Annotated in this window: 43 protein-coding genes and 1 pseudogene (1 of these 44 cut by a window edge); 30 read left to right on the top strand and 14 right to left on the bottom strand. The window is 61.6% G+C overall.

Going from position 1 to position 41,323, the window contains the following annotated elements:
* The 3 genes and pseudogenes from HY17_RS17090 to HY17_RS17080 form a co-directional block, all read left to right on the top strand.
* Window positions 1–357 (top strand): annotated as a pseudogene (locus HY17_RS17090) (hypothetical protein); the annotation flags it as partial.
* A gap of 35 nt (window positions 358–392) precedes the next feature.
* Window positions 393–656 carry a hypothetical protein gene (locus HY17_RS17085; protein WP_034768826.1) on the top strand — a complete coding sequence of 88 codons (264 nt, stop codon included), beginning with the start codon at window positions 393–395 and terminating at the stop codon, window positions 654–656.
* 41 nt (window positions 657–697) lie between these two features.
* Window positions 698–1,207, top strand: a complete 510-nt coding sequence (locus tag HY17_RS17080; RefSeq protein ID WP_051600255.1) for a Dps family protein — start codon at window positions 698–700, stop codon at window positions 1,205–1,207.
* A 40-nt stretch (window positions 1,208–1,247) separates the two neighbouring features.
* On the opposite strand, the gene HY17_RS17075 is transcribed toward HY17_RS17080, so the two are convergent.
* The 3 genes from HY17_RS17075 to HY17_RS20305 are packed head-to-tail and all read right to left on the bottom strand — an operon-like array spanning window position 1,248 to window position 3,739.
* The gene (locus tag HY17_RS17075; RefSeq protein WP_139068819.1) at window positions 1,248–2,903 is read right to left on the bottom strand and encodes a sensor histidine kinase; all 1,656 of its coding nucleotides are present in this window, start codon (window positions 2,901–2,903) and stop codon (window positions 1,248–1,250) included.
* Between the two features lie 33 nt (window positions 2,904–2,936).
* Window positions 2,937–3,539, bottom strand: coding sequence for a sigma-70 family RNA polymerase sigma factor (locus tag HY17_RS17070; RefSeq protein WP_034768823.1), 603 nt, complete (start codon window positions 3,537–3,539; stop codon window positions 2,937–2,939).
* An 8-nt stretch (window positions 3,540–3,547) separates the two neighbouring features.
* A complete protein-coding gene (locus HY17_RS20305) occupies window positions 3,548–3,739 on the bottom strand; it encodes a NepR family anti-sigma factor (RefSeq protein ID WP_139068820.1) in 192 nt (63 codons plus the stop codon).
* 176 nt (window positions 3,740–3,915) lie between these two features.
* Here HY17_RS20305 and HY17_RS17060 point away from each other — a divergent pair, with 176 nt between their 5' ends.
* Window positions 3,916–4,698, top strand: coding sequence for a response regulator (locus HY17_RS17060; protein WP_034768819.1), 783 nt, complete (start codon window positions 3,916–3,918; stop codon window positions 4,696–4,698).
* Between the two features lie 75 nt (window positions 4,699–4,773).
* On the opposite strand, the gene HY17_RS20300 is transcribed toward HY17_RS17060, so the two are convergent.
* A complete protein-coding gene (locus tag HY17_RS20300) occupies window positions 4,774–4,914 on the bottom strand; it encodes a hypothetical protein (protein WP_155843663.1) in 141 nt (46 codons plus the stop codon).
* A 157-nt stretch (window positions 4,915–5,071) separates the two neighbouring features.
* On the opposite strand from HY17_RS20300, the gene HY17_RS17055 reads away from it, so the two are divergent.
* From HY17_RS17055 to HY17_RS17045, 3 genes are all read left to right on the top strand, one after another.
* A complete protein-coding gene (locus HY17_RS17055; protein WP_034768817.1) occupies window positions 5,072–5,383 on the top strand; it encodes a YqjD family protein in 312 nt (103 codons plus the stop codon).
* Window positions 5,383–5,784 (top strand): phage holin family protein, encoded by a 402-nt coding sequence (locus tag HY17_RS17050; protein ID WP_051600254.1) that lies wholly within the window; start codon window positions 5,383–5,385, stop codon window positions 5,782–5,784. Before HY17_RS17055 ends, HY17_RS17050 begins: the two co-directional genes overlap by 1 nt.
* 72 nt (window positions 5,785–5,856) lie before the next feature.
* Window positions 5,857–6,507, top strand: a complete 651-nt coding sequence (locus HY17_RS17045) for a hypothetical protein (protein WP_139068821.1) — start codon at window positions 5,857–5,859, stop codon at window positions 6,505–6,507.
* Here the strand turns inward: HY17_RS17045 and HY17_RS17040 are convergent, their stop codons facing one another.
* Window positions 6,508–7,530 carry a phytase gene (locus HY17_RS17040; protein ID WP_034768813.1) on the bottom strand — a complete coding sequence of 341 codons (1,023 nt, stop codon included), beginning with the start codon at window positions 7,528–7,530 and terminating at the stop codon, window positions 6,508–6,510.
* A gap of 87 nt (window positions 7,531–7,617) precedes the next feature.
* Window positions 7,618–10,431, bottom strand: coding sequence for a TonB-dependent receptor (locus tag HY17_RS17035; protein WP_034768811.1), 2,814 nt, complete (start codon window positions 10,429–10,431; stop codon window positions 7,618–7,620).
* Window positions 10,432–10,702: 271 nt separating this feature from the next.
* Here HY17_RS17035 and HY17_RS17030 point away from each other — a divergent pair, with 271 nt between their 5' ends.
* From HY17_RS17030 to HY17_RS17020, 3 genes are read left to right on the top strand one after another with little or no spacing between them, the layout of a single operon-like run.
* Window positions 10,703–11,053, top strand: a complete 351-nt coding sequence (locus tag HY17_RS17030) for a metalloregulator ArsR/SmtB family transcription factor (protein ID WP_051600253.1) — start codon at window positions 10,703–10,705, stop codon at window positions 11,051–11,053.
* A 10-nt stretch (window positions 11,054–11,063) separates the two neighbouring features.
* A complete protein-coding gene (locus HY17_RS17025; RefSeq protein WP_034768809.1) occupies window positions 11,064–11,930 on the top strand; it encodes an MBL fold metallo-hydrolase in 867 nt (288 codons plus the stop codon).
* Between the two features lie 27 nt (window positions 11,931–11,957).
* Window positions 11,958–13,763, top strand: coding sequence for a SulP family inorganic anion transporter (locus tag HY17_RS17020; RefSeq protein ID WP_034768807.1), 1,806 nt, complete (start codon window positions 11,958–11,960; stop codon window positions 13,761–13,763).
* A 213-nt stretch (window positions 13,764–13,976) separates the two neighbouring features.
* Here HY17_RS17020 and HY17_RS17015 read toward each other — a convergent pair whose 3' ends face one another.
* Together HY17_RS17015 and HY17_RS17010 are read right to left on the bottom strand one after the other, a co-directional pair.
* A complete protein-coding gene (locus HY17_RS17015; RefSeq protein WP_034768805.1) occupies window positions 13,977–14,459 on the bottom strand; it encodes a hypothetical protein in 483 nt (160 codons plus the stop codon).
* Window positions 14,456–15,340 (bottom strand): ParA family protein, encoded by an 885-nt coding sequence (locus tag HY17_RS17010; RefSeq protein ID WP_051600252.1) that lies wholly within the window; start codon window positions 15,338–15,340, stop codon window positions 14,456–14,458. Before HY17_RS17010 ends, HY17_RS17015 begins: the two co-directional genes overlap by 4 nt.
* Before the next feature lie 1,015 nt (window positions 15,341–16,355).
* Between HY17_RS17010 and HY17_RS17000 the strand changes: the two genes are divergently transcribed.
* From HY17_RS17000 to HY17_RS16970, 7 genes are all read left to right on the top strand, one after another.
* Window positions 16,356–17,261 carry a DnaJ C-terminal domain-containing protein gene (locus HY17_RS17000; RefSeq protein WP_034768801.1) on the top strand — a complete coding sequence of 302 codons (906 nt, stop codon included), beginning with the start codon at window positions 16,356–16,358 and terminating at the stop codon, window positions 17,259–17,261.
* Between the two features lie 120 nt (window positions 17,262–17,381).
* Window positions 17,382–17,996 carry a hypothetical protein gene (locus HY17_RS16995; protein WP_034768799.1) on the top strand — a complete coding sequence of 205 codons (615 nt, stop codon included), beginning with the start codon at window positions 17,382–17,384 and terminating at the stop codon, window positions 17,994–17,996.
* A gap of 4 nt (window positions 17,997–18,000) precedes the next feature.
* Entirely contained in the window at window positions 18,001–18,639 is a 639-nt protein-coding gene (locus tag HY17_RS16990) for a hypothetical protein (protein WP_034768793.1), read from the top strand.
* Window positions 18,640–18,749: 110 nt separating this feature from the next.
* A complete protein-coding gene (locus tag HY17_RS19710) occupies window positions 18,750–19,064 on the top strand; it encodes a PepSY domain-containing protein (protein ID WP_051600251.1) in 315 nt (104 codons plus the stop codon).
* Window positions 19,065–19,105: 41 nt separating this feature from the next.
* Complete coding sequence (locus HY17_RS16980) at window positions 19,106–19,789, top strand: response regulator transcription factor (protein WP_034768792.1); 684 nt, start codon at window positions 19,106–19,108, stop codon at window positions 19,787–19,789.
* 25 nt (window positions 19,790–19,814) lie between these two features.
* A complete protein-coding gene (locus HY17_RS16975) occupies window positions 19,815–21,242 on the top strand; it encodes an ATP-binding protein (RefSeq protein ID WP_034768790.1) in 1,428 nt (475 codons plus the stop codon).
* Window positions 21,239–21,856, top strand: coding sequence for a hypothetical protein (locus HY17_RS16970; RefSeq protein ID WP_034768788.1), 618 nt, complete (start codon window positions 21,239–21,241; stop codon window positions 21,854–21,856). Before HY17_RS16975 ends, HY17_RS16970 begins: the two co-directional genes overlap by 4 nt.
* On the opposite strand, the gene HY17_RS19705 is transcribed toward HY17_RS16970, so the two are convergent.
* The gene (locus HY17_RS19705; protein WP_051600250.1) at window positions 21,808–23,571 is read right to left on the bottom strand and encodes a formylglycine-generating enzyme family protein; all 1,764 of its coding nucleotides are present in this window, start codon (window positions 23,569–23,571) and stop codon (window positions 21,808–21,810) included. The two genes, HY17_RS16970 and HY17_RS19705, sit on opposite strands and share 49 nt — an antisense overlap.
* Window positions 23,572–23,670: 99 nt before the next feature.
* On the bottom strand, window positions 23,671–25,743 hold the full coding sequence (locus HY17_RS16960; protein WP_034768786.1) for a [FeFe] hydrogenase, group A: 2,073 nt from the start codon (window positions 25,741–25,743) through the stop codon (window positions 23,671–23,673).
* Window positions 25,744–25,930: 187 nt separating this feature from the next.
* On the opposite strand from HY17_RS16960, the gene ccmE reads away from it, so the two are divergent.
* From ccmE to HY17_RS16895, 13 genes are all read left to right on the top strand, one after another.
* Window positions 25,931–26,356, top strand: coding sequence for a cytochrome c maturation protein CcmE (gene ccmE, locus HY17_RS16955; RefSeq protein WP_034768784.1), 426 nt, complete (start codon window positions 25,931–25,933; stop codon window positions 26,354–26,356).
* Complete coding sequence (locus tag HY17_RS16950; protein ID WP_034768782.1) at window positions 26,353–28,233, top strand: heme lyase CcmF/NrfE family subunit; 1,881 nt, start codon at window positions 26,353–26,355, stop codon at window positions 28,231–28,233. Before ccmE ends, HY17_RS16950 begins: the two co-directional genes overlap by 4 nt.
* Entirely contained in the window at window positions 28,230–28,628 is a 399-nt protein-coding gene (locus tag HY17_RS16945; protein ID WP_051600249.1) for a cytochrome c-type biogenesis protein, read from the top strand. Before HY17_RS16950 ends, HY17_RS16945 begins: the two co-directional genes overlap by 4 nt.
* Window positions 28,629–29,280: 652 nt before the next feature.
* The gene (locus HY17_RS16940) at window positions 29,281–30,816 is read left to right on the top strand and encodes a Do family serine endopeptidase (protein WP_034768780.1); all 1,536 of its coding nucleotides are present in this window, start codon (window positions 29,281–29,283) and stop codon (window positions 30,814–30,816) included.
* A gap of 38 nt (window positions 30,817–30,854) precedes the next feature.
* Window positions 30,855–31,529, top strand: a complete 675-nt coding sequence (locus HY17_RS16935) for a response regulator transcription factor (protein WP_034768779.1) — start codon at window positions 30,855–30,857, stop codon at window positions 31,527–31,529.
* A gap of 32 nt (window positions 31,530–31,561) precedes the next feature.
* Window positions 31,562–32,962, top strand: coding sequence for a HAMP domain-containing sensor histidine kinase (locus tag HY17_RS16930; RefSeq protein WP_034768777.1), 1,401 nt, complete (start codon window positions 31,562–31,564; stop codon window positions 32,960–32,962).
* Window positions 32,963–32,964: 2 nt separating this feature from the next.
* Window positions 32,965–35,670: a bifunctional [glutamine synthetase] adenylyltransferase/[glutamine synthetase]-adenylyl-L-tyrosine phosphorylase gene (locus HY17_RS16925; protein ID WP_034768776.1), complete on the top strand. Its 2,706-nt coding sequence runs from the start codon at window positions 32,965–32,967 to the stop codon at window positions 35,668–35,670.
* Between the two features lie 53 nt (window positions 35,671–35,723).
* Window positions 35,724–36,212 carry an EF-hand domain-containing protein gene (locus tag HY17_RS16920; RefSeq protein ID WP_051600248.1) on the top strand — a complete coding sequence of 163 codons (489 nt, stop codon included), beginning with the start codon at window positions 35,724–35,726 and terminating at the stop codon, window positions 36,210–36,212.
* A gap of 104 nt (window positions 36,213–36,316) precedes the next feature.
* Entirely contained in the window at window positions 36,317–36,859 is a 543-nt protein-coding gene (locus HY17_RS16915) for an RNA polymerase sigma factor (protein WP_034768775.1), read from the top strand.
* Window positions 36,856–37,329: a hypothetical protein gene (locus tag HY17_RS19700; RefSeq protein WP_139068822.1), complete on the top strand. Its 474-nt coding sequence runs from the start codon at window positions 36,856–36,858 to the stop codon at window positions 37,327–37,329. The genes HY17_RS16915 and HY17_RS19700 overlap by 4 nt, the downstream gene beginning before the upstream one ends.
* A complete protein-coding gene (locus tag HY17_RS16905) occupies window positions 37,326–37,865 on the top strand; it encodes a periplasmic heavy metal sensor (RefSeq protein WP_034768774.1) in 540 nt (179 codons plus the stop codon). Before HY17_RS19700 ends, HY17_RS16905 begins: the two co-directional genes overlap by 4 nt.
* Before the next feature lie 57 nt (window positions 37,866–37,922).
* Entirely contained in the window at window positions 37,923–39,371 is a 1,449-nt protein-coding gene (locus HY17_RS16900; protein ID WP_034768772.1) for an amidase, read from the top strand.
* A gap of 19 nt (window positions 39,372–39,390) precedes the next feature.
* Window positions 39,391–39,786, top strand: coding sequence for a GFA family protein (locus HY17_RS16895; protein ID WP_034768771.1), 396 nt, complete (start codon window positions 39,391–39,393; stop codon window positions 39,784–39,786).
* A 4-nt stretch (window positions 39,787–39,790) separates the two neighbouring features.
* Here the strand turns inward: HY17_RS16895 and HY17_RS16890 are convergent, their stop codons facing one another.
* The 4 genes in view from HY17_RS16890 to scpA are tightly spaced (at most 60 nt apart) and all read right to left on the bottom strand, a layout consistent with a single transcriptional unit that may run on beyond the window.
* The gene (locus HY17_RS16890) at window positions 39,791–40,189 is read right to left on the bottom strand and encodes a metallopeptidase family protein (RefSeq protein WP_034768770.1); all 399 of its coding nucleotides are present in this window, start codon (window positions 40,187–40,189) and stop codon (window positions 39,791–39,793) included.
* Window positions 40,190–40,191: 2 nt separating this feature from the next.
* On the bottom strand, window positions 40,192–40,512 hold the full coding sequence (locus tag HY17_RS16885; RefSeq protein WP_034768769.1) for a YbjQ family protein: 321 nt from the start codon (window positions 40,510–40,512) through the stop codon (window positions 40,192–40,194).
* Window positions 40,513–40,572: 60 nt separating this feature from the next.
* Entirely contained in the window at window positions 40,573–41,187 is a 615-nt protein-coding gene (locus HY17_RS16880; RefSeq protein WP_034768768.1) for a bifunctional 2-polyprenyl-6-hydroxyphenol methylase/3-demethylubiquinol 3-O-methyltransferase UbiG, read from the bottom strand.
* Between the two features lie 43 nt (window positions 41,188–41,230).
* Window positions 41,231–41,323, bottom strand: partial view of a methylmalonyl-CoA mutase gene (gene scpA, locus HY17_RS16875; protein ID WP_034768766.1) — the 3' end only. It continues 2,070 nt past the right edge of the window; only the last 93 of its 2,163 coding nucleotides appear in the window; the start codon falls outside the window, past its right edge — the gene reads right to left on this strand; its stop codon occupies window positions 41,231–41,233.

Here is a 41,323-nt window from a genome sequence, read left to right as displayed (position 1 = left end):
CATCCATTTATCCCGCCGACCGACACCCCGTTGCAAACAGCCACCCGGCGAGGGCACCGCGCAAGCAGCCGTCTCGGAGGCAGTCCTGTCAATGTGCTGCTCACCGGACACGTCCATGCCCCACAGGCGGAGATCATCCGTGTGCCTGATGGAGGCTATGTTGCCGTGACGTCGGGAACTCTGTCGATGCGTCTTCGCGATGTTCCGCCTTCCTTCAATGTGCTCGACTTCGATGGGAGCTTCATGAGTGTGTCTGCTCTCAGCTATGAGGGAAACAGTTTTGTGCCCAAAACAAAGAGCGCCTGGAATCTCTCGAGGATGGAACAGTTGCGTGCGCCGGGCGTTGTATCAGCGTGACTCTAAAGGGGGCACATCATCAAAGGAGATTTGAGATGCGTATGAAAATGATTGCTGCTGCACTTGTCGCGACCGGTATCCTCGCTGCCTGCGACACCAATGAAGGCCCGATGGAAGAAGCGGGCGAGTCGATCGATGAAGCGATCGATAACATCGACCAGCCCGATACGATCGGGGAATCCATTGATGAGGCCGCGGACGAAACGGCCGATGCCATGGAAGATGCTGCCGATGACATCGATGGTGCGATCGACGAGGCCGGTGAGGCGATGGAGGAAGCTGCCGATCCTCCGCAGTAAGATCCGGCAGGAGTTCATCAAGGACACGAAAGGAGATTATCATGGCCATTGAGGCCCTCGACATCAAGAAACCCGACTTCACCACCCGGAACGGTATTTCCGAGGACGACCGAAGGAAGATTGCCGATGCGCTCGGCATCGTTCTGGCCGACACCTACATGCTGTTCATCAAGACCCAGGGCGTGCACTGGAACGTTACCGGCCCGACCTTCATGGGCGTACATAAGCTGACGGAAGAGCAGTACGAGAATATGTATGAAGCCATCGACGAACTGGCGGAACGTATTCGCGCCCTCGGCCACAAGGCGCCGGCGAGCTACACCAAGTATGGCGAGTTGTCGTCGATCAACGACAAGGATGAAGAACGTTCGGTGGGACAGATGCTCACGATGCTGATCGCCGACCACGAAACCGCCGTTCTCAATATGCGTGCTGCAACGGAGTGGTGCGAAGAGAAGAGCGACTATGTGACGGCAGACATGCTGACGGAAAGAATGTCCTGGCACGAGCAGGCCGTTTGGATGCTCAAGTCACTGGCTTCCGAGAAATAAAATAGAATCCGGATCACGGATCGAAAAAGGTCCCGGGCCTTCAGGCCGGGGCCTTTTTTCCGTCTGGCATGTAAAGCCTGATGGTTGTGCCCTGGCCGGGAGCGCTGTCGATCGTCAGCTCCGCGCCGAGCTGGCGTGAGAAGGCGGACATGAGTTTTGAGCCGAGCCCTTTGCGGGTTGCGCCGATGGAATCAAAGCCCACGCCATCGTCTATAACTTCAAGCGTGACGTTCCCATACGCATCCTTCTTGAGATCGATGGAAATGTTGCCGCCATGTTCGTCGCCAAATGCGTACTTGGTTGCATTGGTGACTGCCTCGACGAGGAACAGCGCGACGGGAATGGCATCGTCCGCCGGGCGTTCAATATTGTCGTAGGATTGCGAAATCCGGATGTTCAGCGTTTCCGTGCCAAGCGCTTCAGCCAGATGGTCGATCAACCCTTTGAGAAAGGGTTGCATGCTGACGAGTTCCAGGCGTTCGTGCTGGTAGAGTGTCTGGTGGACAATCGCCAGGGCATCGATCCGGTGCCGGGCAGCGGCGATCGCCTGGCGGGCTTCCGGGTCCTGAAGCTGACGCCCCTGAAGGTTCAGGAAGCTCGTGACGATCTGGAGATTGTTCTTCACCCGGTGATGGATTTCTTTCACGGCGTCATCGCGAACTTCGATCGCCGCTTTCAGGTCACTGTCGCGCTGATCGATATTTGTGGCCATGTCTTCCATCGCGTTGGCAAGTTCCGCTATTTCCGCAGGCGCAGACGCCATGGCGTCTGCTGCCCGAAAGGCATAACGGCCAGCGCCGTAGACACGCGCGACGCGGATAAGGCGTGATATCCAACGCAGGACGAGGCTGTCGATTGCGAGCCAGACGGCGAGCAGGGCGATCGAGAAGGCCAGCAGCGGCAAGCCGAAAGATGATACCGGCTGAAGCGTGAACTCGCTCCAGAAGCCGGGTGACTCGCGCGAAATGACGGCGAAAACGTTTGCCGGACCAACCGGCCGGATCACCACATCCATCGGGGGCGCATTCTTGCGCCGCAGGACGAACATTTTCGCGGAACGGGTTTCGGCTGCTTGAGCCACCCACTCAGGTTCGATTTGCAGGAAATGTTCTGAACCGAACACGCGGCCATCGACATCAGCAATGGCGACTTCGACACCATCTCTCAGGACGCTGGCGCGGGCAAAATTGGCGAGCGAACGCGACCGGAGTCCCAGCGCCACCGAACCGTCAAATGTGCCGTCGGGTTTGTCCACCCGGGTGAAGATCGCAAAGATCCAGTCATCGGAGGCTTGTCCGAAAAACGCATCCGTACGGATAGTCGGTATTTCGTGCTTCAGCCGCTGGTTCCAGTCCGGATTGGACATGGCGAAGCCGGGGTCGCGCGTATTGGCGCAAAGGGCGATACCCTCGGCGTCGAAGCGGATCACACTGGAAAGGGCCGGGATACTGGGCAGCAGTTTGTCGTAAACTTCGTTACAGTGATTGGTGCCGATTTCGTCCTTGAACAGGCCGAGGAGCAATTCTGCTTCGTCGATGGCCTGGTCGACACCATCCACCGAGGCGCCGGCAATCAGCAGAAGTTCGTTGCTTCGCGTTCGCAAAGCCTCCCGCGCGTCCATGTAAGCACTGGCAGCGCCAAGCAGCAGAACCGGCGTCAAAGCAATTGCAAGCGTCGCCACAAGGCGACGTCGCAAGCTGGATGAGGCCGCCCTGTCAGGCACTCAGATTCAGGTGCCGTTGGCGGCTGCAATAACCGCTGCCTGGTTCATGATGTCGTCGAACGCCTCACCGGCATTGATGTCGTCGTCGCTGCTGAACCCTGCTTCGTTATTTTCCAACAGCTCCGCAACCGCCTTGCGGGCTCGCGAGACACGGCTCTTGATCGTGCCGACGGCACAACCGCAAACTTCGGCTGCCTCTTCATAGGCCAGTCCGCCTGCACCGACGAGGACGAGTGCTTCACGCTGGTCATCGGGCAGCATGTTCAGCGCATTGCGCAGGGCGAGCAGGTCCAGTTCGTCTCCGGCATTTGCGGGCGAGACCAGTGTGGCTTCTGCCACTTCGGGGTCCAGGGAAGACCGGCGCCATGAGCGACGTTTTTCGGAGTAGAAAATGTTCCGCAGGATGGTGAAGGCCCATGCCTTCATGTTCGTGCCGGCCTGAAAGCTCTGGCGGGCGTGCCACGCCTTCAGCATCGCATCCTGAGCAAGGTCGTCGGCCAAGGTCGAATCTCCGCAAAGGCTGCGAGCAAACGCACGCAGGTGGGGGATCAGCTCTGCGAGCTCTTGTTTGAACGTCGCATCATCAAGTCGTTCTGTGGGTTCGCTCATATGCTCACCTATGAAGACTTGTTTTGGGTGTCGGGGGAACGATTGCGGTCGGCTTCTTCAAGCAACCGCATGAAATCGTCGGGTACGCTCTCCTGAGTGACGTCGTCATAAAGACGGCGAAGCTGTTCTCCCAGGCGGTCACCGCGACGCTTTCGCTCCGTATCGGCCACCCTGCGACCGTCGGTTTTCTTGTCGTCCATTTTCAAAAATGCCCTAAACAGTTCAGTTCGGTTTCGGTGCGCGATTGTGGCGCTCGTCTGACAATATAAATCGTGAATTCACCAAAGGTTCCGCGCAAACCGCAAAAAATTTGATTTTGTATGCAACCAAATCCCGGCGAGTGGGTTGGTAACGCAGTGTTGATGGAGTTTTTCCCATGAATCTTGTGAAGAATCTGGCGCCGCACCTGCCTTATTTGCGACGCTACGCCCGGGCGCTTACAGGCGCTCAGGAGAGTGGAGACGCCTATATTCGAGCCTCGCTTGAGGCGCTGGTGGCCTCTCCGGATAAAATTGACGCGGACGGCGACCCCCGGGTCGCGCTTTACCGCTTTTTCCATGTTGTCTGGGGCACGACTGGTGCCCAGCTGGAAGACGGGCCGCAAGGCGACGATGTGGCGACCGAGCGCCTTCAGAAGCTGGCGCCCATACAGCGACAGGCATTTCTGCTGACGGCGCTGGAAGGGTTTTCGCGCACCGAAGCCGCTCATATCCTCGGGATCAGCGAAGGTGAGCAGGCCGAACTGGAACGCGCTGCGATCGCGGAAATCGAGGCCGAGCTGTCCACAAAAGTGCTGGTGATCGAAGACGAGCCGATTATTGCGGCTGATCTCGAGAGCCTTGTCGAGGAATTGGGGCATCAGGTCACCGGTAACGCCACCACCTACACAGAAGCCATGTCGATGGTGAAGTCTGATCCGCCAGGCCTCATCCTTTGCGATATCCAGCTTGCCGACGGATCTTCAGGCATCGACGCAGCGAATGATATCCTGAAGGAAATGGACGTGCCGATCATCTTTATCACAGCCTTCCCGGAGCGCTTGCTGACAGGGGACCGTCCGGAGCCGACATTTCTGATCCCCAAACCGTTCCAGGAGAACACGGTGAAGGCGGCCATCGGCCAGGCCCTGTTCTTCCATCCGGCGCGCGAGACCGCCTGACCCGGACTGATTGTCAGAGAAGACAAAAATGCCCTCCCGGCCGGGAGGGCATTTTTCGTTTGTGACGTATCCGGATCAGACTGCCTGAACCAGCATCACCGCCCCGATGCCCATGATCGCGACGAGTGTGCCAGCGGCGAGCACCCATATCAGGCCGACACGTTCGCCTTGACGGGCTTCGTTCGGTGTGAGGTCTGTTTCTTGTTGCGTTTGCATGATTGCCTCCTTTCACCGCACCAACGTGTGGATTGAGAACCAGTTCCGGACGGGATGATCACGGTTCCGTGTCCGGATGAGTTAATTTCCCGCCATGCCATGGAACCGAGCAGGCATCTGGCCGTTGTTTTCCACGAGACACGGAAAGGACCAATCCATGACCACTATCGTGAAAGAAAACCATGACATCGCCAATGACGAAGACTTCAAGGATGACCTGCACCACCTGAAGGAAGACATGGCGACTCTGCGCAAGGACCTTCAGTCGGCCTTCAGTAGCATCAAGGGTCTTGCGGCATCGAAGGCCGGCGACAGCGTCGAGAAGGGCAAGGAACTGGCTCACGACGCAGAAGATCGCCTGAAGTCGGTCCGGGCCGACTTGCAGTCCCAAATTCGCGAGAAGCCCATGACGGCTGTCGGTGTCGCCTTCGGAGCCGGCCTGCTGATTGCCATGCTGGGCCGGAAGTGATGATCGACGAAACAAAACTTCGCCTCTTTGCGGCCGCCGTCGGAGTCCTGTTCGGACTCGGCGGCGTGCTGGCGCTGTTTGTGGGGATCACGATTGCGCTCGCCGAGGTGATGGGACTTGCTGCCGCCGCGTTGACCGTGGCCGGCATTGGTCTGCTTCTGGCAGCGATCGGCCTGTTTTTCTGCCTTCAGCCATTCCGGTCCATGGAAGAAGAAGTGGGGGAAGTCGAAGATGCGACCGCCGATGCGCTGGCTGACTTGCCGATCGATGCGCTGCGCAGTTTTGTTGAGCGCCGTCCATTGACGACAACCGCGCTTGCCATGGTGGCCGGCTATTCGGTGATCCGCCATCCGCAGACCGCCCAGCGCCACGCCGAACGCTTTCTCATGTCGATGCTGTAGCGCGGGCGCCACAAAGCCTCCGCCATGAGGTGCGGACGAGACATTCGCCCCGACGCACCCTAAATAAGTGACATGCGAGTTCCGCTCATGATCCTGTCAGCGCTTGGTGCCGGCCTCGTTGCCGGACGCAAGCTGCTGGGCAAGGAGATCAGCGGCCGGAAGAGCAAAGCCATTGAATCTGCTGTTCAGGAAGCCCGTCATCGTATCCGGGCCGATACGATGTTGTTTGTCACGCGCAGCTTTCGCACGTTTGCCATCGCCACAGGGATCAAGCTGGCGATCCTGTGCTGGCTTTGGGGCTTGCACCATTTTGCGGGCATGCCCCGGCCGATATTCGCAACCCTCACAGTGATCACGCTGGCGGTGTTCATGATCCGCGACCTGTGGATCAATTATCCCGCAATCCGGCTGACGCTGACAGAGCTGCACCGCCATGGATGGCACCCCAAACGGGCGCTGACCGAGACCATCGCTGCCCGTGTCTTCGAGGAAGTGCTGGTAGAGGCGGGAAACCAGAAACAGACGCGCACGGGCGCGATCATGCTGATGCTCGCGGGAGAAGACCGCAGCCAGATGCATCATGACGTGGCCACCGCTGTGGCCGATATCGCCCGGGAAACGACATGGGACGATATCCGCCCGTACATCATTTCAGCGGTGGTGAGGATCGGGACGCTGGCCCTGATCTACAGTGCCAGCGTCTGGGTCCTGGTGCACTATTGATCAGTTCAGATCGAGCGCCTCGGAGATGGCAGTCCAGTCAACCATCTTGAAGTTCTGATTGAATTCGGAAACCGGATTGGCATCGTCCTGGACAACCAGCAGACCGCCCGGCAGGCCTGGTAGCGGAGCCGAGGAGATGTCGAGCCCGTCCGTATGGCTCACACCGCCGATGCCGGTGGCTTCATTGTCCGCAATCGTGAAGACGCCGCGCCAGGCAAAGGGCGGGGCACGGTCGTAGACGACATACCGGTCAGCGGCCTGCGCTGACACAACGAGATAGCCGGAGTCGGCATCGTCGCCGAGCCAGAGGCTCATGCCTTCGACGTCTTCGACGAGTCCATTGGCCGCCGCGATCGTATCCACGACAGACGGTTCAGCGGTCTCGTCCTTCAGGTCCACCACCCACACGCCGAAAGCTTCCTCGCCAACGAACAGGCGGTCATTCGCATCGTCGAACACGCAACCTTCCAGTTTCGAAGGCAGTTTCACCACGCGGTCCAGTGACGGGCTGAGCGTATCAACGGTTTCCCACGTGGCCGACCAGATCTGGATTGTGCCGTCCTTGTACGTAACGGCTGCCTTGTAGGTCTCACCCGACAGGCCAGCGCAGATGCCGTAGGGCTCGTCCTTGCCAGTCGGCGAGTTGCCGATGTGGGACACGGTCAGGGTTTGCGGATTGATGTCGAACCACGAAATCACATTGTGGGCGTCATTGGATGCGATGGCGATATTGCCGCGAAGGTCGACATTATTGACCTGGCCAACGGGCAGCTCCTGGAGCTCGCCGCCGTCGAGCGCATAGACATAAACGCCTTCATCCTTGTTGGTGCCGAGGATCAGCGAACTGGCCGGATCGGCCGTGTTGACCCAGATGGCCGGGTCGTCAGCAAGGTCGCCTTCGCCATTCATCGGGGCGGTTTCGTTCATGGCCACGATGGTGGCGATCTCGCCAGTATAGGTCGGCGGGGTGGTGGCGCAGGCTGCGAGCGGCACGAGGGCTGCGAGCCAGTAGGTGGATTTCATTGCAAAATATCCTGATCTTGTGTGATCGGGCCGGAATCCGCATGATGAATCCCGGCCCCCTTGAGTCTGACTACTAGCGTAGGCTGATTAGTATGTCAGCCGCACGCCGAACACGCCGGACCAGCCGAACTCGTCATTCTGCGACAGGCGGCTTTTGTTGCCGTGGTAATAGTATTCCGGTTCGTCGGTCAGGTTCTTGCCTTCGAGATAGACCTGGATGTGGTCGTTGAGCTCATATTTGGCCGACGCTTCGACGGACAGGTGGCCGTCGGTGTAGCGGTCGATGTTCTCGCCGAACAGTTCGTCCAGATAGTCGCCGCGATAGTTGGCCGATACGCGCAGGTCCCACGGGCCCTTGTCGTAGCCGAGGGCAACGTTCCACACCGTGTCGTTCTGCTTCAGCAGCGGCACTTCGCGGCCATCCGGCAGCCGGGATTCGGAATCGACCAGCGTCACGTTGGCCGAGGCAAGGAAGCCGTCGAAGGCTTTGCCCAGGAAGCCCAGTTCCTGCACATAGTTGAACTCGATGCCGCGAACCTTGGACTTGCCGGCGTTCACATAGGTCGAGACTTCGTCGAGGCCTGCCACCGTGCCGGCATCCAGGAAGTCGAGATTGATGTTCGACGGCAGGTCCTCGATGTCGAAAGTTGCCGGGAAGATCGCATTGTCGATGGACTTGTAGAAGATGCCGGCCGAGATCACTGACAGCTGGGTCGGGTAGAACTCGATCGACAGGTCGTAGTTGTCAGCCTCATACGGTTTGAGGTCCGGGTTGCCCATCTCGATTTCGTCACGGTCGTCATTGAACAGGACGCGCGGGGCCATCTCGCCGAAGCCGGGGCGCACGACGGCGGCATAATAGGCCGCGCGGGCGAACAGGTTATCGGCCAGCGTGTATTTCAGGTTCACGCTCGGCAGAACGTGCGTGTACTCGTCCGAGAAGTTGCGGCGGGTGGCATTGTCCGGCGTATCGCCTTCAGCGTAGATATAGCCGAAGGAGTCCACTTTCGTGCGTTCCACACGGGCACCGATGACAGCCGTCACCATGCCGACCTCGAACGTGCCCATGCCGTAAGCGGCAATGACCTGTTCGTCGATCGTATAGTCGCCCGAGATGCTTTCGAGGTTGGTGTCATCCTCGTTGAGATCCGCATCCGTCAGCGTGGTGCGCAGCGCCCTGGTCAGGTCGGCATCCGGCCACTGGTACATCGGGTTGGCCATGCGCCAGCCGGAGACCTCTGCATTGGCCTTGATGTAGTCCGTCAGGAAGATGTCGTCGGCTTCGTAGATTTTCAGGTTCTGGTCGCGGACCTTCTCACGGTCGCGCAGCTTCAGGCCGCCTTTCCAGACGACCGGGATGTCGCCGATGAGCGAGTCGCGGGCGACGTCGATCTTGCCGGTCCATTCGGTGTCCTGGTTGTCGGTGAATTCCCGCTCGAATGCGTCCATCGTGTAGTTGGACGGATCGTAGAGGAAGGCGAGGGCGTTGCCGGAAATGACCGGCTTTTCCGGGTTGCTGTAATCGAAGGTGATCGAGCCGATATCGCTGTCGCGCTGCTCCGGGCTGGAGCGGAAGTTGACGTCGTGATTGTTCGAGTCGTCCTCTTCGGCGAAGGCGTAGGAAAGTTCGTAATTGAACTGCCACGGGCCGGTGAAGGTTTCGCCGCCCAGCGCATAGGTCTGAATGTTGCGGACTTCCTCGCGCTGGCGGACTTCGGCGTCGACTTCGCCGCGGCGATAGGCGACCGAGGTGCCGGAGACGGAGACGACTTCCTCGTCCATCTCGCGGAACTCGAACTTGTTGCGGACTTCGTCATCCGTGTACTGGTTGTACAGGGTGCGCAGGTAGAGGTCCGTGGACTCATTCAGGCGATAGTCGAGGTTCAGGACAATACCGATACGCTCACGGGTAAGGTCATACCAGCGCATCTCATAGTCATCGTTAGGCACGAGATAGCTGCCGTCCTGCGGTTGCTCGAAGTCGGCGCCATCGACCTCGCCCCAGCCACCGGTCTCGTTGTTGTGAGACTGGATGCGCAGGTCCTGGTAGTTGGCCGAGAAGGCCACGCCCAGCTTGTCGCCAAACGTGTTGGTGTAGGTGAAGGTCGCTTTCGGCGAGATCTCTTCAGTGATCTCGTTGTAGCTGCCTTCCACTTTCGCCCGGATGAACTGGCCGTCACGGTCGAACGCCGAAATGGTCTTCATGTTGATGACGCCGCCCAGCGTGTCGGCATCGACATCCGGGGTCAGGGATTTCTGGACTTCGATCCCGTCCAGCAGATCAGACGGCACGCCGTCCAGCAGAACACCGCGGCGGTCTTCCGGCGATGGTGTGCGCACGCCGTTGATGGAGGAGGCGATCAGGTCGGTGTTGATGCCGCGGATCGAGACGTAGCGGCCTTCGCCCTGGTCGTTCTCGATAGAGAGACCCGGAACGCGGCCGAGCGAGTCGGCAACCGTTGTATCGGGGAAGTTGCCGAGGCCGTCGGAGTCCACGACAGAGATGATGGCGTTGGAAGCACGCTGCTGGTTGATGGCGCCTGCCTGGGCGGCGGTGGAGCCGACCACGAGCACATTGTCCATGTAGCGGGTGTCGCTGCCGACCGTGAAGTTCACGGTGGCGGCGCCAGCGAGCGAGACGTCGGAGGTGACTTTGTCAGCGCCGATATAGGAAACGGACAGCGTATAGTCGCCGGCCGGAATGTTGTTGAAGCGGTAATCACCGTAACGGTCGGACGCGGCGGTGCGGCCGAGTTCCTCGATCGTGACGATGGCGCCCTGCAGCGGCGCTTCGCCGGATGCGTCCGTGACCTGACCAGTGATGACGTCGGCGGAAGCCGCCTGGATCAGCCCGGCGGAAGCAACCCCGAGCGCGAGTAGTGAACGATAAGATTTTGGCATGACAGACCCCTCTGTTCGGTGAACCGAAGCGCCCTTCCCACAGTTTCTTGACGGGCCTGTTTCGGTTTTGTCACCGTTGTGTGACGCGCTATGGTTGCAGCAGGGGCGTGGGTCGAAAAGCTCGCTTTGGCCGGCGTGTGCGTCTTTCCGGCAACAGGCCTGGCGCCCGGTTCCTGAAAACTGGATGACGGTTTTGACCCAGGTTGGGGACCTCTTGGAATCTCGTAATTTACACTTATGTAAAGTGTAAAGTGAGATCGGAGAGAACGAGATGATCAGGGACAGTGAGAAAATGGAGCCGCTGGTGGCCGAAGCCACAGGCCTGCTCAAATCCCTCAGCCATCCTGACCGGCTGATGATCTGCTGCCAGCTGCGCGGCGGGGAGACGTCTGTCGGAGAGATGGAGGCGGATCTCGGTATTCCCCAGCCGCGCCTGTCGCGGGAACTCGCCAAGCTGCGCGAGGAAGGCGTGCTGACGGCGCGCAGGGATGCGCGGCAGGTTTTCTATACACTTTCAGACAAGCGCGCGCATGCGATGGTGGATGCGATTTGCTCGGTGATGCTGGGCAAACAGGCCGACCCGGATGTGCGCATCGCCAAGACAGCCAAAGCCAGGAAATAAGGAGCCCGCAATGACGAACCCAGTTGTGACAGCCTTCTTCGACGAGCCGACCTACACGGTGAGCTATGTCGTGACCGATCCGGAGACGAAGGTCTGCGCCGTGGTCGATTCGGTGCTGGATTTCGATCCGGCGTCCGGCCGCACGAACACCGAGTCCGCTGATGAGATCATTGAGTTCATTCAGAAAAATGATCTCAAAGTAGAGTGGATTCTGGAGACCCACGTCCATGCCGACCATTTGTCGGCAGCGCCGTACATTCAGGAAAAGCTGGGCGGCAAGATCGCCATCGGCGCCGAGATCCGCACCGTGCAGGACACATTCGGCAAGATCTTCAATGAAGGCACCCGTTTCCAGCGAGACGGCAGCCAGTTCGACAAGCTGATGGTGGACGGTGATACGTTCCGTATCGGGAACATCGAAGCCCATGCCATGCACACGCCCGGCCACACGCCGGCCTGCATGACTTATGTCGTCGGAGACGCGGCGTTCGTGGGCGATACCATGTTCATGCCGGACTATGGGACCGCCCGGGCGGACTTTCCCGGCGGAGACGCCCGCACGCTCTACCGTTCGATCAAGAAAGTGCTGAGCTTGCCGCCCGAAACCCGCCTGTTCATGTGCCATGACTACAAGGCGCCCGGCCGGGACGAGTACAAGTGGGAGACGACGGTCGCTGAGGAGCGGGCAAACAATGTCCACGTCCATGATGGGGTCACCGAGGACGAGTTCGTCGCCATGCGCGAAGCGCGGGACGCAACGCTGGACATGCCGCGCCTGATCCTGCCTTCGATCCAGATCAACATGCGCGCCGGTCAGATGCCGGAGCCGGACGATAACGGCACCAGCTATCTGAAAATTCCGCTGAACGCTCTATAGTGGCGGGAAAAGCCGGGGGCTGAACGCGTGAAACTGTCTGATCACCTGCCCATTCTTCAATGGGGCCGTACCTATAATGGCGGCACGTTCACCAATGACATGGTGGCGGCGGTGATTGTGACGGTCATGCTGATCCCGCAATCGCTGGCCTATGCTATGCTGGCGGGCCTGCCGCCGCAGGTGGGGCTCTACGCCTCCATCCTGCCGCTGGTGATCTACGCCATTTTCGGCACGAGCCGGACGATGGCCGTCGGGCCGGTGGCGATCCTGTCGTTGATGACGGCCGTCGCCGCGGGCAAGGTGGCCGAGCAGGGCACGCCGGAATACCTGACGGCCGCGATCATTCTGGCCATCCTCTCCGGCCTGATGCTGGTGGTGATGGGCATTTTCCGGCTGGGCTTCCTCGCCAATTTCCTGAGCCATCCGGTCGTGTCCGGCTTTGTCACCGCGACCGGCATCCTGATTGCCGTCAGCCAACTGAAATACCTGCTGGGTGTGCAGGCGAGCGGGCACAACATCATCGAGACGCTGGCCAGCATCATCAGCCACCTTGGCGATGTGAACTGGTACACGGTCTCCATCGGCGCTCCGGCGGTGGCGTTCCTGTTCTGGGCAAGGAAAGGCCTGAAGCCGTTGTTGCTGGGGCTCGGCCTGAAGGAGAATATCGCTGGCACGCTGGCGCGGTCCGGACCGGTTCTGGCCGTGGCGCTGGGCGGTGTGGCCGTGACGGCCTTCGGGCTGGAAGCCAAGGGCGTGCACATTGTCGGCGACATTCCGAAAGGCCTGCCGGGCCTGACCGTGCCGGATTTCGACCCCGGCCTCTGGCGCTCGCTGCTTGGCTCCTCAGCGCTGATCGCGATGATCAGCTTTATTGAATCGGTCTCCATGGCGCAGACGCTGGCCGCCAAGCGCCGCCAGCGGATCGACCCGGACCAGGAACTGATCGCGCTCGGTGCCGCCAGCCTCGGGGCAGGTTTCTCCGGCGGCTATCCGGTGACCGGGGGCTTTGCCCGCTCCGCCGTGAACTTCGACGCCGGTGCCGAGACGCCCGCCGCGGGCGCCTTCACCGCCGTCGGCATTGCGCTTGCCGCGCTGTTCCTGACGCCATTGCTCTACAACCTTCCGCAAGCCGTGCTGGCCGCGACGGTGATCGTCGCCGTGCTGGGCCTCGTGGACCTGAAGAAACTTGTGCACACGCTCAGCTATTCGAAGCGCGACTTTGCCGCCATGCTGGGCACGATCCTCGTCACGCTACTGGCGGGCGTGGAGTTGGGCGTCACCACCGGCATCATCGTCTCTATCGGCCTGCACCTCTATGTCACCTCCAAGCCGCACTTTGCGATTGTGGGGCAGGTGCCTGGCACCCACCATTTCCGCAATGTGAACCGGCATGCCGTTGTGATCCCGAAACATATCGTCACGATACGGATCGATGAAAGCCTGTACTTTGCCAATGCCCGCTTCCTGGAGGATACGGTCTACTGTGTCCTCGGGAACCGGCCGGACGTCGAGCACATTGTCCTGATGTGTCCGGCGGTGAACCATATCGATGTCAGCGGCCTGGAAAGCCTCGAAGCGATCAACCGGCGCCTGAAGGATGCCGGCGTCACCCTGCACCTCAGCGAAGTGAAGGGACCGGTGATGGACCGGCTGAAACGCACGCATTTCCTGGATGATCTGACCGGCAAGGTCTATCTTAACCAGTTCGATGCCATCGTGGACCTCGACTATGATTGCGCGAAATCTGCCATCGAGAAGACGGGCGAGGTGACGGACCCGACCTCTGATCCATGCCCCTCGCAATGCATTGCGGGCGTGCGGGAGATGAGCTGAACGCGCTCCTTCAATCGTACGGGTAAGGTCCTGTACTAACCTCCGCGCATGGCTGGAAGATCATGAAGGTGAGACATCACCGAACGGCACGGACGGGTGATGCGGCTGCTGTATCTCAGCGGGCGCAGCGTGGCGGAGATTGCGCGCCAGCTGGGCCGTCTGGGCGCTGATGCTGGATGAAGCTGTGCTGGGCGTTCGGCAGTTGTGAGGCGCCTAATTCCCGGTGCGGAAGCTCTTGCGGCCGAAGTAGGAACCGGAGGAAGCGGGCTTTGGCGTTTCCGGTTCGGCCGGGGTTTCGGCTTCGGTTTCTGCGGCAGGCTCTTCAGCCGGGGCCTCGGTGACAGGGGCGGCAGTCTCGACCGTATCGGGCGTATTGCCGTCCATCAGGTCGCGGATCCAGGCGCAGGCGGCGCCCGCGGTGGAGACCTCGATGTCCGGGACGGTCTTGTCGAGGCGGCGGGCAAGCAGGCGGGCCTGATGCGCCGTCAACGATTTAAGCTGGGCTTCGAAGATGTCCTTGCCGACGGCATCGCGCAGGGCGCGCATGACCTCGACGGTTTGCCCGGCGGAGATCATCAGCTTCTTGGTCAGCAGGCCGGCCGCAGCGGCGTATTCTTTCTCTCCCAGCGCGCTGAAAGCCTGGTTCAGCAGGGCTGTCAGCGCTTCGGCGCCAGCCTTGTGTGCGTCGCCGCTCATGCCAGCGCCGCCTTCACTTCTGCCAGCAGGTCCTTGATCACCGGCAGGGCGCCGCCGGACCATTTCGCCTCGATCGTCGGCTCCGGGCCAAGCTCGATCGGGTTGGTGGCAAAGCCGGACTTCATCGGGATGACCGTCTTGAACATGGTGAACTCGGCTTCCTGGGCAGCCGCCGCTTCGCGCATCGCGTTCAGCACGACCTGCTGGTGTTGAGAATTGTCATACCGGGTCGCCAGCACCATGGGGAGCTTTTTCACGTCGCGTTCGCGCAGATTGGTCATCACGTCGCCGGTGAAGAGGTCGAGGCCGAGTGTGGACATGAAGTCCGGAATGGTCGGCACGATCACGAGGTGGCTGGCGGCGAGGACCGATTCCGTCATCGTGGAGATGCCGGGCGGGCAGTCGCACAGGATGACGTCATACTTCGCCTTGAGCAGGTTGAAGTCGTCGCGCAGGCGCCGGCCGACCTGGTTCTCCAGAGCTTCCATGGAATAGCCCTGCTCGGTCAGGTGATAGATCAGCTCTTTCTCGGTCTTGCGCAGGCGCGGGCTCGACGGGATCAGGTCCAGTGGCAGCGGCTTGCCGCTCGCGGTTACGTCGGAGGCGTCGGTGACGATATACTCTTCCAGCCGTTTCTGCTCGTTCGCCTCGAAATTCTCCAGCAGCCAGTCGGAGATCGTAGCGTAGTCGTTGATGGCCTGGAACAGGTGTTCGTCGCCCTCATTGCCGAAGACCAGCAGGGAGGCATTGGCCTGCGTGTCGAGGTCAACGACCAGGACGCGGCGGCCTTCGGCCGCGAAGGCTTCAGCCAGGCTGACAGTAGTTGTGGTCTTGCCGACGCCACCCTTGGAATTGGCAATAGAAATCACACGCGCCGACATTCTTCAGCTCCTCGACCCCTCAAAACGGAAGCTAACGACAAAGCAGATTTGGCTCCTGATGGCTACGCCAGAACGTCGCAGAACTGTGGGAAATAGCAGCGCCAGTTCCGCAGCTATAAGCATGTTTTTCTTTGTAATTATTGGATAATTCAAATCCCACTCCCCGGGTTACGGCCGCATCTTAACTTCACGCCATCAAACGACGGAGGCGGATGCAGCGGCATGGTGTGGATCTGGATCCCGGGAAAAAACAGGCATGAGTCGAAATCGGCTCCACCCATGGTGGCACTGACTGATCCCGGCGGCCTGAATTGGGGCGGCCGGGAGCGGGGGCGCGCTGACCTGCGATGGCGACCTGCGCAACGCGGTCGCCTATCGCTGTGTGCGCATGGTGGGGGAGGTGGCGGCGTCCGTGCCGTTGGTGACGGCGCACGAGGCAGCCGCCCGCCTGATCCGCAAACCAGCGCCGGATGTGGCACGCCCGGCCTTCCGCGAAGGCGTCTACACAAAGCTGCAGCTGCAAGGAAGATAACACAGGCGATGGGCCTTCGGGTTTGGTGCGCATACAAATTATTTGGCTGTTGGGTGAGAAGGTGTTGAATACAGGTGGTGCCTCACAAAAGAACCGAGGCGTTAGGTTAAAATGGCGTACCTTTTAGAAGCACACCCTCTGACTGCGCATTCAAAGTGTCAGATGGAAATTGTGTGGTAGGCCAAACGCGATTTTTCGCGGAACGATCTTTCATCTGCGCGCGTCTGCCGGGTTGCTCAGCTGGGTTCGCCGCGGTGGGGACCTGCCGGAGAGTTGGGCCCTGCCGGAGGCGGCCAATGCCGGTCGGTTCGCTGTTCAGTTCGATACCGGCACCGGATTTGGCGATGAGATAGAGACGGATATGCCCTCAGCGGCGATTCCATCGGGCGCGATCGCAGCGTGCCTGGCTGAAATCGGCGCAGATGGCCGCAGTGGCAAGTGGGTTCCAATCCCCCTCGGGACACCCTAACTGTATGTCAGCAAATGAAATACCAGAAGGATCCGACTCACTTGGCCATCGACCCCTACATCGTGCTCGGCGTTCCGCGCTCGGCGACGGAGGCCGAGATCAAGAAGGCTTACCGGGCAAAGGCGAAAGCCCTGCATCCGGACCAGCACAAGGATGATCCCAAGAAGGCTGAAGAGTTCAAACGCGTCTCGGCCGCTTACGACATCCTTGGCGATAAGGAAAAGAAGGCGAAATTCGACCGCGGCGAGATTGACGGCGACGGTAACCCGACCGGCTTTGCTGGCGGTGGTCATCCGGGTGGTGCTGGCGGGTTCCGCTGGCAAAGCGCGTCGGGCCAGAGCCCCTTCGAAGGCGCGCAGGGCGACCCGTTCGAAGACATCCTATCCGGCATGTTCGGCGGCGGCCGGTCCCGCCGCGGCGGCCCGGGTCCGCAGAAGGGCCGGGATGTCCGCTACCGTGTGCAGGTTGACTTCGAGGATGCCGTGCTCGGCGCGCGCCGCCGCATGACCATGGCCGACGGCCGGGCGCTGGACGTGAACATTCCTGCCGGGATCGACACCGGACAGACGCTTCGTCTGAAAAGCCAGGGCCAGCAATCGCCTTATGGCGGCCCGCCCGGCGACGCGCTTCTGGAAATCGAGGTCCGTCCATCGAAGATCTGGGAGCGTGAAGGCAAAGACCTTCGCATGAAGCTGCCCATCGGCCTGAAGGAGGCCGTTCTCGGCGGCAGCGTGGAAGTGAAAACACCTTCCGGCCATGTCACGCTGAAAGTCCCGGCTGGCTCCAACACAGGCGCGCAGTTGCGGCTGAAGGGGAAAGGCGTGAAAACCGCGCCGCCGGGCGATCTGTATGTCCGGTTGGAGATCGTCCTGGAGAATCCGAAGGACGAAGGCCTGCGCAAGTGGGCGGAGAAATCCTGACGCCTGCCTGATTTGCTTTCCGGTGGTCAACCGAGCCTCCCTTGTTCCGGGGATATACGGCCGGGGCGTTGCCGGTAATGAGTTCAGTTCCAGAAACTGAACCTCAGGGGGGCGCTCATTATGCGCATCGCTATTATTGGCTTGTCCATGCTCACGCTTTCGGCCTGCGGAGCGGCCGATTCCGAATTCGGCACTGAAGAAGCGGCTGGGCCGTGCGGCAATATCCAGGCCATGCTCGACGCGCGCACCGAAGCCGAACCGTTCAAGCGCCTGCGTGGCGTCAACAAGATGATGGGCGACACGCCGCTGTCGGATACTTTCATCGGGATGCACAAGCCTTTCGGCGCGGCCTGTACCGCAAGTGTCATGAACGGTTTTGGCGCCGGCACGACGATTTACACCTACAGCTGCCCCCTTTTCGAGGGCAATTCCATAGGCCGGGACGACGAGCGCGCAGATGCTGAAGCGGCGTTCGATACGGCGGCCAGTGAAATGCGGGCTTGTCTCGGTGACGGATGGGAAACCGCCGAGGATACCGAGAACGGAGATTATCAGGTATACCACAAACTCACGTATAAACCGGTGGACATGGCCGACAGTGCAAGCGGTTTCACCGTCGATCCCGCTTTCCTGGAGATGAGCTATACGCCCTTCATGCGCGGGCGGGGCGGACCGCCGGGCTGGCAGGTCATGTTGCAGTTCCAGGCGCAGGTCGATACTCCGGCGAAGGAGTAGGAAGATGCGCAAACGGATAGAACTATTCAGAACGGCCTTCGTGCTGGCAGCGGCGCTTGTGCCGGCAGGCTCGGCGCTGGCCGATTGCGCCGAGCTGAAGCAGGTCGCGGACAAGCTGGAAGCGGTCCGGCCCCTGACGTCGGATTTCCCGCTGGCGACCGGCTGGCTACATCGTGATGTGGCGCTGACCGGCGATTGGGTTCTGGACGGTTTCGACGACTGCCGTTTGGTGGACGGGCCGATCGGCAAAGTGACCCCGAAATATGTCACCACGGCGTATGAGTGCCATTTGCGGGAGATGCCGGGCAGTGAAGACGGCGCGGAGATGATGGTTGCGGATCGGGCTGCGTTCGAGACGCGGTTGAGGTCCGCGGTCGGATGGCTGCAGCCATGTCTGGAGAATGGCGAAGCGGGCTTTGAGCGGGATACAGGCAGTCATGGCACCACGGAGCGATTCGTGAGAATCCAGCGCAAAAGCGAGACTCTAGGACTGTATGAAAGGGCGAGGATTGCCCTGTCTATGGAAAGCTGGAGCGATGCGCGCCCGTACAATGATCCGAGGGCCGGATTTACCATGTCGATGACTCCGCGGGACATGAAGCTGGTCATTTTCAGCCCGGCCTGGACACTCGGTCCGCCGTGAGGCGGGTTGCCGGGGCGGCATTTGCCTGCATTTGAGGGGTGGAGGCACTGAATGAAAGTGAACGGTATCGTTCACTTCACATTCAGAGCTGCGGCCTTATACGGCAGGATATGAAACGGATTGCCGCCCTTTTTCTGGCCCTTGGCCTCGTCTTCGCGCCCGCGGCGTCGGCGCAGGACTGGATGAACCAGTTCTCGCCCGGACAGGCGCGCGATTCGCGCAATCAGGGGCGCACTGTGCCGCTGAGCCAGATTTTCAACAATTTGAAGCGGCAATATGGCGGATACCAGCTGAGTGCCGACCTGTATGACCGGGGCAATGGCAAATCGGTCTACGAGATCGACTGGATGACCAAGGACGGCCGCAAGATGCATTTCGTGGTCGATGCGCAAACGGGCGCCATCCTTGACCGCCGCGGTGCCTGAGCCGACATTAGCTCTTAGCCATTTCAGGGAGTAGCTGAACCATGCGTATCCTGGTTGTAGAAGACGATGCTGACCTGCGCCGCCAATTGGCCGACGTGCTGGGGCAGTCAGGTTATGCGGTCGATCTCGCCGCAGACGGTGAGGATGGCCACTTCCTGGGTGACACCGAACCTTATGATGCAGTGATCCTGGACCTTGGCCTGCCCAAGATGGACGGGGTGAGTGTGTTGAAGAAATGGCGCGCGGACGGAAAGTCCTTCCCGGTTCTGATCCTGACCGCCCGCGATTCGTGGAGCGAGAAGGTGGCCGGCTTCGATGCCGGGGCCGACGACTACCTGACCAAGCCGTTTATCACTGAAGAGCTGCTGGCCCGCCTCCGTGCGCTGCTGCGCCGTGCGGCTGGTCATTCCGCTGCGACGCTGGAAGCCGGCAAACTGATGGTGGATACCCGCGCCGCGCGCGCCATGATCAATGGCGAGCCGGTGAAGCTGACCGCGCACGAATACCGCGTCCTGTCCTACCTGATGCACCATCAGGGCCGGGTTGTTCCGCGTACGGAACTGGTCGAGCATATCTACGATCAGGATTTTGACCGCGACTCGAACACGATTGAAGTGTTCATCGGCCGCCTGCGCCGCAAGATCGGGCAGGACCGTATCCAGACCGAGCGTGGTCTCGGCTACCGACTCGTTGTGCCGGAGAATGAAGCACGCGTGGCCGGCTGATGCCGCCCCGTGCTGATTGCCGGGTATGAGCGACGCCGACACCAGACCTGATACATTCCTTGACCGCTGGACGCGCCTGTCGCTGGCCCGGCGGATCATTCTGGCGGCCGCTGTCTGGGGCCTGATCGTGCTGATCGGCGGGGCGCTGGCCCTGTCGGCGCTTTACCGGGCACAAACGCTGTCCCTTCTGTCCGACGATCTGGATCAGACCCTGATCACTCTGACGCGCGACATGACACGCGAGGGGGCGTTCCTGCCGGATGGCCGGGTGACCGACGACAACCACGTCTTCCTGTCGACAGATTCCCGCTACCAGACCCAGTATTCCGGCCGCTACTGGGCGATTGTTGCGGTGAACGAAGACGGCGAGGCGGTTGGTGACCTTCGCTCTCGCAGCCTGTGGGACGAGCCCGTGCCGGTGTCGCCGCGCCTGTTGAAGCGGGCGCTCGCCACGCCGGGCACGACGCAGTTCGGGATTGGGCCGGGGCCCGCCGGCCAGCGTATCTTCGCAGCAGCCAAGGCTATAATTGTGGAGAACCGCGCGACGCCGCTTGTGCTGGTCGCTGCCGCAGACAGGGCACAGAACGACGCCGCGGCGACCCGGTTTCGCAATTTGCTGATCGGCACAATGGTGGTCCTGTTTGGCAGCGTGTTCGCCGCGATGGTTGCCGGAATCCGCTATTCACTGCGGCCGCTGGTGAAGCTCGGCCATGACATTGCCGAGATCCGGGAAGGCACGCGGCTGAAACTGCCCGACGATTACCCGTCCGAAGTGCAGCCGCTGACGGAAGAATTGAACAAGCTGGTCGACCACAACCGGCAGGTTGTCGAGCGGGCGCGCACGCATGTCGGGAATCTTGCCCACGCTTTGAAGACACCAATTGCGGTCCTGCGCAACGAGGCGACAGGCAAGACTCAGCTGGACGATGTCGTGCGCCGCCAGGTCGATTCGATGCAGACCAATGTGGAGCACTATCTGAAGCGTGCCCGCATGGCTGCGCGGGCTGAAGCGCTGGGCGCGCGCACGGAAGTGCGCCCGGTTCTGGATGGTATCGCCCGGCTGATGAACCGGCTTTATGACGCCAAAGGCATTGATGTGACCGTCTTCGGTGGCGAGGCAGCCGTCTTCCGCGGGGAGCGGCAGGACCTTGAGGAGATGGTGGGCAATCTCATGGAAAATGCCTGCAAATGGGCGAAGGCCGATGTGCGGGTCAGCGTGCTCGACGATGCCACCGAATTACGGATCGAAGTCGATGATGACGGTCCGGGCCTGACCGCAGAAGAACGCGAAGGCGCGCTCAAGCGCGGGGTGCGACTTGATGAAACAACCCCCGGCACCGGACTGGGTCTGTCGATTGTCACAGAGCTGGCAGAGCTGCATAAGGGCGTGCTTGAACTGGATGAGGCCCCGGCCGGGGGCCTGCGCGCACGCCTGAGGTTTCCGAAACGATGAACCGCCTGAATATTGCTGTCGCCGGTCTCTGCCTCGCTGTGGCCGTGGCAGGCTATCTGGTGGTGGGCAAGCCGGGCATGCCCGACGAACCGATGGCCAAGCGGCAGGAAGGCCTCGCCCAGAAGATCGCCACGGCGCCGGAAACACTGACGCCTGCGGAAACCCTGTCGCGCCTGGAACTCGCGACGCAGCAGCGCCCGAACGACCCGCAGCCGCATTTCTTTATTGGCGAGATGCTGCGCGCAGAGGGCCGCCCGGAGGACGCAGCGCGCGCTTACCAGTCGGCCTTGCGGCGTGACGAGAATTTCGTTCCGGCGCTTGTGGCGCTGGCCGATACGCTGGTGGCGTTGTCAGGTGGCGGGGTCAGCCCGCAGGCCACGAGGCTGTATGGCCGGGCTTACGAACTGGACGAGACGCAGGTGCGCGCCGGAATGTGGGCCGCAATGGGGGCCGCGCAGGCAGGCGACCAGGACAAGGCCGAACAGGCCATGCGGTATATCTACAATAATCTTCCCGAAGGCGATCCTCGCCGGGACCGTTTCCGCGGCATGATCGAAGCCATCGGTCAGGGGGAAGAGGCTGCGCCCGGACCGGGACCGGCACCTTCGGAATAGGCAATTTCAGGGGTAGGCAGGGCCAGCTCCCGGGCGACCCGAAATCCCAGGCCGCTGCCTCGCGTGGATGGTGCGTGAATATCTCGGGTTGCCTCTCGCACTTCGCCCGGGCCGTAGTTCCAGGAGCCACCGCGTATCACACGATTTGAACAGTCAGGCTGCTGCGCGTCGCCATCCATGTCTGCGGCCTGTAGGGGGCCGTAGCAATCCTCCACCCATTCCCAGACATTGCCCGTCATGTCGAATAGGCCAAAGCCATTTGGAGCATAGGACCCCACCGGCGCCGTAAAGGCTGCGCCGTCGTCACAATTGAATGTGTTCCAATCCGGAAAGTTCTGCTTGGCCGATACATCTGCAGCGTTTCTCAGCATACAGTCCGCCTGCGTATTTTCGTTGATAGCATGGACCGACCGTGAGCCAGCCCGCGCGGCATATTCCCATTCCGCTTCGGTTGGCAGCCGATAGGTTTCCCCCGTCCGAAGGCTGAGCCAGCGCACATAGGCCTGCGCGTCGAGCCAGTTCACACAAACAACCGGATGGTCGGGTTCCTGAGCAAAGCCGGGGGCGTCCCAGGTTACATCTGCGTAGAAATCGAGACCGCCGTCGCGTAGCCCCCAGCACCAGCCTGCCGGTTTGTAACCTGTCGCGTCCATGAATGCCTTGAACTGAGCGACGGTGACTTCGGTACGGGCCAATGCAAAGCTAGTGGTTTCCCGTTCATCGGATGGCATTTCCTGAGTGTGGCGCGCCGGTTTCCAGAGCTCAGCGGATTTCAGCAGCTCGGCTTCCTCAACGGTCGTTCCCATCAGGAACCGCCCAGCCTGGATCGCCACCATGTCTGGACAGTCTGCACAATCCTGGAACACCGATCCTGCGGACGGGACATTGGTGCCGCCCGAGGCGCGCCCCATCCAGAATGTCGCCTGACTTGCGACAATCACCATGGCGGCCACACCGAAGACGGCGAGAACCTGCGTTCCGAGACGCTGTCCCGTTTCGTCGGTGCGTGTTGCCCCCAGACCAAACCGCATGAACCAGCCGCCGAACCCGGCCGTGATCAATGCGAGCAGGATCAGTCCCGGACTTGAGTGCGGGTGGACCACGCCACCTTCCGGCTCCAGGTCGAAGGCGATCCGGGCGGTCAGGACGGCTGCGGAGAGGGACAGGAGAGCAGCGCGGGCCGCCATCCGCCGCTGGCCCGGTTTGCCATCGAACGATGCCCGCCAGATTGCGTTCAGCCCGATGAATGCGAGAAGCGCCGCAATGGGCCAGGCAAACATGCCCGGATGAGCGAGGGGGGCAGATCCTGCAAGCATGCCGCCGACAAATGCGCAAATGACGGCATTGCCATAGCGGAACGCGCTGAAGGCAGGCTGGGTTTTGAAGTTCCTGAGCGTGTGGGCGTATCCGCCCAACGCGACGGCGAGCAGGATGAAGATGTAAACCCAATGGGGATCGGGCGAGAAATTTGCCTCTACACCCACAACAGCGAAAACGCGCCGGAGGGCGGCTCCGGCCAGGTCGACTATTTTCGCCGCAGTCGGCTGTTCAAACAGCGTCCCGAAAAAAGCCTGTGTCACACCGATCAGCCAGGCGAAGCTTTCGTGGACGAAGATGTGAAACCCATCGCGCATCAGGGACAACAGGGCCGCCACACTGATCAGGATGATCCCCACCTGGACGGTGAGATCGCCAAAGATTCTAAGCTGGCGCAATACGGGTCTCCCAGGCCGAAGCGGAAAGGGAAACCAGTAGCAATTCGCGTGCCACGCGAGCTGTGATGGCGTGGTTCGGAACGTTGACGCCGGCCTGTTTTAGAGGATGTGGCGTTCGAGGGTTCTGATCCCGACCCGGGATCGTCCATCCGCATCTATCGAACATGTTTCCATGCTGAACCGGCATCGCTGGCCATCAGGCGTAACGACGACGAGATCATCTGGCACGGCAGGCGGCTCCAGATGATGCCGCACAAAATGAGGGCCGAATTTCCTGGGTGGCAGGCCGCTGCGGATGAGCGCCGCTATGTTGTCTGCGCCCCGGATATCGCCGAAGGGTGAGGCGGTGGACCAGACGCCGTCCGGATGGAACAGGCTTGCGGCGGCCTCGGCATCGCGCCGGTCCACGCAATCGAGAAACCGCGCCAGCAGCGATCGGTCTGAGCGCCTTGCCGTGTGGGTGGTGTGCAGCAGGGCGTGCGCGGCTATCGAGTTCGGCTCCCCAAGTTCCGTATCGTACAGTTTCCGGACGTCAGGGTTCTCATAGGAGCGCCTGCGCGGGGCTTTGACATCGATGTCGTAGATCGCTTTGCTGCGTTTTTTCAGGACATCAGGGTCCATGGATTTCGGCTCGCCGCCGCCGCCCAGACATCCGCCCGAACAGGCCATGACCTCGATGGCCACATATGCCGTGCGCCATGCGTCTGTCTCCAGCATGCGCTGAGCCGCGGCAATGCCATTGCAGACCGCTACGGTTCCGATGCCGGGAATGGTCGCCGTCTTTACGGCTTCGCGCACGTCACGCAATTGCTGCCACTCCAGCGGAACCTGGTCTTCCTGCCCTGTGAGGTGGGCTGCGGTACGAACCATCGCTTCCATCACACCGCCAGAGGCGCCGAAGATCTGCGCTGCGCCTGTGCTCTGGCCGAGCGGGCTGTCGAAACTGCCGTCTTCGGAAAGGGCGCCAAATGCAATGCCCCGGGACCGGATCATCCGGGCGAGTTCCCGCGTGGTCAACACATGATCCACGTCACCGGACATACCCGGCCGCAAGGCCTCGTCTTTTTTAGCCGTACACGGCATAACGCTGACAACATAGGGCTCCGTTTTTCCCTCGGCGAATTCCGGTCCGAGGGATCGCGCGAAATGGCCCCGCTTTGCGATGGCGCCATGCATCTGCTGGGGGGATTTCGTCGTGCTGAGATGCTGAAGGAGATCGGGCCGGTTGAGCTCAAGCCAGTTCACCCACCCCGGACAGCAGGATGTGAACAGTGGAAGGTCCGTCTGTGTTTCCAGACGGGTCAGCAGCTCCGTCCCTTCCTCCATGATGGTCAGGTCAGCTGTAAAATTCGTATCGAAGACATAATCGAACCCGAGCTGCCTCAGCGCATTGATCAGCCTGCCGGTGCTGACAGTCCCGGGCGCCATGCCGAACTCTTCGCTGATCGCGATACGTGTGGCTGGCGCAACCTGGACGACAGAGGTGCGTTTGCGCGCGTCGAGCGTATGCAGAACGTCGTGCCAATGCGGCGCCTCTATCAGGGCGCCGACCGGACAGACCAGCGTGCATTGACCGCAGGAAATGCACTGGGTTTCAGACAATGGGTCGTCGAAGACGGTGACGGGTAGGCGTTCGTCTCCGCGTTCGGCAAACCCGATCACGTATTGCTGCTGGCCGGCCTCGCCGCAGGCTTCGGCACACAGGCCGCACTCGATACATTTGGACAGGTCCCGCCATATGCTGGGCGACGTGTGGTCAGCTGATGAATGTTCAGGATGTGCGGCAGATCCCGGGGGAATTTCCTCCCAGCGCTCCTCCCACTGGTTTTCAGCGACAAGACTCTGCAGTTTGCAGGACCCGTTGACCTCGCATCGCATGCAGTCGTTCGGGTGGCGGGCTAACAGCCACTCTCCATTGCTCTGCCGGAATTCCCGAAGTGCATCTGAATCCGTTTCGACGACGTCGCCTTGATTCGCCGGAGTCGTGCAGGCTGGCCGCGGCTTTGTCTCGCCTTCAACCTCGACCAGGCACATCCGGCAGACCGAATGGGACGGCAGGCCCGGATAATGGCAAAGCGTGGGGATATGGATGCCTGCTTTGCTGGCAGCATCGAGCAGCGTGGCACCCTCGGCTATTTCGACCAGCCGCCCATTGATCGTCAGTTCGATCATCCGAAAAAGGTCTCAAATGCTGCAGGCGTCATAATCCCCAGTATAAACGCACAGCCCGCAATTAGACAGCCACGTCTCTATTGGGTTCAGGCCTTTCCAGCCTGCCCATACGGGCGTCAGGGTCTCGCCCGCGCCGGATGCATCTGCCGCACTCCCAATTTGGCGCGGGTCGCTCTATAAGACCGGCATGCGCGCACGCACTCGACGACTCTACACGTTTGGCATCGCCGCCGTCCTGCTGCTGGCTGCGGCGGGGCTTGCCTTCATGGCCCTGCGCCAGAATGCCAACCTTTTCTACACACCCCAAACGCTGGCCGAGAAAGGCCTGCCAAAAGAGGGGCGTGAGGTGAAAGTCGGCGGCTGGGTCGAGCCGGGGTCGCTGACCTATTCGGCGGATGGCGCCACCATGATGTTCACTGTGATGGACAACAGCGACGCCGACATCAAGGTCGCGTTCACCGGTATTGCGCCGGACCTGTTCCGCGAAGGGCAGGGCGTTGTTGCTATCGGCCAGTTCAGTCCCGACGGCACATTCACCGCCCGCCAGATCCTGGCGAAGCATGACGAGAACTACCAGCCGCGCGAACTGCGCCCCGAGGCAATCGGCGGATGATCGAAGCCGGGCATTTCGCGGCCTTCCTGGCGCTCGGCGCCGCGCTGGCGCAGACGATCTTCGGCCTGAAGGGCGATCGCCGGTGGGCAGGCATGTCCGCCGTGACCGGTTTTGGCCTGATGGCGTTTTCGTTCCTCACGCTGGTGCATGCCTTTGCCGTTTCGGACTTTTCGCTCCTGCTTGTGGCGAACAACTCCCACACGCTGAAGCCGATGCTCTACAAGATTGCCGGCACATGGGGAAACCATGAAGGCTCCATGGCGCTCTGGGCGCTGGTGACCTTTGCGTTCGGCGCAGCGGCGGCTGCCCTGATGAAGACGGGACGTGTGAATTTCGAGGCCCATGCGCTCGGCGTGCAGGGGTTCCTGACCGCCGGCGCGATGGGCTACCTGCTGTTTGCGTCCTCACCTTATCTGCGCCTCGACCCGGCGCCCTTTCAGGGGGCGGGGCTGAACCCGCTCCTGCAGGACCCGGCACTCTCCTTCCATCCGCCGATGCTGTATCTCGGCTATGTCGGGTACTCCTTCGTTTTCGCGCTCGCTGCGGCCGGCATGATGGATGGGCGCATTGACCGGGTGTGGGCGAAGGAAGCCCGGCGCTGGTCGCTCGCCGCCTTTGTGCCCCTGACCTTGGGCATCGCGCTGGGATCCTACTGGGCCTATTACGAGCTTGGCTGGGGCGGCTGGTGGTTCTGGGACCCGGTGGAGAATGCGTCCCTCATGCCCTGGCTGATCGGAGCGGCCTTGCTGCACTCCGTGATCGTCACGGAAAAGCGCGAAAACTTTGCGGCCTGGACGGCGCTTTTGTCCGTGCTGGCGTTCCTGTTCTCGATCATGGGCGCCTTCCTCGTGCGCTCCGGTGTGCTGACTTCCGTTCATGCCTTTGCTGTTGATCCGGAGCGTGGAACGATCCTTCTGTTCGGACTGATGGTCTATGGCGTGCTCGCCCTGGGCCTGTTCGTCTGGCGCGGGCCTTCCCTGAAAGGCGCCAAGCCCTGGCTGATTGTTAGCCGCGAAGGCGCGTTGATGGCCAATAACATCGTGCTTATCGTGGCAGCGCTGACCGTATTGCTGGGCACACTTTTCCCGCTGATGGCCGAAGCCGCTGGACGCACCATGTCCGTAGGCGAACCATATTTCCGGCTGACTTTCGTGCCCATCCTGGCGGTCCTGCTCGTCCTGCTGCCCGTCGCCCAGAACTGGGCGTGGGGCAAGGCGGATCTGAAGCAGTGGACGCGCTGGGCCATCGCAGGTGCCGCACTGGTCGCCGTGTTTGCCGCGCTGGGTATTGGCATCTGGAAGATTTCACTGGGCGCGGCATTTGGGCTGGCGCTTGGCGTCTGGCTGATCGGCGGTGCCTTGTGGGAACTGCGGCGCCGTGCCGTCACGCTGAAGCGCGTGTTCCGCGTTTCCCCGCGCGTCTGGGGCATGACCCTCGCCCATATGGGGATCGGCCTGTTCATCATCGGCGCCGTGATCGAAACGACCGAACGGTATGAAACCACGGTTGCGCTGGCAGAAGGCGGATCGGGCGAGGCGGCTGGCTGGACCCTGACTCTGGAAGATGTCCGCTCCATCGAGGGGCCGAACTGGTATGCGGACAAGGCGGTGCTGACCGCCGTGAAGGGCGGTGTGACGACCGTGCTGCAGCCGATGAAGCGCTACTATCCTGCCGCGCGCATGCCGACGACCGAGACCGCGATCTTCAAGACCGGCACGGGCGATCTTTATGCGGCGCTTGGCGAGCAGCGTGTCGTGGACGGGCAGGCACGCTGGGTTTTCCGGGTCTACTTCAATCCGCTGATTGATTTCGTATACTTTGGCGTACTGCTGATTGGCCTCGGCGGCTGTCTCAGCATGGTGAAGGTCAAGCGATGAAGGCGTTGTTCCTGTCTCTCGTGATCGCACTGGCGGCCGATGTTCCGCTGGATAATCCGGCGGAGGAGGCCCGCGCGCAGGCGCTGATGCGGGAGCTGCGCTGCGTGGCGTGCGAGAATGAACCCGTCTCCCAATCCGCTGCGCCGATCGCCGAGGATATGCGGACCCGCATTCGCGAAATGGTCGGCGAAGGGTCTACCGACCAGGAAGTGCGCGACTGGTTTGAAAGCCGCTATGGCGAGTTCGTGCTGTTCCGCCCGAAGGGAAACAATCTGAGCGGCATGCTGCTCTGGCTTGGTCCGTTTCTCCTGCTCGCCATCGGCGGACTCATCGGCTTCCTCACCGCACGGCGGAAGCGGACAGTCGTGGACCAGATCGAATCGGAAGACGTCTGACCCCGCCTGCCATTCAGACAGGATCTCGAAATTGTGAGGGGCAGGGTTTGCCGGCGCCGACCCCCGTGGGAATAGCCGTCAGGCTGGGTGGGGACATTGCTTGACGTCTGAATGGGACTTCGCAAGCCACCTTGGCAGTAGGCAAGACGTACGAAGTGGTGATTGACACCGGTAGGCCCGGGGATTGGGCCCTTCCAGCGCCGGCAACTGGTTTGAGGCATAGGCGCGATGACGCAACAGCCTGTCTGGCATGCGGTTAATCAAGCGCACAAATCAGCCCCTTCTGATCTATAGTGAAAACAAGTATGTCTCGCAAACTGTAGTATTTCAAGGGCTTTTTCGATTTAGTCATACTAACGGTATGTTTAAATCTGATAAGATTTGAAGTTTCAGAATTTTGTCGACCCCATCATTCGGCGGCTGGTTGAGAAGAGTTTTCCAGGCGCGGCCGGGCCTCGATCGGATTCCTCTCCATTCCTCGCCTGCCGGAAATGAGCTGATCGGACAGAGCGTCGGTCCGTTCCTGGGCACCGGCGTGATCTCCTGATTCCATTCGACTTACTGTCTTTTAATGACCACATTCGTTCTCGTATGATTATGTAACGTCCGACCGGACAAACGGCGATATTTCAGAGAGTTGGAGAGAGAAATCATGAAACTTGGCATTTCTCGGCAGGCACTGGTTGCAGCGCTTTTCGGAGCCGCAGCGGTTGGGACCTTGTCGATCGCGCCTCAGATTCTCAGCCCAGAGGCCGGCGCTCAGCCGATCGCGATCCAGGCGCCTGCGGGCGCGCCGATGAGCTTTGCCGACCTGATCGAACGCGTCGAACCCGCCGTCGTCAGCGTGAACGTGGTATCCGAACGCCAGGTCAACGACATGGGCGACATGCAGGAATTCTTCGAACAGTTCCGCGGTCTGCCGGGGCTCGACGACTTCCTTGAGCAGCGCCGCCAGCAAGAAGAACAAGGCGAGGAGCCGCAGACCCGCGAAGCGCGTTCGCTCGGCTCCGGCTTCTTCATTTCGCAGGACGGCTACATCGTGACCAACAATCACGTGGTCGAGAACGCCGTCCAGATTGAAGTGGTAACGAAGGACGGGGCTGAACTGGAAGCCGAACTCATCGGCACTGATCCCGATACAGACCTCGCCGTTATCAAGGTGAAGGATAAGGGGACATACCCCTATGTGCGTTTCGGCAACTCCCATAATCTCCGCAAGGGCGACTGGGTCGTGGCCCTCGGCAACCCGTTCGGATTCAGCGGTACGGCGACGGCAGGCATCCTTTCGGCCGATGGCCGGGAGCTCGGCAATGACAGCCCGTATACGGACTTTCTCCAGATTGATGCTGCGATCAACCGCGGCAACTCCGGCGGCCCGACCTTCGACCTGCACGGCAATGTCGTCGGTGTGAACACGCAGATCCTGTCGCCCACCGGCGGTTCGGTCGGTATCGGTTTCGCGATCCCGGCCGAGCTGGCCCAGGAAGTGACCCAGGCCATCATCAAGGATGGTCATGTCTCCCGCGGCTGGCTGGGTGTCCAGATCCAGGACCTCACCGAAGACATGGCTGAGGCCCAGGGCATGGACAACAATGATGGCTCCATCATCGCTGACGTGACCGAAAACAGCCCGGCGGCCAAAGGCGGCCTCCAGCGTGGCGACATCATCCTGTCGGTCAATGGCCAGAAGGTCAGCGATGCGACCTCGACGACCCGCCTTGTCGGCCGTCTGATCGCCAACACATCGAACAAGTTCGACATCATGCGTGGCGGCAAGCGTCAGACGATCAATGTCGTCGTCGGCGAGCGGGGCGACAATCTCAGCGCCCAGCGCATTCCGGCTTCGGCCCTGTCCGAAGGCTCCGGCGACAATGCCGACGAAGCCACCATGGAATCACTCGGCGTGACCTTCATTCCGCTCGACGACGAGATGCGCCAGCGTCTCGGCCTCGACAAGGACGAAGCCGGTCTCGTGATTTCAGAGGTTGAGCGTGGCGGAGCGATCGAAGAGGCCGGCCTGCAGCGCGGCATGGTCATCCTGGAAGCCAACAATGAGCCGGTCTCGAGCGTTGAGGTTCTGAAGAAGGCCATCGATGCCGCCAAGAAGGCGGACCGGACCAAAGTACTGATCGCTGTGCGTGTGGGCCAGATCACGACCTACCGCACCATCGACATCAGCGAAGACTAAGTGAGGCGGAAATGCTAGACACAGTTCAGGAGGATCCCATGCGAGTGCTGGTGATCGAAGACGACGCAGAAATGGCCAGCTTTATCGAGAAGGTCCTCGTTGAGGCTGGGCATTCGGTGGACAAAGCGGACGATGGCGAGCGTGGACTGGCAAAGGCGCGGTCGGAAGAATTCGACGCCATGGTGGTCGACCGCATGCTGCCAGAGAAAGACGGCCTGACCCTGCTGAAGGAATTCCGTGACGCGGGCGGCACGACACCGGCGCTCTTCCTGTCGGCGCTGGGCGACGTCCAGAACAAGGTACAGGGCCTGAAGGCCGGCGCCGAGGACTACCTCGCCAAGCCGTTCGCACCGGCAGAACTTGCTGCACGCGTTGAGGCGCTCGGCCGGCGCACGCCGGGCCAGGAACCGCCGGTCACCGTGCTGAAGGCGGGCGACCTGGAAATGAACCTGCTGACCCGCAAGGTCACGCGGGCTGGCCAGAAGATCGACCTGCAGCCGCGTGAGTTCCGCCTTCTGGAATACCTGATGCGCCATGCTGGCCAGGTCGTGACGCGCACCATGCTTCTGGAGAAAGTGTGGGACTATAATTTCGATCCGCAGACCAATGTGATCGATGTTCACGTCTCGCGCCTGCGCGCCAAGATCGACAAGGAATTCGACGAGCCGCTGCTGCACACGGTCCGCGGGGCCGGATACAGGTTGCAGGGCTAGACGGATTGGCAGGGCGCTGGCACTAGCGAGCCATGAAATTCGCCCTGCCGACCTTCCTTAGGACGACCACATTCAAGCTGGCGCTGCTCTACAGCGCCATGTTCGCAGCATTTTCGGCGGCGTTGCTGGTCTACCTCTATTATTCGACGGTTTACTACATTCGCGCGGAATCCGACCGGCGGATGGATCTGGAATTCGAACAGCTGGGTAATGCCTACTTCACCGGCGGCATGGAACGCCTCAGCGAGTCGGTGTTCGAGCGGATGACCCGCAACGGATCGACCTTTTTCTACTATCTCGAAGATGCCTCGGGCCGCCGTATCGCCGGACACTTCCAGCGCATGCCTGCGCATAATCCTGATCTTGATGTCCAGACCGTGTACTTCGAAGTCACGCTGACGGAGCCGGACGGGTCCGAAGTCGTCCGTCCCGTGGCAGGCCGCATCGTGCGCCTGCGCGACAATGGCGGGGCTTTGCTGGTGGCGTTTGATACTGCGCAGCAAACCGCGATTGTGGGTCGGATCCAGAACGCCATCTTCATTGCCGCGCCCATCGGGCTTGTCCTGTCATTGCTGGGCGGTCTGTTGATCTCTCGCGGCGCGGCGCGGCGGGCAGATGAACTCGCGCGGACGGCAGAAATGGTGATGGGCGGCGAGCTTGGCCGCCGCGTGCCTGTGCGAGGGTCCGGCGACGAGTTCGACCGTCTGGGCCAGCGCATGAATGCGATGCTCGACCAGATCGAGAAGCTGGTCGAATCCACCCGCAATACCGGCAACGCAATTGCTCATGATCTGCGCTCCCCGCTCTCGCGTCTGCGCAACCGGCTGGAGATCGCGCTCTCCGAGCCGATGTCCAAGGAAAGCGCCGAAGCGACGCTTGGAGAGACGGTTGAGGAAGTCGACCGGGTGCTCGGCACCTTCAACGCCATCCTGCGCCTTGCCCGCCTCGAAGCGGGTGCAGAAGGCGAGCGCGTGCGGATGGACGTCAGCGAACTCGCCGAAGAACTGGCCGAACTGTTCGAGCCGGCCTGTGAAGAGGCCGAACAGAGCTTCCGCAGCCAGATCGCGAAACACCTGATGGTTCTGGGCGACCGGGACCTGATCGGCCAGGCTCTGTCGAACCTGCTCGACAATGCCATCAAGTACACACCCGTGGGCGGAAATGTCAGTTTTACCGTGGCGCGCGGCCCGGAAGGCACGGTCGATCTCACAGTCATCGATACCGGACCGGGCGTTCCGCCGGACGCGCGCAAGCGGGTGGTCCAACGCTTCCAACGGATGGATTCGGCACGCACCCAGCCGGGTAGCGGCCTCGGCCTTGCCCTCGTTGTGTCAGTTGCGGAAATGCATGGCGGTGAATTGATCCTGTCTGACGGAAACGGCCCGGAGGGATCGCCCGGGCTGAAAGCGACATTGAGATTGCCCAGGGCATAAGCATGCTGAACGTCAGACCGATTGCTGAAACTCCTGAAGCAGCGCTGGCACTTGCCTGCGAACGGGCGCCATATCTGCGGCGGCTGGTCGGCCGGGATCTGGAAGACCGGGACTGGCGCGAAGCCATCGAAACCGTACGTATACTGCCGAAATTGGGCCAGAAGCCCATCGAAGAGGCGATGCGTGTTTTGCGCCGGGCCAAACAGGCAACGCATTTGTCGCTGGCCGGGGAAGACTTGTCAGGCACGCTGGACGTCATGGACGTCACACTGGTGCTGACAGAACTCGCCTGTGAGTGCGTCGATACCGCTCTCAAAGTCGCCCTCGCGCATCATGGCCTTTCCGGCGATGGCATCTTCGCCATTGCGCTTGGCAAGATGGGCGCGTTCGAACTCAACTACTCCAGCGACATCGACTTCTGCATCTTCTATGACCCCGACCTGTTCGACGGAGGGGAACGTTCGCCCGGCGAGGCGGCACAGCGCGTCGCCCGGGATATCGTCCGCATGTTCGATGATATAACCGAAGACGGTTATGTCTTCCGCACCGATTTGCGCCTCAGACCCGACCCGTCCTCGACACCGCTGGCCGTGTCCACCGCCATGGCGGAAGTCTATTATGAAAGCGTCGGCCAGAACTGGGAACGGATGGTCTGGATCAAGGCGCGCCCGGCCGCCGGAGACATCGCGGCGGCCAAGCGCTTCCTGAAGGGGATGGAGCCTTATGTCTGGCGCCGGAATCTCGACTACTGGGCCATTGGTGACATCCAGGCGATCAAACGGATGATCAACACCAAGGCCAAGGCGCGGGAATTCAGTATTCCGAACCCTGACATCAAGCTGGGGCCGGGCGGCATTCGCGAGATCGAATTTTTTGTTCAGACCCAGCAGCTGATCCTCGGCGGCCGGCGTCCTGAACTGAGGGACAATACGACCCTTGGCGCGATGGAGGCCCTGCGCGCTGGCGGAGTTGTTGAGGACGAGACAGCACGCGACCTGACCGAAGCCTATCGCCAGCTGCGCAATGTCGAGCACCGCATCCAGATGCGGAATGATGAACAGACCCACACGCTGCCGAAGGACCCGGAAGCGCGGGAAGTGGTCGCCTTCCTCAGTGGCTATGGAAATCTGGAGGAATTTGACCGGGACGTTCTCGAAACACGCCGGATCGTCCAGTCGGCCTATGACGCCCTGTTTGCTGCCGAAGACAGGGCGGCTGGGGAAACCCGGTCCGGCAATTTCGTGTTCACGGGGGTCGATGACGATCCGGGCACGGTCGAAACCCTCCGAGGTCTCGGCTTCAGTGATCCGAGTGCGGCGATCGAGACGATCCGCAGCTGGCACCGGGGCCGTGTGCCCGCCACGCGTACGGCGCGCGGGCGCGAATTACTGACGGCGATCCTGCCGCGCCTCCTGGAAGACATGGGCAAGACGGGTGAGGCTGACGAGGCGTTCCGCTGGTTCTCCCGTTTCTTCGGCGGCATGTCGTCCGGTGTGCAGACGCTGGCCATGCTGCTGGCAGAACCGGACCTGCTGGACGATCTGGTCGCGACGCTGGCGCTGGCGCCCCGCCTCGCGGAAATCCTGTCCCGCCGTCCGGACTTGCTGGAATCGCTCGTCAGCGGGCAAGCGCCGGTGCGGCCTGAGATCGGACCTGATACGAGCTTCGACAGCGCGCTGGATGCCTGGCGCCGCTATCACCGCGACCAGCACTTCCTGACTGGCCACCGCCTGCTGCACGGGCTTATCCCGGCGAAGGATGCGGCGGAATACTGGACAGCGCTTGCCGACGACACAATCCGGGAAATGGCCGCCGCGGCGAAATGGGAAACCGAGCGCCGCAACGGGCCGCAACACGGTTCTTGGGGCGTGTTCGCCATGGGCAAGCTGGGCGGCAAGGAACTGACCGCCGGGTCCGATCTAGACATCCTCGTCATCTATGATGCCGACCCGCTGGAAGCGCAGACCTGGTACACGCGCTTCACCCAGCGCCTGATCACTGCGCTGACGGCGCCCACCGCGGAAGGCGCCCTTTACGAAGTGGATATGCGCCTGCGCCCATCCGGCCGCGCAGGCCCTGTTGCGGTCAGCCTGCCAGCCTTCACATCCTATCAGCACAAGGATGCCTGGACCTGGGAGCATATGGCGCTGACCCGGTTGCGCCCGGTCGCGGGAGATGAGGCGCTCGGGCAGACCGTCATGGATATTGCCTTCGATGCGATCACGGAACGTGCGAAGACAAATGCGGAAGCTATCCCGGCTGACATTACCGACATGCGTCAACGCCTCTACCGGGAAAAGCCGGGCAAGGGACTGTGGGACCTCAAAACCGCCGAGGGCGGACTGATCGATGTGGAGTTCGTCGTGCAGCAGGACATGCTGCTCGGTGGACGGGGCGAAGCGATCTGTGCGTCCACGCAGGACGCCATTGAACGCTCCAGCTTCAACATCGAGGAACGCCTTCTGCTGACGGAAGGCCTGCGCCTTCTCCAGGCACTCCAACAGGTCCAACGCGTGGCCATTGGCACCGAAACGCGCTCCGATGTCATGCCGGCAGGCCTGCGGGACAGGCTCTGCAGGGCCGTCGAAGCCGGCACATTCCGTGATCTGGAGACTGAATTATCTTCCACAAAATCAAGGCTTCACCAGCTGGCTGTGGAAAAACTGCACCTCGACGCGACGGAAAGCGGGCCTTCTCCCGTTTCATAATCACTGGTCGCCCGGACACAGCGGCGGCCGCGAAAGAGAGGAGCTACCCCCTTATGAAACGTATCTTTCTCGCGACAGCATCCCTGGCCGCGGTGGCCACAATCGCTCTGCCGGCACTCGCTGGCCCACGCGGCGGCGGTCAAGGACCGGGCATGATGAAGGATCGCATGGAGGCGATGGACACGGACGGTGATGGCAACATCACCAAAGCCGAAGTCGATGCCCACCGTGCCATGATGTTCTCTGCCATTGATATCGATCAGGATGGCAAGGTCAGCGAAGCCGAGATGACTGCGCACCACGAAGCCATGATGGCCCAGAAGAGGACGCAGCGTCAGGCCGAGATGTTCAAGCGTATGGACACCGACGGTGACGGTGCGATCAGTGCTGAAGAATTCACCTCCAAGCCTAACCGCATGTTCGACCGGTTCGACAAGGATGGCGATGGCGTGATCGCGATCGACGAAATCCCGGATCGCAAGGCCGGCTTCCGCGGCATGCGGGGCGACATGCCACCACCGCCTCCGCCGGAAGACGAATAAGAGATCGGGCTCAGGCCCGGTTGGGCGGCACGGCACGCATTCAGTATGTGACACCACCGTATTGAGTGCGTGCATCCCGCCTTCAACGGAGTAAGCTCGGTTCCGTGGCTTTTGTATCGGATCTCGACCAGATCACACGGGCGGCGGCGGGCGATCCGTCAGCCGTCTCGTGGCTGGTCGACCGGTACTCACCGGGAGTTCTCGGCCTGGCAACACGGATGCTGGGCGACCGGATGGAAGCAGAAGACGTGACTCAGGAGACCTTCCTTCGCGCATGGAAAGCGCTGCCCACCTGGGAACCGCGAGCCAGGTTCTCGACCTGGCTGCACCGCGTGGCGCTGAACCTCTGTTACGACATCCTGCGCAAGCGCCGCGAATCCCTGCCCGGCGAACTGCCGGAGATGACGGACCCGGAGCTGACCCCACCTGAACGGCTGTTGCAGACCGAACGGGTGAAGGCGATCGAAACAGCAATCGCCAACCTTCCGGAGCGCCAGGCAGCTGCCTTGACGCTCTGCGCCCTGCAAGGACACTCTCAGGTGGAGGCGGCGGAAATCATGGAAACAAGTGAAGAAGCGCTGGAAAGCCTTCTCGCGCGCGCCCGGCGCAGCTTGAGGGCGACACTGGCCGAACGGAGTGTGGCATGAAGGACCAAAGGATGACATCGACCTTGTCTGACGAACGGGTCCTCGAACTGATCGAGGCTTACGGTGCCGATCCTGCTGCCTTTCCCGAGGCGATGCGGGAGATTGCTGCGCGCCGCATGGCGGAGGCGCCCGGACTGTTTGCGAAAGCTCTGGATGATGCCCGCCGCCTGGACCAGTTCCTCGACCTCGTTCCGGCGGCCGAAGTGTCCGCATCGTTGCGCAACAGTCTGTTGGCGGGCGCGCCGAAACCGAAGCGGGATGCCGGGGCGAAGTTCGGCCTATGGCGGTTCCTGCCGGGATGGCTGCCAGCGGGGGCCGTGGCCTCTCTGGTCATGGGGCTTGTGATTGGTGTGAATGTTTCGCTGCCCGCATCGGTGGCCAGCGCCGAGACGACGGATGAGACCGACGTTGTGATGTATGCGGCCCTCGGATTTGGCGATTATGAATTGATGAGTGAGGCGGCAGAATGAGCGACACGTCTGATACGCCCCGGCGGTGGCCCCTGTGGCTGATTGGTTCGCTGATGGCGAACATGATTCTTGTGGGCCTTCTGTCTGGGCTCCTGATGCAGGCAGGCCCGAAGGGCACACCGGATAGGCCGCCGCGGGAGCGTATCTCCTGGGGTGACCGCGACGATGGCAGCCGTCAGGCCATGCGGCGGGTGTTCAAGGAAGCTTTCAAAGCGTCTGCGGAAGAGCGCACGGCGCGGGTCGAATCGCGCCGGCAGCTGGCTGAAGCAGTCATCGCCGAGCCCTATGACGCCGACGCGGTGCGGGAGGCTTTCCGCAAACTGAGATCGGCAGACGATGCGGTGAATGAGGCCACACACGAAGCCATGGTGAACCTGTTTGCCTCCATGTCGGAAGAAGAGCGCCAGCATATGGCGCAGATCCTGAGACGCGGACCGGGCGGTCATAATCCCAAGCGTGGTTCGGGACCGGGCGAACGCGGTGGTCCGGGGGATGGCCCTTCACCTCCGCCCCCGCCGCCTGATATGGAGCCGTAATCAGGGTTTCCTTTCGGCGCCCGGCGTTCCACAGTGGTGGCAAAACGGGAGGGCCGAATGAAAGAATACGCCGATTATGATGGTCTGGGTCTGGCGGAGCTTGTCCGCAGCAAACAGGTCAGCGCCGCAGAACTGCTGGAAGCCGCTGTCACGCGGGCTGAGGCTGCGCAGGACAAGCTGAACTGTTTCAGCGCGCTTTATCCGGATCTCGCGAAATCGCAGCTGGAAACCGGCGTCGGCGATGGGCCCTTCGCCGGCGTGCCCTTTGTCACCAAGGATCTCGCCGTTGAAGTAAAAGGCGCGCCGCTGACCAATGGCTCGGTCGCCTGGAAAGGCAATGTTGCCCAGCGCGATTCCGTGCTGACAAAGCGCTATCGCGAAGCAGGCCTCGTTTTCTTTGGCCAGACGACTACCCCGGAATATGGCCTGACCACGACCACCGAATCCACGCTCTACGGCCAGACGCGGAACCCGTGGGACCTGACCCGCACGTCGGGCGGCTCGTCCGGCGGAGCGAGCGCAGCCGTTGCTGCGGGTGTGCTGCCGGTAGCGCAGGCGAGCGATGGCGGCGGCTCCATCCGCATTCCAGCCTCCTGTACGGGCCTGTTCGGCATCAAGCCGTCCCGCGGCCGCGTGCCGATGGGGCCGGGGCGCACCGAGGGCTGGAACGGCATGTCCACCGTCCATGCGGTCAGCCGCAGCGTGCGGGACAGCGCGGCTCTGCTGGATGCCTGCCATGGCCGGGAGACGGGCAGCCGCTATGTGGCCCCGGCGCCGGACCGTCCGTATCTGGAGGAAGTCAGCCGCGATCCTGGCAGGCTGCGTATCGCGCTTTGGAAGCGGGCGCCGAATGGCACCATGCCGGATGCCGATGCGGATGCGGGGCTTATGGCAACCGCGAAGCTGCTGTCGGATCTGGGGCACGAAGTGGTCGAGACCGGACCGGAATTCGATGGGGAACTGCTCGCGAAGTATGCGCTGTTCACGATCTCCGCGAACATCGCCGCGGCCTTCGACGACCGCTCCGCCATGCTGGGCCGGCCGGTGCGCGAGGACGAGATGGAACCGATCACGGCGTCCATGGCGCATCTCGGCCGGACCGTGCCGATGGTGGAACTCGCCAAGGCGAACAATCTCTTCAATTCGGTCGCCATCGACTATGAGCAATTCCTGATCGATGGCGAGTTTGACCTGACGCTCTCGCCGGTGACGCATCGCGCGCCCGACAAGCTGGGCACAATGGCGCTGACGCAGGACGGTGATGCCATGGGCAAGGCGATTGCCGGCTTTGGCGCGCATTGTCCGATCTTCAACCAGACCGGCTGCCCCGCCATGTCCGTTCCGCTGTACTGGACGGAACCGACCGAAGAAGCGGCAGGTGGGCTTCCGATCGGCATGATGTTTGGCGGACGGTATGGGTCTGAAAGCCTTTTGTTCCGTCTGGCTGGACAATTGGAACAGGCCCGGCCATGGGCGGGGAGACGCCCGCCGCACTGGGTGGGCTGAACCAGACGGAAGAAAGACGATGAGCGAGCTGAAGACCCATCTTGGCGGATGCCATTGCGGCGCGGTCCGGTGGGAAGTGGACCTGCCTGACGCGTTTGAGGTGGAGGACTGCAACTGCTCGATGTGCGCCATGTCGGGCAATATCCACATCATCGTCCCGTCCAGCCGCTTCCGCCTCACACAGGGCAACGACAACCTCGTCGAGTACACGTTCAATACGGGCGTGGCGAAACACCTGTTCTGCCGGACATGCGGGGTGAAGAGCTTCTACATTCCGCGCTCCAATCCGGACGGCGTGGCCGTCACCTGGCGGTGCATCGATGACTGGCAGGACCTGAACGTCACCGTGAACAAGTTCGACGGGCAGAACTGGGAGAAGCACGCCCACACGCTGGCGCACAAGTCGAAGGCCTGACGCGTCAGTCCATACTGTCCAGCAGGCGGTGCATTTCCTCATCGGACCAACCGAAATGGTGGCCGTATTCGTGGATCGTGACGTGGGCGACCAGCTCGTCCAGCGTCACGTCTCCCCGCGCAGCCCATTCGAACAGGATCGGCAGGCGGTAGAGATAGACCAGCGGCTGCTGGATCGACGGATGCGTCACGCTTTCATGGATCAGCGGCACACCGGAATAGAGGCCGGACAGCTCCAGCGCATCCTGGATCTTCATCTCGTCGAGGATTTCGTCCTCGGCATAGTCTTCCACGATGATGCGCACGGCGTCGGCGGCGGTCCGCATTTGCTGGGGCAGGCGGGCGATGCAGGCTTCGGCGAGGCCAAGAATGTCCTCCGCTGTCGGAGCGGTCTCGTAGAGCATGCTCACACCAGCGACACGGCCGTGCCGGAGACCGCCACCATCATCATCGAGCCGCCCTGACCGATCACGGTGTAGTCGAACTTCGTGCCGACAATGGCATTGGCGCCGAGCTTCCTGGCTTCTTCCATCATCTCTGCCAGCGCATCGTCGCGCGTTTCGCGCAGCGTGCTTTCATAGGCGTTCGAGCGCCCGCCGACGATATTGGTGAAGCTGGCGAGGATGTCCTTGCCGAGATGCGCGCCGACCACGACCTCGCCGCAAACGACGCCGAGATACTTCGAAATCTCATGGCCCTGAACCGTGGGCGTGGTGGTGACGAGCATGGAGGGCGATCCTTTTGTGTTATCGAATAACGATATATTTGGGGAGGCGAGCCCAGCGTTTCAAGAGTCTTTTTCGAATACCAGCGCGGTCCATTCAACGCCCCGGGCCTTGTTTTCTGCCATGATGGAGTTCTTGCGGACGTGGCTGATGGGGCGGAGGTGGCAAGGCGCGGCGAGGGCGATGGTTTCTTCGCCTGTCACATCAAACATGCGGCGTCCTTCCGGGATGGGGCCGTGGCGCAAGCTCATGAACAGCCGGGCACCCGGCGCCAGGAGCGTCGCCACGCGTTCCATGCCGGTGGTGCGTTCTTCTTCGGTCAGGTGCATCCACACAGCGTTCAGCATCACCATGTCGAACCGCTCGACTCGAGCGTGCGTGTTCGCCAGCCCCGGCAGGCGGTCTTCCAGCCATGTGATCTCAGGTTCCGGATGAAGCTTTGCCGCTCGCAGGCGCAACGTCTCCACTGGTTCCACTGCCAGCACGGAATAACCGAGCGAAGCCAGCCAGGCGGCATCCCGCCCCGTGCCTGCGCCGATATCGAGCGTGCGTGCACGCGGCTCAGGAAACAGATGCCGCCAATGCGCATGTGTTTCCGGCGCCGACAGCGCCTCGTAACGCACAAACAGATCGTCTGCTTCTGCAGCGTATCCGGAGGTTGAGGTCAGGCTTGCCATGGTGGAAGCCTATCAGAAGCCTGCGCCCCGACAATCGGCACCGCTACTCTGCCGCCGTCTTCGCCCCGTCGTCGCCGTCCGTCAGGATTTCCAGCATCTTCAGCGCGCTGTCGGCAATGACGGTGCCGGGCGGGAA

The organism is Hyphomonas sp. CY54-11-8 (assembly GCF_000682735.1).
GTDB lineage: Bacteria > Pseudomonadota > Alphaproteobacteria > Caulobacterales > Hyphomonadaceae > Hyphomonas.
This window is presented reverse-complemented; position numbering and strand designations above follow the sequence as displayed.

Bases quoted from the DNA above. Each gene is read 5' to 3' on its own strand.
- HY17_RS16895 (WP_034768771.1), top strand. From the start codon at position 39,391: ATGAGCGAGCTGAAGACCCATCTTGGCGGATGCCATTGCGGCGCGGTC.
- HY17_RS17080 (WP_051600255.1), top strand. From the start codon at position 698: ATGGCCATTGAGGCCCTCGACATCAAGAAACCCGACTTCACCACCCGG.
- HY17_RS16890 (WP_034768770.1), bottom strand. From the start codon at position 40,189: ATGCTCTACGAGACCGCTCCGACAGCGGAGGACATTCTTGGCCTCGCC.
- HY17_RS16880 (WP_034768768.1), bottom strand. From the start codon at position 41,187: ATGGCAAGCCTGACCTCAACCTCCGGATACGCTGCAGAAGCAGACGAT.
- HY17_RS16960 (WP_034768786.1), bottom strand. From the start codon at position 25,743: ATGATCGAACTGACGATCAATGGGCGGCTGGTCGAAATAGCCGAGGGT.
- HY17_RS17045 (WP_139068821.1), top strand. From the start codon at position 5,857: ATGCGAGTTCCGCTCATGATCCTGTCAGCGCTTGGTGCCGGCCTCGTT.
- HY17_RS17035 (WP_034768811.1), bottom strand. From the start codon at position 10,431: ATGCCAAAATCTTATCGTTCACTACTCGCGCTCGGGGTTGCTTCCGCC.
- HY17_RS16900 (WP_034768772.1), top strand. From the start codon at position 37,923: ATGAAAGAATACGCCGATTATGATGGTCTGGGTCTGGCGGAGCTTGTC.
- HY17_RS17030 (WP_051600253.1), top strand. From the start codon at position 10,703: ATGATCAGGGACAGTGAGAAAATGGAGCCGCTGGTGGCCGAAGCCACA.
- HY17_RS16980 (WP_034768792.1), top strand. From the start codon at position 19,106: ATGCGTATCCTGGTTGTAGAAGACGATGCTGACCTGCGCCGCCAATTG.
- HY17_RS17040 (WP_034768813.1), bottom strand. From the start codon at position 7,530: ATGAAATCCACCTACTGGCTCGCAGCCCTCGTGCCGCTCGCAGCCTGC.
- HY17_RS17070 (WP_034768823.1), bottom strand. From the start codon at position 3,539: ATGAGCGAACCCACAGAACGACTTGATGATGCGACGTTCAAACAAGAG.
- HY17_RS17000 (WP_034768801.1), top strand. From the start codon at position 16,356: ATGAAATACCAGAAGGATCCGACTCACTTGGCCATCGACCCCTACATC.
- HY17_RS16975 (WP_034768790.1), top strand. From the start codon at position 19,815: ATGAGCGACGCCGACACCAGACCTGATACATTCCTTGACCGCTGGACG.
- HY17_RS16940 (WP_034768780.1), top strand. From the start codon at position 29,281: ATGAAACTTGGCATTTCTCGGCAGGCACTGGTTGCAGCGCTTTTCGGA.
- HY17_RS16920 (WP_051600248.1), top strand. From the start codon at position 35,724: ATGAAACGTATCTTTCTCGCGACAGCATCCCTGGCCGCGGTGGCCACA.
- HY17_RS16995 (WP_034768799.1), top strand. From the start codon at position 17,382: ATGCGCATCGCTATTATTGGCTTGTCCATGCTCACGCTTTCGGCCTGC.
- HY17_RS19700 (WP_139068822.1), top strand. From the start codon at position 36,856: ATGAAGGACCAAAGGATGACATCGACCTTGTCTGACGAACGGGTCCTC.
- HY17_RS16905 (WP_034768774.1), top strand. From the start codon at position 37,326: ATGAGCGACACGTCTGATACGCCCCGGCGGTGGCCCCTGTGGCTGATT.
- HY17_RS16885 (WP_034768769.1), bottom strand. From the start codon at position 40,512: ATGCTCGTCACCACCACGCCCACGGTTCAGGGCCATGAGATTTCGAAG.
- HY17_RS16970 (WP_034768788.1), top strand. From the start codon at position 21,239: ATGAACCGCCTGAATATTGCTGTCGCCGGTCTCTGCCTCGCTGTGGCC.
- HY17_RS16935 (WP_034768779.1), top strand. From the start codon at position 30,855: ATGCGAGTGCTGGTGATCGAAGACGACGCAGAAATGGCCAGCTTTATC.
- HY17_RS17050 (WP_051600254.1), top strand. From the start codon at position 5,383: ATGATCGACGAAACAAAACTTCGCCTCTTTGCGGCCGCCGTCGGAGTC.
- HY17_RS20300 (WP_155843663.1), bottom strand. From the start codon at position 4,914: ATGCAAACGCAACAAGAAACAGACCTCACACCGAACGAAGCCCGTCAA.
- HY17_RS19710 (WP_051600251.1), top strand. From the start codon at position 18,750: ATGAAACGGATTGCCGCCCTTTTTCTGGCCCTTGGCCTCGTCTTCGCG.
- ccmE (WP_034768784.1), top strand. From the start codon at position 25,931: ATGCGCGCACGCACTCGACGACTCTACACGTTTGGCATCGCCGCCGTC.
- HY17_RS17060 (WP_034768819.1), top strand. From the start codon at position 3,916: ATGAATCTTGTGAAGAATCTGGCGCCGCACCTGCCTTATTTGCGACGC.
- HY17_RS17010 (WP_051600252.1), bottom strand. From the start codon at position 15,340: ATGTCGGCGCGTGTGATTTCTATTGCCAATTCCAAGGGTGGCGTCGGC.
- HY17_RS16990 (WP_034768793.1), top strand. From the start codon at position 18,001: ATGCGCAAACGGATAGAACTATTCAGAACGGCCTTCGTGCTGGCAGCG.
- HY17_RS16930 (WP_034768777.1), top strand. From the start codon at position 31,562: ATGAAATTCGCCCTGCCGACCTTCCTTAGGACGACCACATTCAAGCTG.
- HY17_RS17025 (WP_034768809.1), top strand. From the start codon at position 11,064: ATGACGAACCCAGTTGTGACAGCCTTCTTCGACGAGCCGACCTACACG.
- HY17_RS17015 (WP_034768805.1), bottom strand. From the start codon at position 14,459: ATGAGCGGCGACGCACACAAGGCTGGCGCCGAAGCGCTGACAGCCCTG.
- HY17_RS20305 (WP_139068820.1), bottom strand. From the start codon at position 3,739: ATGGACGACAAGAAAACCGACGGTCGCAGGGTGGCCGATACGGAGCGA.
- HY17_RS17085 (WP_034768826.1), top strand. From the start codon at position 393: ATGCGTATGAAAATGATTGCTGCTGCACTTGTCGCGACCGGTATCCTC.
- HY17_RS16950 (WP_034768782.1), top strand. From the start codon at position 26,353: ATGATCGAAGCCGGGCATTTCGCGGCCTTCCTGGCGCTCGGCGCCGCG.
- HY17_RS16925 (WP_034768776.1), top strand. From the start codon at position 32,965: ATGCTGAACGTCAGACCGATTGCTGAAACTCCTGAAGCAGCGCTGGCA.
- HY17_RS16945 (WP_051600249.1), top strand. From the start codon at position 28,230: ATGAAGGCGTTGTTCCTGTCTCTCGTGATCGCACTGGCGGCCGATGTT.
- HY17_RS17055 (WP_034768817.1), top strand. From the start codon at position 5,072: ATGACCACTATCGTGAAAGAAAACCATGACATCGCCAATGACGAAGAC.